Annotated in this window: 51 protein-coding genes, 1 tRNA gene and 3 pseudogenes (1 of these 55 only partly in view); 30 read left to right on the top strand and 25 right to left on the bottom strand. The window is 67.4% G+C overall.

Annotated elements, in window-relative coordinates; translation table 11 throughout:
* Positions 1 to 708, bottom strand: a 708-nt coding sequence (locus DPQ64_RS04860) for an SOS response-associated peptidase (protein ID WP_157971589.1), incomplete at its 3' end; no start/stop codon positions are given.
* A 1-nt stretch (position 709) separates the two neighbouring features.
* Positions 710 to 1897, bottom strand: a complete 1188-nt coding sequence (locus DPQ64_RS04865; RefSeq protein ID WP_115863234.1) for a CBS domain-containing protein — start codon at positions 1895 to 1897, stop codon at positions 710 to 712.
* Positions 1898 to 2032: 135 nt separating this feature from the next.
* Between DPQ64_RS04865 and DPQ64_RS04870 the strand changes: the two genes are divergently transcribed.
* A complete protein-coding gene (locus DPQ64_RS04870) occupies positions 2033 to 3244 on the top strand; it encodes an RNA-guided endonuclease InsQ/TnpB family protein (protein ID WP_115863235.1) in 1212 nt (403 codons plus the stop codon).
* Positions 3245 to 3559: 315 nt separating this feature from the next.
* Positions 3560 to 3934 carry a cupin domain-containing protein gene (locus DPQ64_RS04875; RefSeq protein ID WP_115863236.1) on the top strand — a complete coding sequence of 125 codons (375 nt, stop codon included), beginning with the start codon at positions 3560 to 3562 and terminating at the stop codon, positions 3932 to 3934.
* An 85-nt stretch (positions 3935 to 4019) separates the two neighbouring features.
* Here the strand turns inward: DPQ64_RS04875 and DPQ64_RS18580 are convergent, their stop codons facing one another.
* Complete coding sequence (locus DPQ64_RS18580) at positions 4020 to 4193, bottom strand: hypothetical protein (RefSeq protein ID WP_157971586.1); 174 nt, start codon at positions 4191 to 4193, stop codon at positions 4020 to 4022.
* A gap of 566 nt (positions 4194 to 4759) precedes the next feature.
* Here DPQ64_RS18580 and DPQ64_RS04880 point away from each other — a divergent pair.
* The 5 genes from DPQ64_RS04880 (at position 4760) to DPQ64_RS04900 (ending at position 11695) form a co-directional block, all read left to right on the top strand.
* Positions 4760 to 6814: a DEAD/DEAH box helicase gene (locus DPQ64_RS04880; RefSeq protein WP_115863237.1), complete on the top strand. Its 2055-nt coding sequence runs from the start codon at positions 4760 to 4762 to the stop codon at positions 6812 to 6814.
* An 82-nt stretch (positions 6815 to 6896) separates the two neighbouring features.
* The gene (locus DPQ64_RS04885; protein WP_115863238.1) at positions 6897 to 7193 is read left to right on the top strand and encodes a HalOD1 output domain-containing protein; all 297 of its coding nucleotides are present in this window, start codon (positions 6897 to 6899) and stop codon (positions 7191 to 7193) included.
* Positions 7194 to 7281: 88 nt separating this feature from the next.
* Positions 7282 to 9117, top strand: coding sequence for an SLC13 family permease (locus DPQ64_RS04890; RefSeq protein WP_394338830.1), 1836 nt, complete (start codon positions 7282 to 7284; stop codon positions 9115 to 9117).
* A gap of 66 nt (positions 9118 to 9183) precedes the next feature.
* Positions 9184 to 9256, top strand: a tRNA-Pro gene (locus DPQ64_RS04895).
* Between the two features lie 291 nt (positions 9257 to 9547).
* Entirely contained in the window at positions 9548 to 11695 is a 2148-nt protein-coding gene (locus DPQ64_RS04900) for a hypothetical protein (RefSeq protein WP_115863239.1), read from the top strand.
* 363 nt (positions 11696 to 12058) lie between these two features.
* On the opposite strand, the gene DPQ64_RS04905 is transcribed toward DPQ64_RS04900, so the two are convergent.
* From DPQ64_RS04905 to DPQ64_RS04920, 4 genes are read right to left on the bottom strand one after another with little or no spacing between them, the layout of a single operon-like run.
* Positions 12059 to 12844, bottom strand: coding sequence for a phosphate ABC transporter ATP-binding protein (locus tag DPQ64_RS04905; protein WP_115863240.1), 786 nt, complete (start codon positions 12842 to 12844; stop codon positions 12059 to 12061).
* On the bottom strand, positions 12841 to 13701 hold the full coding sequence (locus tag DPQ64_RS04910) for a PstA family ABC transporter permease (protein WP_115863241.1): 861 nt from the start codon (positions 13699 to 13701) through the stop codon (positions 12841 to 12843). Before DPQ64_RS04910 ends, DPQ64_RS04905 begins: the two co-directional genes overlap by 4 nt.
* Positions 13702 to 14616, bottom strand: coding sequence for a phosphate ABC transporter permease subunit PstC (gene pstC, locus DPQ64_RS04915; RefSeq protein WP_115863242.1), 915 nt, complete (start codon positions 14614 to 14616; stop codon positions 13702 to 13704). It lies immediately after the preceding gene.
* Positions 14617 to 14624: 8 nt separating this feature from the next.
* Entirely contained in the window at positions 14625 to 15602 is a 978-nt protein-coding gene (locus DPQ64_RS04920) for a PstS family phosphate ABC transporter substrate-binding protein (protein WP_198662012.1), read from the bottom strand.
* A 494-nt stretch (positions 15603 to 16096) separates the two neighbouring features.
* Between DPQ64_RS04920 and DPQ64_RS04925 the strand changes: the two genes are divergently transcribed.
* From DPQ64_RS04925 to DPQ64_RS04975, 12 genes are all read left to right on the top strand, one after another.
* Entirely contained in the window at positions 16097 to 16618 is a 522-nt protein-coding gene (locus tag DPQ64_RS04925) for a helix-turn-helix domain-containing protein (protein ID WP_115863243.1), read from the top strand.
* A gap of 31 nt (positions 16619 to 16649) precedes the next feature.
* On the top strand, positions 16650 to 16745 hold the full coding sequence (locus DPQ64_RS19490; RefSeq protein ID WP_232820488.1) for a DUF3179 domain-containing protein: 96 nt from the start codon (positions 16650 to 16652) through the stop codon (positions 16743 to 16745).
* An 82-nt stretch (positions 16746 to 16827) separates the two neighbouring features.
* The gene (locus tag DPQ64_RS04930) at positions 16828 to 17919 is read left to right on the top strand and encodes a DUF3179 domain-containing protein (RefSeq protein WP_115863244.1); all 1092 of its coding nucleotides are present in this window, start codon (positions 16828 to 16830) and stop codon (positions 17917 to 17919) included.
* Entirely contained in the window at positions 17912 to 18529 is a 618-nt protein-coding gene (locus DPQ64_RS04935) for a hypothetical protein (protein WP_198662013.1), read from the top strand. Before DPQ64_RS04930 ends, DPQ64_RS04935 begins: the two co-directional genes overlap by 8 nt.
* 115 nt (positions 18530 to 18644) lie before the next feature.
* On the top strand, positions 18645 to 19931 hold the full coding sequence (locus DPQ64_RS04940; RefSeq protein WP_198662014.1) for a YncE family protein: 1287 nt from the start codon (positions 18645 to 18647) through the stop codon (positions 19929 to 19931).
* A gap of 371 nt (positions 19932 to 20302) precedes the next feature.
* On the top strand, positions 20303 to 24868 hold the full coding sequence (locus DPQ64_RS04945) for an LAGLIDADG family homing endonuclease (protein ID WP_115863245.1): 4566 nt from the start codon (positions 20303 to 20305) through the stop codon (positions 24866 to 24868).
* A 2-nt stretch (positions 24869 to 24870) separates the two neighbouring features.
* The gene (locus DPQ64_RS04950; protein ID WP_115863246.1) at positions 24871 to 25194 is read left to right on the top strand and encodes a DUF7854 family protein; all 324 of its coding nucleotides are present in this window, start codon (positions 24871 to 24873) and stop codon (positions 25192 to 25194) included.
* 111 nt (positions 25195 to 25305) lie between these two features.
* Complete coding sequence (locus DPQ64_RS04955; RefSeq protein ID WP_232820489.1) at positions 25306 to 25941, top strand: DUF7504 family protein; 636 nt, start codon at positions 25306 to 25308, stop codon at positions 25939 to 25941.
* A gap of 36 nt (positions 25942 to 25977) precedes the next feature.
* Positions 25978 to 26340: a DUF7855 family protein gene (locus DPQ64_RS04960; RefSeq protein ID WP_115863247.1), complete on the top strand. Its 363-nt coding sequence runs from the start codon at positions 25978 to 25980 to the stop codon at positions 26338 to 26340.
* Positions 26337 to 27191: a DUF7856 family protein gene (locus DPQ64_RS04965; RefSeq protein WP_115863248.1), complete on the top strand. Its 855-nt coding sequence runs from the start codon at positions 26337 to 26339 to the stop codon at positions 27189 to 27191. The genes DPQ64_RS04960 and DPQ64_RS04965 overlap by 4 nt, the downstream gene beginning before the upstream one ends.
* 483 nt (positions 27192 to 27674) lie before the next feature.
* Positions 27675 to 28289 carry a DUF7857 domain-containing protein gene (locus DPQ64_RS04970; RefSeq protein WP_115863249.1) on the top strand — a complete coding sequence of 205 codons (615 nt, stop codon included), beginning with the start codon at positions 27675 to 27677 and terminating at the stop codon, positions 28287 to 28289.
* Entirely contained in the window at positions 28286 to 28987 is a 702-nt protein-coding gene (locus DPQ64_RS04975; RefSeq protein WP_115863250.1) for a nucleotide-binding protein, read from the top strand. The genes DPQ64_RS04970 and DPQ64_RS04975 overlap by 4 nt, the downstream gene beginning before the upstream one ends.
* Positions 28988 to 29025: 38 nt before the next feature.
* On the opposite strand, the gene DPQ64_RS04980 is transcribed toward DPQ64_RS04975, so the two are convergent.
* Positions 29026 to 29901, bottom strand: a complete 876-nt coding sequence (locus tag DPQ64_RS04980; protein WP_115863251.1) for a transcription initiation factor IIB — start codon at positions 29899 to 29901, stop codon at positions 29026 to 29028.
* A 193-nt stretch (positions 29902 to 30094) separates the two neighbouring features.
* Here DPQ64_RS04980 and DPQ64_RS04985 point away from each other — a divergent pair, with 193 nt between their 5' ends.
* Entirely contained in the window at positions 30095 to 30628 is a 534-nt protein-coding gene (locus tag DPQ64_RS04985) for a DUF7858 family protein (RefSeq protein WP_115863252.1), read from the top strand.
* 39 nt (positions 30629 to 30667) lie between these two features.
* Here the strand turns inward: DPQ64_RS04985 and DPQ64_RS04990 are convergent, their stop codons facing one another.
* The 3 genes and pseudogenes from DPQ64_RS04990 to DPQ64_RS05000 all read right to left on the bottom strand — a co-directional run.
* Positions 30668 to 31483: a ParA family protein gene (locus DPQ64_RS04990; protein WP_115863253.1), complete on the bottom strand. Its 816-nt coding sequence runs from the start codon at positions 31481 to 31483 to the stop codon at positions 30668 to 30670.
* A gap of 71 nt (positions 31484 to 31554) precedes the next feature.
* A complete protein-coding gene (locus tag DPQ64_RS04995; protein WP_115863254.1) occupies positions 31555 to 31986 on the bottom strand; it encodes an HIT family protein in 432 nt (143 codons plus the stop codon).
* 76 nt (positions 31987 to 32062) lie between these two features.
* Positions 32063 to 32212, bottom strand: a pseudogene (locus tag DPQ64_RS05000) (SHOCT domain-containing protein); the annotation flags it as partial.
* A 160-nt stretch (positions 32213 to 32372) separates the two neighbouring features.
* On the opposite strand from DPQ64_RS05000, the gene ileS reads away from it, so the two are divergent.
* A complete protein-coding gene (ileS, locus tag DPQ64_RS05005; RefSeq protein WP_115863255.1) occupies positions 32373 to 35600 on the top strand; it encodes an isoleucine--tRNA ligase in 3228 nt (1075 codons plus the stop codon).
* 51 nt (positions 35601 to 35651) lie between these two features.
* Here ileS and DPQ64_RS05010 read toward each other — a convergent pair whose 3' ends face one another.
* The 3 genes from DPQ64_RS05010 to DPQ64_RS05020 form a co-directional block, all read right to left on the bottom strand.
* The gene (locus DPQ64_RS05010; protein ID WP_115863256.1) at positions 35652 to 36596 is read right to left on the bottom strand and encodes an alpha/beta hydrolase; all 945 of its coding nucleotides are present in this window, start codon (positions 36594 to 36596) and stop codon (positions 35652 to 35654) included.
* 143 nt (positions 36597 to 36739) lie between these two features.
* Complete coding sequence (locus DPQ64_RS05015) at positions 36740 to 37597, bottom strand: ribose-phosphate diphosphokinase (protein ID WP_115863257.1); 858 nt, start codon at positions 37595 to 37597, stop codon at positions 36740 to 36742.
* A gap of 66 nt (positions 37598 to 37663) precedes the next feature.
* Positions 37664 to 38542: an HVO_0234 family beta-propeller protein gene (locus DPQ64_RS05020; RefSeq protein ID WP_115863258.1), complete on the bottom strand. Its 879-nt coding sequence runs from the start codon at positions 38540 to 38542 to the stop codon at positions 37664 to 37666.
* A 472-nt stretch (positions 38543 to 39014) separates the two neighbouring features.
* Between DPQ64_RS05020 and glmM the strand changes: the two genes are divergently transcribed.
* Positions 39015 to 40379 carry a phosphoglucosamine mutase gene (gene glmM / locus DPQ64_RS05025; protein WP_115863259.1) on the top strand — a complete coding sequence of 455 codons (1365 nt, stop codon included), beginning with the start codon at positions 39015 to 39017 and terminating at the stop codon, positions 40377 to 40379.
* A gap of 6 nt (positions 40380 to 40385) precedes the next feature.
* Positions 40386 to 41003: pseudogene (locus tag DPQ64_RS05030) on the top strand (DUF234 domain-containing protein); the annotation flags it as partial.
* A gap of 47 nt (positions 41004 to 41050) precedes the next feature.
* Here DPQ64_RS05030 and DPQ64_RS05035 read toward each other — a convergent pair.
* Positions 41051 to 42211 (bottom strand): DUF7118 family protein, encoded by a 1161-nt coding sequence (locus tag DPQ64_RS05035; RefSeq protein WP_115863261.1) that lies wholly within the window; start codon positions 42209 to 42211, stop codon positions 41051 to 41053.
* Entirely contained in the window at positions 42211 to 42615 is a 405-nt protein-coding gene (gene hisI / locus DPQ64_RS05040; RefSeq protein ID WP_115863262.1) for a phosphoribosyl-AMP cyclohydrolase, read from the bottom strand. Before hisI ends, DPQ64_RS05035 begins: the two co-directional genes overlap by 1 nt.
* A 196-nt stretch (positions 42616 to 42811) precedes the next feature.
* Here hisI and DPQ64_RS05045 point away from each other — a divergent pair, with 196 nt between their 5' ends.
* Entirely contained in the window at positions 42812 to 44089 is a 1278-nt protein-coding gene (locus DPQ64_RS05045) for a sodium:calcium antiporter (protein ID WP_115863263.1), read from the top strand.
* Positions 44090 to 44105: 16 nt separating this feature from the next.
* On the opposite strand, the gene DPQ64_RS05050 is transcribed toward DPQ64_RS05045, so the two are convergent.
* Positions 44106 to 45557 (bottom strand): CoA-acylating methylmalonate-semialdehyde dehydrogenase, encoded by a 1452-nt coding sequence (locus DPQ64_RS05050; protein WP_115863264.1) that lies wholly within the window; start codon positions 45555 to 45557, stop codon positions 44106 to 44108.
* A 457-nt stretch (positions 45558 to 46014) separates the two neighbouring features.
* Here DPQ64_RS05050 and DPQ64_RS05055 point away from each other — a divergent pair.
* Positions 46015 to 47379 (top strand): annotated as a pseudogene (locus tag DPQ64_RS05055) (NAD-dependent succinate-semialdehyde dehydrogenase); the annotation flags it as partial.
* Positions 47380 to 47438: 59 nt separating this feature from the next.
* On the opposite strand, the gene DPQ64_RS05060 reads toward DPQ64_RS05055, so the two are convergent.
* Positions 47439 to 48077, bottom strand: a complete 639-nt coding sequence (locus DPQ64_RS05060; RefSeq protein ID WP_115863266.1) for an IMPACT family protein — start codon at positions 48075 to 48077, stop codon at positions 47439 to 47441.
* 111 nt (positions 48078 to 48188) lie between these two features.
* Positions 48189 to 48692 carry an ACT domain-containing protein gene (locus DPQ64_RS05065; protein ID WP_115863267.1) on the bottom strand — a complete coding sequence of 168 codons (504 nt, stop codon included), beginning with the start codon at positions 48690 to 48692 and terminating at the stop codon, positions 48189 to 48191.
* Positions 48693 to 48849: 157 nt separating this feature from the next.
* Here DPQ64_RS05065 and DPQ64_RS05070 point away from each other — a divergent pair, with 157 nt between their 5' ends.
* The gene (locus tag DPQ64_RS05070; RefSeq protein WP_115863268.1) at positions 48850 to 49065 is read left to right on the top strand and encodes a hypothetical protein; all 216 of its coding nucleotides are present in this window, start codon (positions 48850 to 48852) and stop codon (positions 49063 to 49065) included.
* Positions 49066 to 49198: 133 nt separating this feature from the next.
* On the opposite strand, the gene hisB is transcribed toward DPQ64_RS05070, so the two are convergent.
* Positions 49199 to 49786, bottom strand: coding sequence for an imidazoleglycerol-phosphate dehydratase HisB (hisB, locus tag DPQ64_RS05075; protein ID WP_115863269.1), 588 nt, complete (start codon positions 49784 to 49786; stop codon positions 49199 to 49201).
* Positions 49787 to 50344: 558 nt separating this feature from the next.
* Entirely contained in the window at positions 50345 to 51067 is a 723-nt protein-coding gene (gene hisA, locus DPQ64_RS05080) for a 1-(5-phosphoribosyl)-5-[(5-phosphoribosylamino)methylideneamino]imidazole-4-carboxamide isomerase (protein WP_115863270.1), read from the bottom strand.
* Positions 51068 to 51169: 102 nt separating this feature from the next.
* On the opposite strand from hisA, the gene DPQ64_RS05085 reads away from it, so the two are divergent.
* Both DPQ64_RS05085 and DPQ64_RS05090 read left to right on the top strand, forming a co-directional pair.
* Positions 51170 to 51859, top strand: a complete 690-nt coding sequence (locus DPQ64_RS05085) for an HAD family hydrolase (RefSeq protein WP_115863271.1) — start codon at positions 51170 to 51172, stop codon at positions 51857 to 51859.
* Positions 51860 to 52080: 221 nt separating this feature from the next.
* Positions 52081 to 53175 (top strand): NAD(P)/FAD-dependent oxidoreductase, encoded by a 1095-nt coding sequence (locus DPQ64_RS05090; protein ID WP_115863272.1) that lies wholly within the window; start codon positions 52081 to 52083, stop codon positions 53173 to 53175.
* Positions 53176 to 53187: 12 nt separating this feature from the next.
* Here the strand turns inward: DPQ64_RS05090 and DPQ64_RS05095 are convergent, their stop codons facing one another.
* Together DPQ64_RS05095 and DPQ64_RS05100 are read right to left on the bottom strand one after the other, a co-directional pair.
* Positions 53188 to 53949: a DUF7530 family protein gene (locus DPQ64_RS05095; RefSeq protein WP_232820490.1), complete on the bottom strand. Its 762-nt coding sequence runs from the start codon at positions 53947 to 53949 to the stop codon at positions 53188 to 53190.
* Positions 53946 to 54833 carry an NAD(P)H-binding protein gene (locus tag DPQ64_RS05100; protein ID WP_115863273.1) on the bottom strand — a complete coding sequence of 296 codons (888 nt, stop codon included), beginning with the start codon at positions 54831 to 54833 and terminating at the stop codon, positions 53946 to 53948. The genes DPQ64_RS05095 and DPQ64_RS05100 overlap by 4 nt, the downstream gene beginning before the upstream one ends.
* A 183-nt stretch (positions 54834 to 55016) precedes the next feature.
* On the opposite strand from DPQ64_RS05100, the gene DPQ64_RS05105 reads away from it, so the two are divergent.
* Positions 55017 to 55241, top strand: coding sequence for a hypothetical protein (locus DPQ64_RS05105; protein ID WP_115863274.1), 225 nt, complete (start codon positions 55017 to 55019; stop codon positions 55239 to 55241).
* Between the two features lie 40 nt (positions 55242 to 55281).
* Complete coding sequence (locus DPQ64_RS05110; protein WP_115863275.1) at positions 55282 to 55563, top strand: hypothetical protein; 282 nt, start codon at positions 55282 to 55284, stop codon at positions 55561 to 55563.
* A gap of 31 nt (positions 55564 to 55594) precedes the next feature.
* On the opposite strand, the gene metX is transcribed toward DPQ64_RS05110, so the two are convergent.
* Both metX and DPQ64_RS05120 read right to left on the bottom strand, forming a co-directional pair.
* The gene (gene metX / locus DPQ64_RS05115; protein ID WP_115863276.1) at positions 55595 to 56812 is read right to left on the bottom strand and encodes a homoserine O-acetyltransferase MetX; all 1218 of its coding nucleotides are present in this window, start codon (positions 56810 to 56812) and stop codon (positions 55595 to 55597) included.
* Positions 56809 to 57088, bottom strand: the 3' portion of a protein-coding gene (locus tag DPQ64_RS05120) for an O-acetylhomoserine aminocarboxypropyltransferase/cysteine synthase family protein (RefSeq protein ID WP_115863277.1). 1067 nt of this gene lie beyond the right edge of the window; only the last 280 of its 1347 coding nucleotides appear in the window; its start codon lies beyond the right edge, outside the window — the gene reads right to left on this strand; the stop codon is at positions 56809 to 56811. The genes metX and DPQ64_RS05120 overlap by 4 nt, the downstream gene beginning before the upstream one ends.

Genomic DNA, 57088 nt, shown 5'->3' on the forward strand with positions numbered 1-57088 from the left:
CAGCGCGCGGCCGGTGCGGGCCCCCCCCCGGGGGGCCCCCCTCCGTCCTCGCCCCGCCCCCCCCCCCGACCTGCTCTCGCTTTCGGGTGGACTGTCCGCGCTCTCGCTTCGAATCGTAGCGGGCGTTCCGCGGAGCCACCGCTCCTGCTCGGCTTCCGTGGACAGCAGGACCGGCATTCGGTGGTGGACTGGCTCGACGACCGCGTTCGGTTCCGTGGTCACGACGGTGAAGGTCGCGCCGGCGTTCGAGCGCCCGCTCGCGTCGCCCGTGCTCGGCCGTCGGTCGCTCGCGCCCGGCCGTCGGTCGCTCGCGCCCGGCGCTGGCTCCCACAGGCCGGCGAGCGCGAACGGTTCGCGGTCCTCGCGCTCGAAACGGTAGGGCTGCTTGCCCGTGGGCGTCTGCTTCCAGTCGTAGAACCCGTCCGCGAGCACGAGACACCGCCGCTCGGCGAACGCCTCGCGAAAGCTCGGCTTCTCGGCCAGCGTCTCGGCGCGAGCGTTGACGTGGCCCGACCCGGGATCGTCGGCCCACTGGGGGACCAGTCCCCACGTCGGGTACCGGATGGCGTCGCGGTCGTCGTTCCGTACGACGGGATGGGACTGGCTCGGCGCGACGTTGTACCGCGGTTCGAGCGGCCGGGTTGGCTCGGCGTCGAACCGCTCGGTCACGACGCCGGGATCGGCGAACAGGGAGAGTCTCCCGCACATGCTATCGCGACGCCCGTTCCCGTTCGCGCACCGGTTCCTCGTTCGGAGTGAAGCGTTCGCTCCGGCCGCTCTTCTGGATGATGTCGAACGCGGTCATCAGGTCGGTCCGCGAGAGCAGCCCCGTCAGCGCCCCGTCGGCGTCGACGACCAGCAGGCGACCGATGCCGTGCTCCTGGATCTTCTCGAACGCGGTCATCGCCTCGTCGGAGGCTGGGATGGTCTTCAGGTCGGTGCTCATCACGTCCCGGACCGTGTAGGCGTCGCGTTCGACTTCGGACACCTGCCGGGCGTCGTCGAGGGTGACCATCCCCACGAGTTCGCCGTTCTCCACGACCGGAAAGCCCGTGTGGCGCTCGCGGAACATCGCCTCCATCAGGTCCGCGACCGACTCGTCGGGCGAGACGGTGTCGAGCTCGTCGCTCTCGGTCATCACGTCGCGGACGCGCACGTCGCTGAACGCGGCGTTCATCACGGTCTGCTGGGCTTCGCTGGTCGCGCCGATGTAGATGAAGAAGGCGATGCCGATGAGGACGATGCCGCCGTTGAACAGCCCGAACAGGCCGAGCAGGACCGCGAACACCTTGCCGACCTCCGCGGCGGTGCTGGTGGCGCTGGCGAACGACCGGTTCCGGGCGAGCAGCGCCCGGAGCACCCGCCCGCCGTCCATCGGGAAGCCGGGCAAGAGGTTGAACGCGGCCAGCGCGAGGTTCATCAGCGCGAGGTAGCCGAAGACGAACCGGACCGTCGGGAGCCCGGCCGGAATCGCGACGAACGCGAGCGCCGAGACGACCCCGAGTGCGATACTGACCGCCGGACCGGCGAGCGCGATGAAGAACTCCTGTCGCCAGTCCTCGGGCTGGTCGGTGAGCCGGGCGATGCCGCCGAACAGCCAGAGCGTGATGGAGTCGATGGGGAAGCCGTAGCGCATGGCAACCAGCGAGTGGCCGAGTTCGTGGAGCACGACCCCGACGAACAGCCCGACAGCGGCGACCGCGCCGAGCACCCACTGCATCTGTCCTGCGGTCAGCGCGTCCGCGTCGAGGGCCGGCGTGGCGAACGCGTTGAGGTAGTCCGCCCAGAGCTCGACCTGCGTGCCGATGAGCCACGCGAACACCGGCAGGATGAGCAGGAACGTCAGGTCGAGCTTGATCGGGATGCCGAACGCCCGCCCCACCGTGAAGCTTCGCATACGTACGACTATCGGTGGCAGGGCCTTAACGGTGGTTGGTGAACGGTGGGAAGAGGGGCCCGATTTGTCCATCCCGAAGCGCAGTTAGGCGAACCCAAAGTATTCAAGAGGCCCCCCGAGACAGACACGTACAACGTGGCGGACACCGACTATTCCAGACGAACCGCGGTCACTGGACTCTCCGTCTCGCCGACGGACGCCGAACGGCTTCGGGAGCTGGTCGCCGAGTGGAAGCGGGGCTGCCAGCTTGCGGTCAACGAGGCGTGGGACGTCTGTCACACGAGGAGCGAAGTCCAGCAGTTGACGTACGACCGGCTCCGCGAGGAGACCGACCTCGGCAGCCAGCACGCCGTGCTGGCGACCCACCGCGCCGCCGAGGCCATCAAGCGCGCTCGGGACCGGAGCGGGACCCGGCCGGAGTTCACCAGCCCCACCGTGGCGTTCGACACCCGGACGATGACGGTGTTCGACGACCGGACGGTGAGCCTGACCACGACCGACGAGCGGATTCGCTGCGACCTGAAGCTCGCGGCCGACGGCGGCTACCAGTCGCGCTATCTCGACGACGAGGACTGGGAGCCGGCCAAGAGCGGACTCCACTACCGCGACGGCGAGTTCGTCTTCCACCTCGGATTCCGGACGCCCCGGCCCGCCGTCGACCCGCCGACCGAGGGCGCAACTGTGCTGGGCGTCGACCTCGGCGTCGAGAACCTGGCGGTCACCAGCACGGCCCGCTTCTTCTCGGGCGGCGAACTCGGCCACCGCCGGGAGGAGTTCGAGCGCGTGCGGTCGTCACTGGGCGCGACGGGCACCCGGAGCGCGGACCGGACGCTCCGACAGGCGGGCGACCGCCTCGACAGGTTCGTCCGCCAGCGGCTCCACGAGGTGGCGAACGGAATCGTCGCCGAGGCCGAGGAGTACGACTGCGAACTGATCGCCTTCGGCGAACTCGAAGAGGCCCACGACCTGCTGCCCGGTGCCGGCGCGTTCCACGAATGGCTGTTCGAGCGACTCCTCTCGTTCGTGGAGTACCGCGCGGCCGAGCGCGACATCCCGGTCGTGGAGGTCAATCCCGAGTACACCAGCCAGCGCTGCATGGAGTGTGGGTTCACCCATCCGCAGAACCGCGACGTCGAGGCCCACCAGTTCGAGTGCCTGAAGTGCGACGCGTCGGCCCACGACGACTACAACGCCGCCAAGAACATCGCGTTCCGGTGCGTTCGCCGCGGCCCGCTCTCGTCCCGGGGGCTCGGGGCGTCTGCGTGCGCGCTCCAATCGGGGCTCGTGACGCCGGACGACGGCTTTACTCCCTATGCGGAACTCTCGGAACCGCCGAAGTCGGACTGATTATCTGTTCGGTGTCATTTCTCGGCCTCCCGTACTCTACCATGCCTCGGAATTGCAATCGGGCTTCTCGAAACCTTTCAACCCGGCGCGCGCGAGGATGCTGGGGAGGCGTGAGGCCCGCGGCCGCGGGGCGGCCGCGGTGTAACGCGGTGCTGTGCGGTCACGCCTGTGCCTCGGTTGTAGCTAGCTTGGATCGATACAACCCGTCGAAACCATCTGTTGACTACCGGAACTCGTAACGCAACTTTCTCGCCACGCGAAGCAACGTTTCGCTCGGACGCAACCTTACTTAGTCTCCCGCGCGTACGGTCGCGCATGAGCCAGCAGGCCAAACCGCTGATCCGCCGCAAGGACGACATCGAGTACGAGGACGTGGGCGCTGCCGAGGGAATGCGCAAGGGCGTCCTCGTCTCCGAGGACCACGGCGCGCCGAACTTCGCCATCCGGCGGTTCGAACTCGACCCCGGCGCGTCGGTGCCAGAACACACCAACGAGGTCGAACACGAGCAGTACGTCCTCTCTGGCGAGTACACGGTCGGAATCGACGACGAGGAGTACACCGTGAGTGAGGGCGATTCGCTGCTCATCCCGGCGGGCGTCGTCCACTGGTACCGAAACGAGGGCGACGAACCGGGGTCGTTCCTCTGCGCGGTGCCGAACGGCGACGACGAGATCGAACTGGTGGAGTAGCGAAGCTGTGGGGAATCGCGGAGCGCTGACGAAAAAGCGCAGTTCTCGGACGAAAATAGCTACTCGGTCGACGGTCTCGGACGAACTACTCGCGTTCGGGAAGCGAGACGAGGGCCGAAATGTCGGCGGAGATCCACGCGTCGGCGGCCGAGTCGTCCTGCATCAGGACCGTCGGCCGTCCGTCCGCGTCGTCGTCGATCTCAAGCGTCACTTTGTCGTCGAACCGCTCGGGTAACCGCTCGTTCTGTCTCCCCCTCATGTCTGGTGAATCCACGCGGGCACTGCTTACCACGAGACGGGCTTTGTTATTTGCCGGTTGCCTGGACGGTATTGGCAGAATAACCCTCTCGGTGTTCTGTTACGCTGGCGTTAACCAACGGTATTGGCGTATTTCTCGGGCTTGTTTTCCTGTATCCCTAGCGAATTGCGGTGGTTTCTGGAGTGTCTCGGTCCTCTTACTCTGGTTTTTTCGAATTGCTGATTCTGGACGACCGAGACCGCTAGCTACTGCTTGAGCATAGGCGTGACCGCACCGCAACCGCGACAGCACCGCACGGCACCGCGACTGCAACCGCACGGCGACCGCGGGCCTCACGCCTCCCCAGCCTCCTCGTTCGCTCCTGCCGGTCGCTCTACTCGTCCCTCGCGCGGATGGGCGCGGCACAAGGCCGCGCCCGCACGCGCCGGGTGATTCCACCAGTCTGAGACGACGGAGGTCGTCGACTCTCGACTCCGTGAACGACCACGGCCAGTCGCGCTTGCCCCGCGCCCGCCACCATCGACCGTTCCGAACACCTCAAATACCGCGAGCTACTATCCGGGCACGTGTCGAAGCAGGTCCCGCAGGTGGACGCGCTGTTCCTCCACGAGTCGTCCGGTCACTACGTCGCGGTCGTGAATCGGGACGGCGAGCGCGTCTTCCGAGCCAAACTCGAACTCAAGGAGACGAACGCCGGACCGCGACCCGGCCGGTTCCGCGTCAAGCGCGGGTCGAGCGAGGAGCCCCGCGATCCGGACCAGTTCGTCGAGATCGCCCGCAGAGCCGACCGCATCCGCATCTCCCAGCAGACCTCCGCGGCGGGTCGCGAGGAACTCCAAGAGATGCTCGACGCCTACCAACTCGACGCCAAGGCCGTCCGGACCTGCCGGCTCTGCGCGTCGAGCGGCCGCTACTCGCCCATTACGAGCGAGACGGCCATCGATACCGGCGACGAGCACATCTGCCCCGACTGCGCGAAGGAAGAGTTAGAGCGCGAACTCTCCTTCCGCGGGGATCTCACCGGCGAGGCGCAGGACAGACTCGAAGATCTCCTGCTGGAGGTCCAGAACCTCGAACGGATCACGAACCTCCTGAAGGGGCGGCTCGACCCCGACCTCACGAAGTTCGACGAGATCAGCGCGAACGTCGAGGACGTCGACCCCGTGCCGGTCGACACGCTTTCGCTCCATCCGGGAGTCCAGAACCTCCTCGAAGACAGATTCGACGACCTCCTGCCGGTCCAGAGCCTCGCGGTCGAGAACGGCCTGCTCGACGGCGAGGACCAGCTCGTGGTGAGCGCCACCGCGACCGGGAAGACCCTCGTCGGCGAGATGACCGGGCTCGACCGCGTGCTGAACGGCAACGGCAAGATGCTGTTCCTCGTCCCCCTGGTCGCGCTCGCCAACCAGAAGCACGAGGACTTCGAGGAAGAGTACGGCGACCTCGTGGACGTGACCATCCGGGTCGGCGCGAGCCGGGTCCGGGACGACGGCCACGCGTTCGACCCGAACGCCGACGTGATCGTCGGCACCTACGAGGGAATCGACCACGCGCTCCGGACCGGCCGGAATCTGGGCGACATCGGGACGGTCGTCATCGACGAGGTCCACACCCTCAAGGAGCAAGAGCGAGGCCACCGCCTCGACGGCCTCATCGCGCGACTCAAACACTACGCCGAGCAGCGCCAGCAGCGCCGCGACGGCTACGACGGCGCGCAGTGGGTGTACCTCTCCGCGACCGTGGGCAACCCCGGCTCGCTGGCGAAATCGCTCGAAGCGAACCTCGTGGAGTTCGAAGAGCGCCCCGTCCCGCTGGAGCGCCACGTCACCTTCGCCGACGGCCAGGAGAAACCCGACATCGAGAACAAGCTGGTCAGGCGCGAGTACGACTCGAAGTCCTCGCAGGGCTATCGCGGTCAGACCATCATCTTCACCAACTCCCGGCGGCGGTGTCACGAGATCTCTCGCCAGCTGGAGTACAGCTCCGCGCCGTACCACGCGGGGCTCGACTACGGTCGTCGGAAGAAGGTCGAGCGCATGTTCGCCAATCAGGACCTCGCCGCCGTGGTGACGACCGCGGCGCTCGCGGCCGGGGTGGACTTCCCCGCTTCACAGGTCATCTTCGACACGCTCGCGATGGGCATCGAGTGGCTCTCCGTCCAGGAGTTCCACCAGATGCTCGGGCGTGCGGGGCGGCCGGACTACCACGACCGCGGGAAGGTGTACGTGCTCGTCGAACCCGACGCGGCGTACCACAACAGCATGGAGATGACCGAGGACGAGGTGGCGTTCAAGCTGCTCAAAGGCGAGATGGAGGACGTGCAGACCCTTTACGACGAGAGCGCCGCGGTCGAGGAGACGCTGGCGAACATCACGGTCGCGGGCAGCGAGGCCAAGCGGCTCAACGACCGGATGATCGGCGAGATTCCGACCAAGCACGCGCTCGGCAAACTGCTGGAGTACGGCTTTATCGACGGGCTCGACCCCACCGACCTCGGCCGGGTCGTCACGACCCACTTCCTCGCACCCGACGAAGCGTTCAAGATCCTCGAAGGGATCCGGAAGGACGACCATCCGTACGAGATCGTGGCCGAACTCGAACTCCACGGCGAGGACGAGTGACGGTCGACTCTTATAATACCTCCAATTTGTCTGACTATCGTCTGACGGGTTTTAATATGTGGTAGTATCAAATACCGTATTAATGGCGACAGCTGACGGCGACAGGTCGCGCGACGGAAAGAGATCGGTCCACGAGATGCGTCACGACCGCGACGGTCCGGCCGCGCTCAGCGAGACGGTGATCGATGCGGTCGCAGCCGCCGAGGGCGTCGACCCGACCGACTCCGACCTCGAACTGTATCAGGCGGTGGACCTCGAGGCGCTCGACGCGCTGTTCGACCGCCGGTCGGACGACCGCCGGTGGCGATTCGAGTTCGGCATCGACGACTACCTCGTCGTCGTCGAGGGGTCGGGGACGGTGACGGTGTACGACCGGTAGAGCGCTCCCACTACGTTCCGACATCAGGGCCGCCGTGGCGTTCGGCTTCCCACATCATTTTTGTCTCCGCCACGAATTGTAGCGCGACGTGGTACTCGCGCTCTCGCCCGACATCGTCGTCGTCTTCCTGATCGTGCTCGTGGCGCTCGTGCTGTTCGCCACCGAGCCGGTCCCCATCGACATCACGGCGCTCGGCATCATGGTCGCGCTGATGGTCCTCGAGCCGTGGACCCGCATCTCGCCCGCGGAGGGGGTCTCCGGGTTCGCGAGCACCGCGACGGTCACCGTGCTCGCGATGTTCGTCCTGAGCTACGGCGTCCAGCGTACCGGCGCGGTCCAGATCCTCGGCCGGAAGATCGCGGCGTTCACCCGGGACGACGAGACGCGCCAGCTCGGCGCGACCGTCGGCGTGGTCGGGTCGATTTCGGGTTTTATCAACAATACCGCCGCGGTCGCCATCCTGATGCCGATGGTGACAGACCTCGCCCACGAGGGCAAGACCTCGCCGTCGAAGCTCCTCCTCCCGCTCTCGTACGCCTCGATGTTCGGCGGGACGCTCACGCTCATCGGTACGTCGACCAACATCCTCGCCAGCGACCTGTCGGCCCGATTGGCCGAGCAGAACCCCGCGGCGTTCGGCGAGCTTCACGCGTTCTCGATGTTCGAGTTCACGGCGCTGGGCATCGTGGTGTCGCTCGTGGGCGCGGCGTACCTCATGACGGTCGGGCGGTGGCTGACGCCAGCCCGCATCCCGCCCCGCGAGGACCTCACCGAGGAGTTCGGGCTGGAGGAGTACCTGACCGAGGTCGTCGTCCGGGAGGACTCCCCGCTGGTCGGCCAGACCGTCAGGGAGGTGCTCGACGACACGGAGTTCGACGTCGACGTCGTCCAACTCATCCGCGGGACGAAGTCGTTCGCCGAACCGCTCGGGCCGAAGCAGATCCAGCCCGAGGACGTGTTCGCGCTCCGGACCGACCGGGACACGCTCGTCGACCTCATCGACGCCGAGGGGCTCGAACTCCTGCCGGAGGTCGAAGTGACCGAGGAGGAGTTGGGGAGCGACGACCCCGAACGGAGCCTCGTGGAGGTGGTCGTCGCGCCGCGGTCGTCGCTGGTCGGCGAGTCGCTCGCGAGCGCGAACTTCCGGGACCGCTACGACGCGACGGTGCTGGCGCTCCGACGCGGCCCGGAGTACGTCCGCAAGCGCATGGACCACACGGACCTGCAGGTCGGCGACACCCTGCTCGTGCAGGCCACGCCCGACAGTATCTCGCGGCTGAACGTCAACCGCGACTTCATCGTGGCCCAGGAGATAGACCGCCCCGACTACCGCGAGTCGAAGATCCCCCTCGCGGTCGGCATCGTCGCGGCGGTGGTCGGACTGGCCGCACTCGAACTGCTTCCCATCATGGTCTCGGCGCTGGCCGGCGCACTCGTGATGGTCGTGACTGGCGTGCTCAAACCCGCGGAGGTGTACGACGCCGTGGAGTGGGACGTCATCTTCCTGCTGGCGGGCGTCATCCCGCTCGGAATCGCCCTCGAACAGACCGGCGGGGCCGACCTCGTCGCCGACCTGCTGGTGCTGTCGGGCGATCTCCTGCCCCCGCTCGCGGTACTCGGGCTGTTCTACGTCGTGACCGCGCTTCTGACCAACGTGGTCAGCAACAACGCCAGCGTCGTGCTGATGATTCCGGTCGCCGCCGAGACCGCGGCCCAACTCGGCGCGAACGCCTTCTCGTTCGTCCTCGCGGTGACGTTCGCGGCCTCCACCGCGTTCATGACGCCCGTGGGCTACCAGACGAACCTGTTCGTCTACGGTCCCGGCGGCTACAAGTTCACGGACTACTTCCGGGTCGGCGCACCCCTCCAGCTCGTCTTCGCCATCGTGACCACGCTGGGGATCGCCTTTTTCTGGGGCGTGTGAGGACTCGACTCCGACCCCGGCACAAACGAAACCCTTTACAGGTCTTCCCGCGCTACAGGGACATGCGGGACCGTGGGGTAGCTTGGTATCCTTTCGGCCTTGGGTGCCGATAACCCCGGTTCGAATCCGGGCGGTCCCACTTCCGGCGAGAAAAACCGTGAGCGCCGCGTAGCGTGCGCGAGCATCCGCTGCGTCAGCAGAATGGGTAACTCCGTACTCGAATCCTGCAAGTCGCACGCCCGCGTAGCGACCGAAGGGAGCGAGCAGGAACGTCTTGCTCCTGGTCGAATCCGGACGATTCGTGCCAGAGTTACGTCAGGGAATTAATACGGTGGGTTATTGAGAGAACGGCCTCATTCCGAATTATGTCTAGTACAGGAGTGAGTCTGCACGTATCGGTCGCGGTCCCGCAGATGGAATGTGAGAACGCGTGACCGACGATCCGACCTGCGACGACTCGACCTTCGACGTCGACCGCCGGACCGTCCTCGGCGCGCTCGCCGCGGCCGGTGGAGCGAGTCTGGCTGGCTGTTCGGCACTCGAACGCAGCAGTGACAGTCCGACGACCCCGGTGGACGAGGACACCGCCCGAGCGCTGGCGACGCGGTTCGCCCCGACGCTGTACTTCGACGAAAACGAGCCGTGGTTCCCGACCGACCCCCGGCCCTACACCAGCGAGCGGGACGGCGAGACAATCGTCACCGGATTCGACGCCTTCGACGGCTACCACGAGCGGTTCGAAGACGGGAGTCCACCGAACCCGACCGCGTTCTACCACGCCGTCGAGTACGAGGAGTCGCCTCTCGCCGTGGTCCAGTTCTGGTTCTACTCGGTGTTCGACCAGTTCACGACTAACTTCCACTGGCACGACTGGGAAGTGCTGCACGTCTTCGTCGACACGGAGACCGACGAACCCCAACTGTACGTCGCCAGTTCCCACTCCCGGAAGGTTCCCAACAACGAGTTTCTGGACCCCGGCCCAGAGCGCGTCCCGCGCATCCTCACGGAACTCGGCTCCCATTCGAGCACGCTCTCGGTCAACGACGTCGCCGACCGCTTCCAGCGGATCGGCGTCGAGGACCTGCTGGCGGACATCACGAACACCGCAATCGACGGCATCGAGGACCTCGCCGACGCCGAGATCCCGCTCGCGTACGGCCTGCCGCGCGACGAGGGGTCGCGGCTCCCCTACGTCGTCCCGGAGTTCGAGGGCGAGCCGATATACGACCACGACCGCCTGCCGTCGGTCACCCGCGAGTCGCTGGTCCCCGCAGGTCTGACCGTTCGGTCCTTCGACGCGCTGTCGTCTGCGCCGACCGACCTCCCGACACGCGAGACGGGGCTCGTCTTCCGGCACAGCGAGCGCGACACCGACGCCGACGCCGACGTGGATTACGACCTCCTCCCGAGTAGCGAAATAGAAGGGATCGCCGATTTCACGGGACCACAGTTGAGCTTCGAGTTCGCCGTCCCGGACGCCGTCGAAGACGCCATGTCGGGCCACATCACGACGACGGGAGCGCCGTGGGGCCAGCCTCGCTTCGAGAACCCGGCGGCGGACATCTCCGTCCCGAACCACCGCACGGCGCTGGCCGACCGCTACGACGCCATCGGCGAGGCGGCCCCGATAAACACCGTGGTCTCCCGCGTTACGGAGGCGGTCACGGCCGACGACGCGCCGGAGGACGAGGGGTTGACCACGACCGAGGCGTCCGTCGAGTCGGTCGCGCTGCTGGAGAGCGACCCGGAGGCGGTCCCGACGTTCACGGGTATCGCGGTCGTGCAGGACGTCCCCGCCGGCGACCATCGATTGACGGTCAACGGCGCTGGTCGAGCGCCACACAGCGAACGCGTGTCGGTGTCGGACGACGAGGCGACCACGGCCGCCGGTATCGGCGGCGAGATCCCGCTCGTCGCGCGCGACCGTGCGACGAAGTTGGAGGTAGGCGGTGAGGACGCCGAGACGGACCTCGCGGCGGTGGCTCTCGAAGACGACTTCGCCGGTCGCCTCTACGAATCACCGGTGGACGGGCGCGATACCGTCTACGTCCACGCTGGCGGAGCCTACACCACCGAGGTCCGGGACGGCGACGACGCCGTCGGAGCCTACCGAGTGAACCCCGACCCCGAGAGCGAGTCGGCGGTCCGCATCGAGCGCCCCGAGACCGGCAAAGCGTCGCTCTCGACGTTCGTGGTCGACGTCGCCGAGGAGACGCGAGCGGAGGTCGCGGCGCTCGCCGACGAGGAGGACGGTGATGGGGCGGGCGGTGACGAGGAGGGGAACAACGACGATACCGGCCAGCAAGGCGGCGGCTCGTCGAACGCCCTCAGAGGGCTCGAACGCGCCCTCCAGGCCATCGTCGAGGCCGCACGGCGGGCCGCCGAGCGAGCGCGCGAGAACGACCGAGCCAACGCCGACAAGCAACTCGAAACGGTCGCCGAGCGCCTCCAGCGGATGGAGCGTCGGATCGACGACGCGAGCGACGATTTGCCGGAGTCGTTCTCGAACGCGGCGCGGAACAGAATGAAGCAGGCTGACCGGCGCGCCGACCAAGCCCGAAACGCCGAGAAACTCTGACTCGGCGACCGACGCCGTCTCTCGGTGGGGCGTGACTATCGTGATGTGAATTCGTTCCGGCCATCACGTAGTTCTTGCCCGAGCTGTGGTGTGATTCTTCGCGTAGTGTCTGCGAAAACATCTATCGAATAGCTTATGCCTATCAGGCGACGACTCCGAGATGGCGGCAGGTCCCCCATAGTGTCAGCGACCATGACCGGTACACCTCCCCTGTGCCCTGTCGCCTCGGTTCCCTCTCCCCCTTTCTTCCCACTGCATTGCCGACCGTAGCGTACGGGCTACGGTGACGGCCCGCCGACTGACTACTTCAGTCTGCAGCGACGGGTTTCGGGACGTAGCGCCGGATACGCTCGACGAGGTCGACTACGGAGTGTCGACGATTGTCTCACCGGCGACGAACCGTTCGGTGCGCTCGTCGTCGGGGTCCTCGAAGAACGTCTCCACGCCGGTCTTCTCGACGAGTTCGCCCAGATAGAGGAAGGCCACGGTGTCGGCGATACGCTGAGACTGCTCCATACTGTGGGTCACCATCACGATGCTGTACTCCGATTTGAGCGTTTCGAGGGTGTCTTCGACCTCCTTCGCGGAGACCGGATCGAGCGCCGAGGTGACCTCGTCACAGAGTAACACGTCCGGGTCGACAGCGAGCGAGCGGGCCAAGCAGAGCCGCTGTATCTGCCCGGCCGAGAGGCCCGCACCGGGTGCGTCGAGGCGACCGTTGACCTCGTCCCAGAGGTTCGCCTTCCGAAGGCTCGTCTCCACGACGTCATCTAACTCCGCGTTCGAGTAGTCGTCGTGGAGTTTCGCCCCGTAGGCCACGTTGTCGTATATCGACATCGGCAGCGGCGTGGGCGTCTGGGGGACGTAGCCAACTTTCCGCCGGATTTCGGGGACTGGCCGATCCGTGTCGTAGAGGGGCTCGCCCTCGACGTACACGTCGCCCGCTACCTCGGCGCTCGGCTCGATGTCGTGGAGGCGGTTGAGCGACTTTAGAAGCGTGGTCTTCCCACAGCCCGATGGACCGATGATGGTCGTCAGTTCGTTCTCCGCGAACCCGACGGAGACGCCCTTCAGCGCCTCGACGGATTGGTCGGCGGTGTACGTTACGCGCAGGTCGTCGGTTTCGATAGCGGTGTCTGTCTCGGTCATTCGCTTTGGCCTCCTGGTGTGTACCGGGCGAAGCGCCCGGCGAGCAGTTTCGACGCACCGATGAGCGCCAACACGGTCACGATGAGTACGAACGAGGCCGCGTAGGCGTGCGAGCGGACCTCGGCGTTGAACGAGGTCGCCTGCTGGAAGATGAGGATCGGCAGCGTCGTTGCGGGTTCGAGCAGGCCGCCGGGCATGGCGGTGCTCCCGCCGGCGGTGAACAGGACCGTCGCGGCGTCGCCGATACCACGGGCGAAGCCCATGATGACGCCGGCGACGACGCCGGGAAGCGCCGCGCGGGTCGCGACGCGGATCGTCTCGAAGCGGGTCGCCCCGAGTCCGTAGGTGGTCTCTTTCAACTCGGTCGAGACCGAGCGCAACGCTTCGTCGGTGTAGCGAGTGATGATCGGGTACTGGAAGACGGTAATCGAGAGGATACCGGCGAGCAGACTTGCCCGAGTGCCGGCCCCGATCATGATCGTCAACACGAACACGCCGTAGACGATGGGCGGGGTCCCCCAGAGGACGTTCAAGAAGAGATTGGCGTACTCCGCGAAGCGTTCGCTGGAGTAGTCCGACTGGAGGTATGTCGCGGTCGAAATCGCGAGCACTGTCGAGATGACCGTCGCGGGCCCGACGACGAGCAGGCTCCCCAGTACCGCGTGGAGGAACCCACCTGCCCCGTCGAGCATGTACGTCGAACCGGGCGGCGTGACGACGATTGCGGGGTTCGCCAGCAGCGCGCGACCGCCGCGGACGAGCGTCACGCCGACGACCAGGACCAGCACGGCAAGCACGATAGCCGTCGCGGCACGCACGAGTCCGTCGGCGATTCGTTGTTCGGTGTATCGATCCATCTAGTACTGCCACCTCCGTTCGAGTCGCCGCCGCAACAGCATCGCGGCGAAGTTGAAGAGCCAGACGACGACGAGCAACAGCAGGCCCACGAAGATGAGCGCCGACTGGGTCAGCGGCAGCGACATCAGTTCGCCGAAGTCGTTGACGATGATCGTCGTGAGCGTCTGTCCGGGCGAGAAGACGGTCTCCGGGACGAGGGTCTGGCTCCCGATGAGCATCGCCGGGACGATGGTCGCACCGAAGACACGGCCGAAGCCGAGCAGGAGCGCCGAGAGGATACCCGGTCCCGCCGCCCGCAGGAGGACGTGTTTCGTCACTTCCCACTCCGTCGCCCCCACCGAGAGCGTCGCCTCGCGGAGTTCGAGCGGGAGCGCTTCGAGGGACTCGACGGTCAGCGAGACGATAAAGGGCGTCACGATGATGCTCATCACCAGACTAGCGGTGAGGATACCCTGTCCGGCGCTATCCACGCCGAACACCGGCGCGAGGTAATCCCCGACGAACGGAACCACGACGATGAGTCCGACCAACCCGAAGACGACGCCCGGAATCGCCGCCAGCGCGTCGACGAACGAGGAGATGACCGTCTTCCACGGATCGGTGGCGTACTCTGCGAGGTAGATGGCGGTGAGAATCGCTATCGGCGCACCGATGGCCATGGAGATGCCCGAGACGGCGAGCGTCCCGACGATAGCGGGCATGAATCCGAAGCTGTTCCGTGCCGGGTCCCACGTCGCGGACGTGAGCAACTCGACGAGGGAGTACTCCGTGAGGACGGGGAGGGACTTCCAGACGAGCGTCGCTCCGATGACCCCGAAAACGAGGAGGGCGAAGTAGCCCGCGGCGCGAAACCAGACGCTGCTCGCCCCTTCCACGGCCAACCGACGGCGCAGTCTGGTGCTCTCGTTGCTCATCTGGCCCTTCAGGCCCCGTCTTCGAGTTTTTGGTTGGCTTCCTCGAGGCGGCTCTGGTCCAGCGGCACGTAGCCGTTGTCCCGGACCATCGACTGGCCGTCGGTGAGGACCCACTCGACGAACGGTTTCGCGGTCGAGCCGAAGCCGTTCTTCGAGGCGAGGAACATCTCGCGGGCGGGCGGTGCCGGATACGTGCCGTCCTCGACCGCGGACAGGAACTCGTCGCGGGAGCTGTAGAAGGACTCGTTCTCGTCGAGGGCGTCGTTGTCGTTCAGGTCGAGTGGGACCGGTCGGACGTTCCCCGAGAGTTCGCCAGTCTCGAAGTCCCAGATGTAGTTGACGTTGTTGAACGCGATAGCCGTGGGTTCCTTGCCGATTGCTTGCGCGACCTGTTGGTCGCCGTCGAAGTTTCCGTCGGTCTGGTCGGCGAGTTCGCTTTGGGTGTAGTCCCCGACGAACGTCGCCCATTTCTTGTACGCCGCAGAGGCGTCTGAGCGTCCGTAAACCGTTATCTCCGCGTCGGACTCGGCGTCGACGACCTCGCCCCACGTCGTGACTTCGCGGGTGAAGATGGCTTCCAGGTCGGCCCGGGAGAGGCCCTGCTCCTGAATCGCGTCGAGAACGGGATTCTCCGGGTTGACGGTACCGACGACGGTGTCGCGAAGCATCGGGACCGCGAAGAGGCCTTGGTCACGCTCCTCTGGGGTTGGTGCGCGGCCCATCATCGCGACGTCGACCTGGTCGTTCAACACGTCGGAGACGCCGACGCCGGTGCCGCCGCCGGAGATATCGATAGAGACGTCGTTGTTCTGCCGGTACTCCTCCGCCCACACCTGCACCATGGGCAGTGGGCCGACGCCACCGGAGATGCGGATCGAGTTCTGGCTGTCACCGCTACGGAGGACGCCGGAACAGCCGGCGAGTGACGCAACTGAACCGACACCGAGAAGCTGCAACGCCTCCCGGCGAGTGGGTGTGTCGTTCACTTCCAGATGGAAGGAGGGACGGACCTAAAACCCGAATCATGCCGTCAAAATTTTGCGGTGGTTGCCGGTGGAAACACTTATTGCCACTACATCGACTGTGGGACCGTGAAAAACGCAAGCGGTCGGGGTTCAACCGGCGGAGTGTTCCGGAACTGCCGGCTCGAAACAGAACATATTGCCGGTACGTAAGAGAAGTATACTTTTCATTATGGGAATCTGGTTCCACGTTGAGAACGGACGCCAACGAACTACCTACTGGGAGTTAACGCGGACTGACCGCTCGATTTCCGCGTTGACGAGTAACTCGTCGATGCCGAGAATCGCGGCGGTCTCCGGCGCGATGAGACTGCCTTGCACTTCGGCGGTGGCCTGATCGACGGCCTTGCTCGTAGTTTCCCGCCGGTGTTTGGGGATTCTCCGACCACCGCTCGCGCGAACTACACTTACCTGCAACTCACCTAACGAACTTGGTTCTCCACGGCGAACCCCTGTCCATGGGAACTACTGACGCGGGGCGTGACGTGTACGAGTGTCAGCACTGTGGGAAGGTCACGGTCGACGACTCGGCATCCGATTCTCACGAGGAGAGCCGACCACACCCGGAGGCGCCGCCGGCCAAGAGCCCGGAGTTGGCCGTCGTGCTTCGGGACGTGTTCGGCATCTCCGAGACGGGGATAACCATCTGCGTCCATCTCATGGAGGACGGCGAATCCACCGCTGGAGAGATCGCGGAGCACCTCGACGTGGACCGAAGCACCGTCAGCAGACAACTCAACCACCTGACCGACATTGGCCTGCTGGAGAAACGCCGGCGGCTTCTCACGGACGGCGGGCACGTCCACGTGTACTCGCCGGTCGACGTCGAAGAAGTACGCCAGCAACTGACTGCTGGTCTCTACGCGTGGCTGGACGAGGCGCTCGAACTCGTCGAGAACGTCAACCGCGAAAAGGTGGCGGCACTGGCGCGAGCCGACCGGAGCGATCGCAACTCCGCCGGCATCTACTGGGACGAGTAGTACTGTCAGCTCTGCGTTCGAAATTCCGCCGATGAACGTCCGCGAGGTCCTCCCGAAAGACGCCATCCCGAGCATCGACGACCCCGTCTTCGACGCGGCGTGTTTCGGCGCGCGCCCGGCGAGCTGATCGTGGGAGAACGGACGCGCGACTGTGTCCTCGGCGCGCACGACCGGCGTGAACCTATGACGGTCAGTGACGTGGTACCGGTATGGCTCGCACTTCGAGACGAGCACTCCTACTTGGGGCGGGCGGATCGGTAGCGGCCACGTACGGGATGAACGGGGTCCTCACCGGGGACGCAGCTTCGCAGGACCGACGCCAAGACGACCAGAAAGTACCGCTCGCCGACGACCGACTGCTGGTCGAGTACTCGTTCGAACGACTCCGAGACGAAGTGCTGTCGGGCGGGCCACCGAAAGACGGCATCCCGAGCATCGACGAACCGACGTTCACCGGCGTCGCGGACGCCGACCAGCGGCTCGACCCCGGCGACGTGGTGTTCGGGGTCGCGAAGGGCGAGGACGTCAAGGCGTACCCGCAGTACGTGCTGGTCCACCACGAGATCGTGAACGACGCGCTCGACGGGACGCCGGTGAGCGTCACGTACTGCCCGCTCACGGGGACTGCGATGGGGTTCGAGCGCGGCGAGACGACCTTCGGCGTGTCGGGGAACCTGCTGAACAACAACCTCGTGATGTACGACCGCGCGACCGACAGCCGGTGGCCCCAGATGCTGGCGACGGCCATCGACGGAACGCACGAAGGGCGGTCGCTTCGGGAGTTTCGGCTCGTCTGGACGACGTGGGAGAACTGGAAGACGCGCCATCCCGAGACGGCGGTCCTCTCGGAGGACACCGGCTACCTCCGCGACTACGGTCGTGACCCGTACGGCACCTACAACCCCCGCGGCGGGTACTACACCAGCAGTAATACGCTGTTCGAGCGGCTCCGGAACGACGACCGGTATCCGTCGAAGAAGATGGTGATCGGCGTCCGGACGGGGGACGGTGCGACTGCCTTCGTGAAGGACGCCCTCCGGGAGCGAGGGGTTATCGAGGGCGAACTCGCCGGAACGCCGGTCGTCGCCGTCTACAGCCCGGCACTCGACACCGCGTACGTCTACCACAACCCGGACGGTGTTTCCGTGAGCGAGGCCGACGGGGAAGTGGTCGTGGATGGAGACGCGTATGCGCCCGACGACCTCCCGCTCGACCGCGCGTACGCCTACGACGTGATGTGGTTCGCGTGGGCTGGTTTCTACCCGAACACTCGCGTCTACGGTGGGGAGACCGATGGCTGACGGGACGACGATAGCCGACGAGACGGCGAACTGGCGCACGCGAGCGACTGGGGCGCTCTCCCGAACTCGCGTCGCCGTCGGAATGGTACTGCGGCGACGCGACGCGCAGGTCGTGCTGGTCGTAATCGGAGTGGGCTATCTCTTCGCGTACCTGATCGCTATCGGGCAGCTCTCGTTCCGAGGCGACGCCGTCTCCCTGCTCGTCGTGGACGACCCGCTTTCGCGGGCGTTCGAGCCGATGAGCTACGGGGAGTTCGAACCGGTGGCTCGCGTCGAACTCCCCGGGCTGACGTACCTGCTCTCGCCGGTGAACGCGGCCATCGGCGTGGGTCTCGGCGGATTGGTCGGACTAAATCTCGCGCTGACCTACCTCGCGTGGACGCAACCGAAGGCGTGCGGAATCGCCTCGTCGTCGGCCGGCGCGGTCGCCGGACTCCCGGCGCTGCTTTCAGGGGCCGCGTGCTGTGGCCCGGTGATCTTCCTCGTCCTCGGGATACAGGCGTCTGGAGTCCTGCTGACCGCGTTCGACGCGCTGCTCCCGCTCGCCGCGATACTGCTCCTCGGGAGCGTCGTCTGGGTCGGACAGAAGGTGGATCCGGCCGCGTACTGAGTCCGATTAGCATTCCGGTCCGTTCCGCGTCGAGGGTAGCTCGCCGACCGTTGGGACGACGACTCTCGGAGGCAGTACGCTGATAGGAGTGTCCCCCGTTCGAACACGGACAGTCATGACCGACGACTCCGAGAGCGGCCCGCTGTATCCGAACCGGGGAGCGCAATCGGGAACGCGGAACGTCTCGCGCCGCCGACTGCTGTCGGGGTCGGTGGCTGCCGGCGCGACCGCGACCGCCGGCTGTACCGGCACCTCCTCCGAGTCGGTGCAGACAGGGGCGGAGACGGATAGCGAGACCGTCTTCGTGTTCAACACCGGCGACAAGACGGTCAGCGTCGTCGACGCCGAAGTCGACGAGGTCGTCGCGACGCCGCACCTCGGCGTGACGGCGTCGTTCCCGTCGAACCAGTTCGCACCGGGGCTGACCGACGCCCCGGACGACCCGCTCTGGCTCAACGTCGACCGCGGAGTGCGGGCGGTAGCGGTCGGATCGCTCTCGGAGGCGGCGGCGATAGAGACCGGCTCGGGCGCGAACTGGCTGGAGGTGACGCCGGACGGCGACCACCTCGTGGTGAGCGCACGCGAACCGGCCCACGCCCAGTACCGCCTCGACGCCGACCCGGAGTCCGACTCGTTCGGGGAGGTTACCGCGGAGATCGACCGGACTGACGAAGGCGGGCGGGGCGACAGGGACGGCCCCGGTCCCTGCGACGTCACCATTCATCCCGGCGGCGAGTACGCCTACGTGCCGGACATCTTCGGCGACACGCTGTCGGTCGTCGACGTCGAGGCGTTCGAACTCGAAACGCAGATTCAGGTTCCGACAGTCGGGGATGCGGACGCCGCCCGGCCGTGGATGGCGACGGCAGGCTGGGACGGGGACGTGATGCTCGTCGAGAACGACGAGGGCGCGACCGGCACCGAGAGCATCTGGGACGTCAGCGACCCGGCAGCGCCCACGGAGACGGTCCGGTTGACGAGCGAGGACGGACTCGGCGAGCGGCCGCTCACGAGCGAGATCGGCCCCGACTCGGAGACGGGGTACGTGTTCACGCCCGGAACGAACGACGTCACGGTGATCGACCTCGCCGACGGTTCGGTGGCCGAGCGCATCGACCTCGGCGGCAAAGCCTTCGTCGGGACGTGGGGACCGAACCGCGAGCGACTCTACGTCCCCGTGCAGACGAACGACGAGGTGAAAGTCATCGACCACGCGAGCCGCGAACTCGCCGCGACGATTCCGGTCGGTGCGAACCCCTACGGCGCGACGGCGGCGACCGTCCGCCCCGAGGAGGACGCCGCCGCGAACGCGTTGGGAACGTTGGCGACGCTCGGCGTCGAACTCTCCGAAGCGGGAACGACCTACTGTATCGGAAACTGTGCGTGCGGTCACCAGTTGTAGCGACGCCTGTCGTAGATGGGGGCTTCGCTTTGCATCCTCTCCGTTATCAATCGCCAGTTCCGGGACGTAGCCGCTCCCACAATCCGTATTTCGAAAGAGTCGCGGGACTCGATTAGAACCAAAATGGTACAATTATTCTTGTCTACATGGCTGCGGCGGCGGTGAGTGATGCCGGTCGGACCACCCACCGTCCTGCTTCGGAACGCGATGTAACAGAGTCGGTCACTTGTCGCTCGTCGTCGCCATTCGCAAGCGTCGCCGTCCTCCAGTCGTCACGTCTGCGCCGACGCTCCAACTCCCCCGCACCGACAGCTCCACTTCCGGTCCGCATCACGAAACTTCTTATCGGATGAGGAACTAAGAGTGGGTGAATGGCTCGCGCGGAAAATACGGAACTCATCGACACCTTCGAGCAGTTCTACCGGCGGTACTACAGCGACGAGATCGGCGAACTCGCGCAGAACTACCCCGGCGAGCAGCGCTCGCTGTTCGTCGACTGGACCGACCTCTACAGGTTCGACGCCGACCTCGCCGACGACTTCATCTCCCAGCCCGAGCAGCACCGCGAGTACGCCGAGGAGGCACTGCGGCTCTACGACCTCCCGGTGGACGTGAGCCTCGGGCAGGCCCACGTGCGCGTCGAGACCCTCGACCAGCACACGGACATCCGGGCCATCCGCGCGCGACACGTCAACAATCTCGTGAGCGTGCAGGGCATCGTCCGGAAGGCGACCAACGTCCGGCCGAAGATACAGGAGGCCGCCTTCGAGTGCCAGCGCTGTGGCACCCTGACCTACATCCCCCAGAGCAGCGGCGACTTCCAGGAGCCCCACGAGTGTCAGGGCTGCGAGCGACAGGGCCCGTTCCAGATCAACTTCGACCAGTCGGAGTTCGTCGACTCCCAGAAGCTCCGCATCCAGGAGAGCCCCGAAGGCCTCCGCGGCGGGGAGACGCCCCAGAGCATCGACGTGCACATCGAGGACGACATCACGGGCAACGTGACGCCCGGCGACCACGTCACGGTCACGGGCATCCTCCACCTCGAACAGCAGGGCAACGATCAGGAGAAGTCCGCGGTGTTCGACGTGTACATGGACGGCATGTCGGTCACCATCGAGGACGAGGAGTTCGAGGAGATGGACATCACCGACGAGGACAAGAAGGAGATCGTCGAACTCTCGAACGAGGACGACATCTACGACAAGATGGTCGCCTCGATGGCTCCGGCCATCTACGGCTACGACGAGGAGAAGCTCGCGATGATCCTCCAGTTGTTCTCCGGTGTGACGAAGCATCTCCCCGACGAGTCCCGGATTCGGGGCGACCTGCACATGCTGCTGATCGGTGACCCCGGTACGGGTAAGTGTCTCGAAGGCGATACGAAGGTCACGCTCGCGGACGGGACCGAGAAGCCCATCCGCGAAATCGTCGAAACCAACCTCGACGACCCGAAGCCGGTCGACGACGGCGTGTACCAGGAGGTCGATATTCCGCTTCCGTCGATGGACGACGACGGAACACTCGTTCAAAAGCGCGCGACGAAGGTCTGGAAGCGGGAGGCTCCGGACGAGATGTATCGGATTCAGACGGCGAGTGGGACGGAACTCGAAGTTACGCCGTCGCATCCGCTCTTCGTTCAGGCGGATGGCGCGTTCGAGGCAGTTCGGGCTGAAGGGCTTCGAGAGGGGGACTCCGTGGCTGTTCACGATGCGAATTCCGTAGCTATGACCGATGGCGGCGTCGAGGCTACGGCTGGCGTTCAGCAACCTCCAACTCAGACTCTCGGTTCGAGGGTAAGCCAATCCGAAATCACGTCCATCGAAACCGTCACTCCGGACTACGACTGGGTGTACGACCTCGAAGTCGAGGGGACGCACAACTACCTCTCGAACAACGTCGTCTCGCACAACTCCCAGATGATCTCGTACGTCCAGAACATCGCGCCGCGCTCGGTGTACACCTCCGGGAAGGGGTCGTCGAGCGCTGGCCTCACCGCAGCTGCTGTGAGAGACGACTTCGGCGACGGCCAGCAGTGGTCGCTCGAAGCCGGCGCGCTGGTGCTCGCGGACAAGGGCATCGCGGCAGTGGACGAACTGGACAAGATGCGATGCGTGACCGGCGACACGCTGGTCCACCTCGGCGACGGACGAGTCTCGCGCATCCGGGACGTCGCGCGCGAAGCGGCCGACGCCGGCACCATCGAAGAACTCCCGAACGGCCGGACGATACGCGACGTGGGCATCAAGGCGTGGACGATGACCGACGACGATCGACTCGTCAAGCGCCCGGTCACGGCAGTCCACGAGTACGACGCGCCGGACGAACTCACCACGGTCACGGTCGAATCCGGCGAGGAGTTGACGGCGACTCGCGACCATCCGTTCTTCGCGCTCGAGGACGGCGAGCGGGTCGAGAAGCCCGCCGCCGACCTCGCCCCCGGCGACTGGGTGTACGTCCCTCGTCGTCTCTCGCAGCCGGCGGCAGACGGGGGAACGGTCGCCTCTCGGGCTGTTCCGAGTGAGAGTACCGCGAGGATGGAGCCCGCGATGGGTGCCGTACTCGGCTATCTATCGGGCGACGGGAACGTCTACTACGACCGCGACGAGGGCGTCTACGGAATTCGGTTCATCAACAAAGAAGAACAGCTACTGACCGACTTCGAGCGAGCGTGTCGCGACGCTTTCGACGCCACGACCGTACGCCCTCCGAGCGAACAGCGCGACGACGGCGTCGAGACCGTTCGACTGTCGGGCCGGGAGTACGCCGACGCGGTCCTCGACGCCGGAATGAACCTCGAAACGTACGACGACAAGGCGTTCCCCGAGGGCGTCACAGATGCGTCGGCCGCCACGAAGGCGGCATTCGTCCGAGCGCTGGCCGACAGCGAAGGCAGCGTCGACGTCGCCACCGGCAACGTCAAGATACATTCGTCGAGCTACGAACTGCTGCTGGGCGTCAAGAGCCTACTGCTGGAGTTCGACGTGTCGACCCAGATCCAGACGAAAGAACGCGATAGCAGACGCGACGTTCACGTGCTCGCCATCACGGCGGCGGATTCGCTCGACGCGTTCGACCGTCACGTCGGGTTCACGCTCGACAGGAAACAGTCGGCGCTCGAAGCGGTCTGCGAGGCGTCGTCCGGCGACAGGACGATACTCGACGTAATTCCCGAATGCGGTGGCCTGCTCGCGGATATCCGGGAGTCGCTTCGGCTTCATCAGTCCGAATGCGGCATCGGCGACGTGACGTACTGCAACTTCGAGAACGGCGACGCCAACGTGTCGCTCCGTCTCGCTCGGAACATCCTCGCAGCGTTCGAGGATCGCAAGGCGGACGCCGAGACCACGATGGAAACGCTGGCCGGCGAATGCAACTGGACGACGCTCGACGCGGTGAAAGACCGGTATCACGTCTCGCAGGCAGAACTCGCCGACGGTACCACGTACACCCAACCAGCGATTTCGCGCGAGTGGGGCGAAAGCGACGAACTCCGCGAGCTGGTCATCGAGCGTCTCCACGAAGTCGTCGAGTCGGTGGCAGGGACGGATCTCGCCCAGTTCCGGTCGCTGGTCCGCGGAGACGTGAAGTGGCGGCGCATCGACGCTGTCGAGACGACGGCGGCCGAAGCGTCCGGCGACAGGACCCGGCTGCTCCGGGGGAAACTCGCGGACGTACTCGGTTGTTCGCCCGAGGACGCCGTCGAGATGGGACGACACCTACTGGCAGTCGACCCGTCCACGGGTTCGTGGGACGCGCTCGGTGCGGAAATCGACCGCCACGGCGTCTCGTTCACCGACCTCGCTCGCGATCTCGACGTCGCACAGTCGACAGTTTCGCGGTGGTTCAACGGCGAGGTCGAGACGGATCGGTTCCCCGAGGTCGAGTCGGTCGCGCTCGACCGCATCCGGGTAGTCCGGGACGAGGTGGAGCGATTGGTCGACGCTATCGAGGCGAGCAGGAAACCCAAGGTCTACGACTTGACGGTCGAGGGAACGCACAACTTCGTCGCGAGCGGGATGGTGGTCCACAACTCCGAGGACCGGTCGGCGATGCACGAGGCGCTCGAACAGCAGAAGATCTCCATCTCGAAGGCCGGGATCAACGCCACGCTCAAGTCCCGGTGTTCGCTCCTCGGGGCGGCCAACCCCAAGTACGGTCGGTTCGACCAGTACGAGCCCATCGGTGAGCAGATCGACCTCGAACCCGCGCTCGTCTCGCGGTTCGACCTCATCTTCACGGTCACCGACAAGCCCAACGAGGAGGAGGACCGCCGGCTGGCCGAACACATCCTGCAGACGAACTACGCGGGTCAGCTGAACACCCAGCGCACGGAGATGAGCGCGCCCAACATCACGCAGGAGGAGGTCGACAGCCAGACCGATCAGGTCGCGCCCGCCATCGACCCCGACCTGTTGCGCAAGTACATCGCGTACTCGAAGCGCAACTGCTTCCCGACGATGACCGAGGACGCCAAGGAAGTCATCGAGGACTTCTACGTCGACCTCCGGACGAAGGGGGCCGACGAGGACGCGCCCGTCCCCGTAACCGCTCGGAAGCTGGAGGCCCTCGTTCGTCTCGCGGAGGCCAGCGCCCGCGTGCGTCTCTCGGACAGCGTGGAGGTCGAGGACGCCGAGCGCTCCGTGCGAATCACCCGGTCGTGTCTGCAAGACATCGGCGTCGACCCCGAGACGGGCCAGTTCGACGCCGACGTGGTCGAGACGGGCACCTCGAAGACCCAGCGCGACCGCATCAAGAACCTCAAGCAGCTCATCTCCGAGATCGAGGAGGACTACGACGAAGGTGCGCCCGTCGACGAGGTGATGTCCCGCGCCGACGAGATCGGCATGGAGCAGTCGAAGGCCGAACACGAGATAGACAAGCTCAAACAGAAGGGCGAGGTGTACGAGCCCTCGACCGACCACCTGCGGACGACCTGACGATGGACCGAATCTCCGCCCTCCGGAACATCGAAGAAGCGCTCGCCGAGTTCGAGACCGGCGAGGCCGACCTCGACGCGACCGAGCGCCGCGTCGTGACCGTCCTCCGGACGTACGCCACCGAGTTCGAAGACGAGACGCTGTCGGCCTACCGCGCGTCGGGCGACGACCGCGCGGACGGCCTCGTCGTCGTGGCCGAGTCGCGGTCGGAGGCTCGCGCTCGCGTAGCCGACCTGCTCGACGCCGAGTCGTCGGACGCCGAATCACGGGACGCCGACCCACCGGACGCCGAATCGCTGGAGTTCGAGCTCGAACAGGTGGGCTGACACGTCACTCGTGTGGGGCTTCAGATGGGAAAATAAATAAGCCCGCTTCCCATAGAACCATTCATTCAACCCGGACGCTCGCTGGAGTCTTGACGGGAACCCACGCTACCGATGAAATCCGAGGGTCACGGCGGAAACGAACCGGTCCTTGACGCGGTCGAGAGAGGGTCGTCCGTCCTGCTGCTCGCGCCCTCGATCCACGCCGCGACCGACGACGCGTGTCTCGGCCTGCTCTCGGTCGACGACCCCCGCGAGCAGGACGTGCTGTGGGTCACCTACACGCGCTCGCCGGACGACTGTATCCAAGACTGGCTCGCTCACGCCGGGGAGCGACCCCGGAACCTGCAGTTCGTCAGCGTCGGCGAGACTACCCGGTCGGCCTCGGCGGCGTCGGGTGGCGGTTCGTCGACCCGCCCGGGCGACGAACTCGTGGAGACGCTGACCAGTCCGGGCGACCTGACCGGACTGGGAATCACGCTCAGCGAGATCCTCAAGGAGTGGGACGGCGACGGTAACGAGGCCGTCGCGTGCTTCGACTCGCTGACGGCGCTACTCCAGTACGCCGACCTCCAGACCGTGTACAAGTTCCTCCACGTTCTGACCGGTCGGTTCGACGCGGCTGACGTGACCGCCCACTTCCACCTCGACCCCGACGCGTGCGACCAGCAGACGGTCAGCACGCTCACCTCGCTGTTCGACACGGTGGTCGAACTGGAGGAGGACGGGTGGACCGTCCGCAGTCGATAGTGAATTTTTAAACCCGGTGGCGCAGAAATAAACCCTGTGCTGCTCGTCGTGACCTACTCGCGAGCCGCCCGGCAGACGCTCCGGAACGTCTGCAACGGGCACGAGGAGACTGTCGTCCAACGCTTGGGCCGCGCGGCCCTGCTGGAAGCGACCGAACTCGGCGCGTTCCTCGCGCTCCGGCTCCGAGCGAAACACGCTGGTGACGTGCAGGTCGAGCGCACCGCACCGTTCAACGAGTTCGCGGCGGTGCCCGAGACGGTCCAGGACGCCGCTGCGGCCTACGAGGACCGCGAGCACCCGAGCACTCCGTACGCCGCGTTCGCTGCCGGGACCGACCACCCCGCGGTCGAGTCGATGCGCGACGCGGAACTGCGGGAGTCCGCCGAGTCACGAGAATGAGGGTTCGCGTGCGCGACGCCGACCGGGGTGAGGTGGTCCGTGAGGGTCGGGCCGTCGACCTCCGCGCGCTCGACGGCGATTTCGACTTGAGTCCGAGAGCTGTGGCACGAGTCGTGCGTGGCGAGTCCCCGGACCCGGGGCCGGTCCACGACCACGTCGGCGTGATTACCGCGACCGTCAGCGTCTCGCCGCGGGCCGCCCTCGCTGCCGGCGCGCGCTCGCGGGGTCACGCCGCCCCACAGGCCGAGGAACTCGCCGCGGTCCGCGAGCGCCTCGCCGAACTCGACCCGCCGGCGGTCGACCTCCGGCGAGCCCGCGAGCGCGTGGCGGACGCCAGCGACGCCGAGGCCGAGTGGCGCGAGCGCGTCGCCACGCTTCAGGGCCGCGTGCAGGCGCTCCGCGAGGTCGAGGACGATTCCGAAGACGTGGAGGCCGACTATGGAGAGACGAAGGTCGACCTGGAGAGCGCGGAGGCCGACCTCGCCGAGGCCACGCGCCGTCTCTCAGAAGTCGAGACCGAGCGCATCGCCGCCAAGCAGGCGCTGGCCCGCGCCCGCGAGCGAGCGCGCGAGCATCGCGAGACGCGACGCGAGCGACTGCGGTTGGAGGACCGCGCGGGCAACCTCCGCCGCGCCGCTCGTGATCACCTCGCCGAGCGCGTGAGCGAGGACTTCGAGGCGGCACGGGACGCGGTTCCCGAGGGCGATTTCTCGGAGGACGTGAGAACTGCGCTCGCGGTTGCCCGCGTCGCGGAGCTGGACGCGCCCGTGGTGGTGGCCCGCGGTGCGGACCCCTTCGAGATGCCCGCGGCGGCAGTCCGATGGCTCGACGCTCCGGTACTTCGGGTTTGAGCGACGAACGTTTGAGTCGCGAACTGGTGTGGGGTTGCGGTATGGTGTGGTGTAGTGCGGCGTGGGTGCGGTGGGATGCGGTGCGGTTGTGGCGTGGTTGCGGTGTGGTGCGGTTGCTGTGCGGTGACTCCTAGGCTCAAGCAGTAGTTTGCTTCGACGTCGCGTCTAATTCTGTTGTGAAGAGATTGGCAGCTAGCTACTGCCGAGGCATATGAGAACCGCAACCGCACAGCACCGCGACCGCGGGCCTCAGACCTCCCCAGCCTCCTGCGCTTCTCACTTCGTTGCGATGCTCGTCCCTCGCGCGATTTGGCGCGCCACGGAGGGCGCGCCAGCGCGCGCCGAGGTGGATGATGAGGCCGGCGCGCGCCGGGGTCGAATGTGGAGTTCGCGTATACCGAGAAAGCTGAGCTCCCGAAATCGTCCCGTGTTACTCTCGATTCACACGTATTTTTATCACCGATGGGGCGACGAAACCGGGCCATGGTGAACCTCGACTGGCGCGTCGAATCGCGCGCCGGAGTCTCGCTGGTGACGCTCGTCGTCGAGAACCCGACACCGACCCCGCGCCGCGTTCGAGTCGCCAACCGACTCGACGGCCCGATTCGGCCGCCGCGGCGTGAGGGCGTCCCAGAGGCCGGGTGGGACGACGGCGGCTTCGAGGGCGTCGTCGCGGCCGGGGCGACCCGAGCGCTCGGCTACGCCTGCCCCGCACCGCCCGCCGAGCCCCCGGCCGAACTCGTCTGGACCGAGCGCGCCGGGGAAACCGAACGTGCAGGAAAAACTGAGGATCGAGACGGTGGCCCCGTCGCTTCGGAGGCCACGCCCGAGGGCGTCGTGCGCGCGCTCGGAACTGCGCGCCCGCCCGCGGACGCCGTGCCCGCCTCGCTCCCCGAGCCACGCTCCGCGTCCGCGATCCCCGACGCCGTGGCGTCGTGGCTGACGGCGGTCGAAGAGCGCGCGGCCGACGATGATGGGGATGGCGACGAACTCACGGCCGACGATAGCGCGGCCCTCGACGCCGTCGCCCATAGAATCGAGGCGCTTCGCTCGCGAGAAAGCGAGCCTTCGCCCGCCGACTCGGGGAGGTCGCCGTGATCCTCGCGGTCGCGGGCGGGAAGGGCGGCGTCGGCAAGTCGACGGTCGCGCTCAACCTCGGCGCGGAACTCGACGCCGTGGTCGTGGACGCCGACCTCGCGATGGCCGACCTCGCGGCCGGGCGTGGTCCCGACCTCCACGACGTGCTTGCCGGGCGGGCCGCGCCCCTCGAAGCCGTGCGCGAGGACGGTCCCGTCGCGCTGCTCCCGTGCGGGCGCACACTTGCGGGTGCGCGGGCGGCCGACGCGCGGCGACTCGTCGAGACTGTCGAAGCGGTCGCCGAGGCGTACGGCCGCGTGGTCGTCGACTCGCCCGCCGGGATGGCCGCAGACGCGGGGATGCCCCTGCTGGCGGCCGACGCTGCGGTGCTGGTCGCCGCACCCCGGGAGTACGCGCTGGCCGACGCCATCCGGACGCGCGAACTCGCCCGGGAACTCGACGCCGGACTGGCCGCGGTGGCACTGAATCGGACCGCGGGTGCCTGCCGAATCACGAGCGCCTCTCGGACCGAATCGACCGATTCGGTCCGAGAGGCGCTCGGCGCACCGGTCGTGGCGATTCCCGACGACGACAGGGTCCGGCGCGCGCAGCGACAGGGTTGGCCAGTGTCGGTGCTCGCGCCCGACAGCACCCCCGCTGATCGGTTCCGTGAACTCGCGCGAGAAGTCGACGACGTCCGTCAGTTCCGCGAGTCCTGAGACGCGACCGTCACTCTTCGGGTCCTGTGTCGCGCCCGTCACTCCGTCAGATCCTGATACGCCGACCGGAGCGTCACGGTCGTCACGTCCGCTACCGCGGCGATCTCCTTCTGGGTCATCTGATGGCGGGTGTCGAGCGCCGCGAGGTAGAGACACGCCGCCGCGAACCCGCCGGGGTCCCGTCCGGAGAGCAGGTTCTCCTCGTACCCGCGTTCGACCAGCCGGGCCGCCTCCTGCTCGACCTCGGTCGGGAGGCCGAGCTTGCTGGCGAACCGCGGCAGGTACTCTCGGGGGTCGACCGGCCCGGTCGGCAGCCCGAGTTCGCGGTTCATCACGTCGTAGGCGGTCTTGAGCTCGCTTCGGGTCGCGCGGGCGGCGTCCAGCACCTCGTCGAGCGTGCGCGAGACGGCTGCGGTCCGGCAGGTCGCGTACACCGCCGCCGCGGCGAACCCCTCCAATGACCGACCGCGGAGCAGGTCCTCGGACTGGGCAGACTCGAACAGGACGCACGACCGGTCGCGCACGTTCTCCGAGAGAGTCAGCGAACCCACGAGCCGCCGGATCTCCGTGAAGGCGTACACCTGATTTCGGTTGGTCTTCGAGCCGATGCGGGCGCGCTCGTGGTGCTTGCGCATCCGGGCGACCCGCCGACGCTTGCGTCCCGTGAGCCGGAGGTCGCTGGAGTGACCGATCTCGGTCGAGAGCCCCCGGTCGTGGCGCGAACGGGTGAGCGGCGCGCCGGTGCGCTTCTTGTGGCTGTCGTCGTCGCCGAACGACCGCCACTCGGGGCCGCGGTCGATGCGGTCCTCCGACACCACGAGGCCGCAGTCGGCGCAGACCGTCTCGTCGCGGTCGGAGTTCAGTCGTCCGTCGCACTCGGGGCACGTCCGTGCTGTCGCGCGTGCTTTGCTCATCACGGTCGAAACTTCGGCCGATATCGTATTTAAAGAACGGACGATAGCGGGGAAAACGCAGGAGAGCACGGCCACGAACCTACCGGTAACCGGTAGGCTCCTCGCGGACCGCGTAGCGATTCCTCCGCAGGCAGATTATCAATCACGATAAGTTAGGGCGAAATTTAAGTCGGAGAGCGACCAACCCTCGACCGTGACGCTCTCGGACATCGCGGACGGGCTGGAGGTGACCACCGAGCAGTGCGACCGCGGCGTCGCGTCGGTCGACGCCACCGCGGACGGCGAGGCGGGGCTCCGGGAGCGACTCGCGGAGTTCGCCGACGACCTCCCATGCGACGCCGCCTCGGCCGCGACCGTCGTCGAGGGCCACGTCGCAGGAAGTGCCGTCGGCGAGAGCGCACGCGCCGCGGGCGTCCCACCCGTCACGGCGGCCAAGACGCTGCACCTGCTCGGCTGCGAGGGCGTCTCGCCGCTGACGCCCGACGCCCACCGCATCGTCCGGGACTGGCTGTCGGCCGACCTCTCGCGAGCCGAGGCGACGGAACTCGCCGGCGCGACCGAGACGGAGTTCGCGCTGGCGGCGTTCGTCGAGACCCACGAGCCGATTCCGGGTGCAAGCGACGTCGTGACGGGCGCGCTCGCACCGGACGGCGACGCTGCGGTCGAGAAGCGCGACGCGCTCGCGGGCGCGACGGGCGACGCGAGCGAACTGCTGTCGCGGCAGTAGCGTGAACGACCGCGAAATCACGCTCGGACACGCCGACAATCAGGACAGCGCGTCCGGCAGGAACTCCTCGCCGTCGAGATCGAGCAGTCCCGACTCCTCGAACTCCAACTCCAGTTCCGCGTCGAAGACGACCTCGGCCGTCCGAGCGACCGCCGGCGCGAATCCATCCTCGGGGTCTGCACTGGCGTCCGAACCGCCGACGCTGGCCGGCACGTCCTCGACGCTCGTCGCGTCGCTCTCCGGAATCGCGGCGTCGGCGCTCCGGAGCGGGTGGTCCTCGGAGCCCGAATCCCAGTCACCCTCGACGCGATTCGCGATCACGGCGTCCACGCTCGCGCCTACGTCAGCCACCCGTCCGCGGGTGCGAGCGAGTGCGTCCACGCCGCGCTCGCTCGCGGGTGCGACGACCGCCACGCGATCTGCCGCCGTGACCGCGGCGACGGCCTGATTCGCGGCGACCGGCGGCGCGTCCACGAGCACGTGGTCGAAGTTCTCGCCGGCGTCGTCGAGCAGGGCCTCGAATCGCTGGGCCGCGTCGGCGGTCTTGGCGCGAGCGAGGCGCTCGAACGGTGCGTGCGCCGGGCAGAGTTCGAGCCGCCCCGGCAGGTCGGCGGTGACGGAGTGCTCGCGCAGGCCGTCGGCGAGCGAGCGGTCCGCCTCCGCGACGAGAAGGTCGGTCAGGTCCGGGTCGATCCTGTCGGGGACGTGGCGGGACAGTCCCTCGGTGGCGAAGGCGGCGTCGAGGATCGCGACCTCGCGGCCGTCGCGCGCGAGCGTCGCGCCGAGCTCCACGGCGAGTCTGGTCGTGCCCGCGCCGCCGGTCGCACCGACGAGCGCGGCAGTCGTTGCGTCCATTAATTCGATCTTACCTCTCTATAATATAAAAGGGTGCGCTTCGGCGGATTCGTTCCCGGCGCAGTCGTCGCTCAGTCTCGCTGATTGTGTATCTTCTCGGCGATCTCGTCCAGCTTCGCGTCGCTCAGGTCCGGGCGCTCGCCGACGATGGCGTGGATGGGCCGCCCGCCGTCGTCCTCGAATCGCGGGATGATGTGGCCGTGGACGTGGGGAACCTCCTGTCCGGCTGCCTCGCCGTCGTTGAACGCCACGTTCGCGCCGTCGGCGTCGACCGCGTGCTGAACCGCGGTGTTGAGTCGGTGGAGCGCGCCGAACACGTGGGCCGCCACGTCCTCGGGCGTGTCTTCGAGCGTCTCGTGGTGCTCCTTGGGGATGACGAGCGTGTGGCCCGGCGAGAGGGGATTTGCGTCGAGGAAGGCCTTAGCGGTGTCGTCTTCGAAGACGGTCCGGCTCGGGATGTCGCCGTCGACTATCTGGCAGAAGATGCAGTCGTCGTTGCTCATGGCTCTGTCGGGGTGTTTGGCGGCCCGGCGTATCAAGGTTGAGGCTACCACAGGGTCGAGGCTACGGCGGACTCGACTATCGCTCGCGCTCCGTGCGGTCCTCGGCATTCTCCAGCGTCTCGGTGTCGAGCAGTCGCTCCACCTTTCGCTCGAACTGCTCGTCGGTGAGGTCCCCACGCGCATATCGACTCCTGAGCGTCTCCAGCGCATCGCGATGGTCCGATTCGACCGGTTCGTCGGTCGCTGCGGATCGCACGGCCGTCCTGTTTCGTCTCGCATCCCGTCTCGATTCGTCCCGTTCCATCTCGTCTCGCGCTCCCGCTACCGATTACAGCCCCGACTGCACAACCGAACCCAATTTAACTCCGTAGAGGTACAGAAGAGATATGAGCAGGTTCGGTGAGGTCGACGAGCAGTACGACCCCGATACCGTCGAGGACCGGGTGTTCTCGTACTGGGACGAGGTCGACGCCTACGAGAAGACGGTGGAGCACCGCGAGGGCGAGGAGAGGTTCTTCTTCGTGGACGGGCCGCCGTACACCTCCGGCGCGGCCCACATGGGCACGACGTGGAACAAGACGCTGAAGGACGCCTACATCCGGTACCACCGAATGCTGGGCTACGACGTGACCGACCGGCCGGGCTACGACATGCACGGTCTGCCCATCGAGACGCGGGTCGAGGAGAAGTTGGGCTTCGAGAACAAGAAGGACATCGAGGAGTTCGGCGAGGAGAACTTCATCGCCGAGTGCAAGTCGTACGCCGAGGAGCAACTGGAGGGCCTGCAGTCGGACTTCCAGTCGTTCGGCGTCTGGATGGACTGGGAGAACCCGTACAAGACGGTCGACCCCGAGTACATGGAGGGCGCGTGGTGGGGGTTCAAGCAGGCCCACGAGCGCGGCCTCGTCGAGCAAGGCCAGCGCTCCATCTCGCAGTGCCCGCGCTGCGAGACCGCCATCGCGAACAACGAGGTCGAGTACGAGGACGTCGAGGACCCCTCGATCTACGTGAAGTTCCCGCTGCGCGACCGCGAGGGCTCGCTGGTCATCTGGACCACGACCCCGTGGACCATCCCCGCCAACACCTTCGTCGCGGTCGACGGCGAGGTGACCTACCAGCAGGTCCGCGCCGAAAAAGACGGCGAAGAGGAAGTCCTGTATCTTGCGAAGGCCTGCGTCGAGGACGTTCTGAGCGAAGGCCGCTACGACGACTACGAGGTCGACGCCGAGTTCACCGGCGAGGAGATGGTCGGCTGGACGTACGACCATCCCCTGCGCGAGGAGGTGCCCGACCACCCCGACGGCGAGGACGCCCTGCAGGTGTACACCACCGACTACGTGGAGGTCGACCGCACGGGGCTCGTCCACTCCGCGCCCGGTCACGGTGAGGAGGACTTCGAGCGCGGCCGCGAACTCGGCCTCGACATCTTCTGCCCGGTCGACGGCGACGGCGTGTACGACGACAGCGCCGGCGAGTACGCCGGCCAGTTCGTCAAGGACGCCGACGACGAGATCATCGCCGACCTCGAGGAGAAGGGGCTGATGCTCCACGCCGGGACCACCACGCACAGCTACGGCCACTGCTGGCGGTGTGACACCGGCATCATCCAGATCGTCACCGACCAGTGGTTCATCACCATCACGGACATCAAAGACGAACTGCTCGACAACATCGAGGACAGCGAGTGGCACCCCCAGTGGGCGCGGGACAACCGCTTCCGGGACTTCGTGGAGGACGCGCCCGACTGGAACGTCTCCCGGCAGCGCTACTGGGGCATCCCCATCCCCATCTGGCTGCCCGAAGACTGGGACGGCAGTATGGAGACTGCCATCGTCGTCGGCGACCGCGAGGAACTCGCCGAGCGCGTCGATCAGGACGTCGACCCGGACGAGGTCGACCTCCACAAGGGGACGGTCGACGATCTCACCATCACGGTGGACTCCACCGAGGCGGAGGACGCCGCCGAGGACGGCACGACCTACACCCGCGTCGGCGACGTGTTCGACGTGTGGCTCGACTCCTCGGTCGCGTCGTGGGGCACCCTCGACTACCCGAGCGAGCAGGAGAACTTCGACGAGCTCTGGCCCGCCGACCTCATCATGGAGGCCCACGACCAGACCCGGGGCTGGTTCTGGTCCCAGCTCGGCATGGGGACCGCCGCGCTCGGCGAGATCCCCTACGACGAGGTGCTGATGCACGGCTACGCCAACATGCCCGACGGCCGCGGCATGTCCAAGTCCAAGGGCATCCTCGTCGACCCCCACGAGGTCATCGAGGAGTACGGCACCGACCCGATGCGGCTGTTCCTGCTGTCGGCGAACCCGCAGGGCGAGGACATGCGCTTCTCGTGGGACGGGACCGAGGCGATGCAGCGCGACCTCAACATCCTCTGGAACGTCGTCCGATTCCCGCTGCCGTACATGCGACTCGACGAGTTCGACCCCGAGGAAACCACGCTGGAGGACGTGGACGACGACCTCGAACTCGTCGACGAGTGGGTGCTCTCGCGGCTCCAGACCGTCGAGGACGAGATGACCGCCCACTGGGACGACTTCCGGCAAGACAAAGCGCTGGACGTGCTGCTCGACTTCGTGGTCGAGGACGTCTCGCGGTTCTACATTCAGGTGGTTCGCGAGCGCATGTGGGACGAGGCCGACAGCGCGAGCAAGCGGGCGGCGTACGCGACCTTCCACGAACTCCTCTCGGAGCTCGTCGCGCTGTTCGCGCCGTACGCGCCGTTCGTCGCCGAGGAACTCTACGGCAAGCTCACGGGCGAGACGGGCTACGACTCCGTCCACATGCTCGAGTGGCCCGAGCCAGACGAGTACTGGCGCGACGCCCGGCTCGAGACCGACGTGACGCTCCTGCGGGCCGTCGAGGAGGCCGGGTCGAACGCCCGCCAGCAGGCCGAGCGCAAGCTCCGCTGGCCCGTCCAGCGCGTGGTCGTCACGGCCGCCGACGAGCGAGTCGTCGAGGCGGTCGAGCGCCACGGCGACCTGCTGGCCGACCGGTTGAACGCCCGCGAGATCCAGCTCGTCGACCCCGGCGAGGACTGGGGCGAACTCCACTACAGCGCGACCGCGGACATGAGCGTGCTCGGGCCGGCGTTCGGCGACGACGCCGGGCGCGTCATGCAGGCGCTCAACGACGCCGAGGTCGCCGAGCCCACCCTCGCCGCGCTGGAGAGCGCGGTCGAGGACGCGACTGGCCTCGACGCGGGCCTCACCGACGAGATGGTCGAGGTCGTCCGAGAGACGCCCGAGGGCGTCACCGGCGTCGGGTTCGACACCGATGGCGACCGGCGCGGCGTCGTCTACGTCGACACCCAGCTCAGCGAGGACATCGAGAGCGAGGGGTACGCCCGCGAGGTCGTCCGCCGCGTCCAGGAGATGCGCAAGGAGATGGGTCTGGACATCGAGGAGCGCGTGCGCCTCGACCTCGACATCGCCGACGACCGCGTCGCGGACCTCGTGGCCGAGCGCATGGACCTCGTCCGCGAGGAGGTCCGCGCCGACGAGGTGGGTGCGGTCGAGGACGGTCACCGGAAGACGTGGGAGGTCGAGGGCGTCGAGATGGAGATCGCGGTCGCCCCGCTGGCAGAAGCCGAGGCCTGAGACGGCTGCCATCCACGTTTTCGCAGTCCCGTGTAGTCACAATCAATTCTCTCACTGCGTCCCGCGAACCCCGAGCGCGTCGGCGAGATCGCCAGCCACGTCCCTGATGGCCTCGCGAGCCCGGTCGACATCGCGGAACGTCATGAAGCCGTGGACCATGTCCTCGTAGTTCTCGTAGCGCGTGGGAACCTCGTCGCGGACGAGCTGTTCGGCGTAGGCCCTGCCGCCGTCGCGCAGCGGGTCGAACCCGGCGGTGACGACGGTTGCGGGGGCAACGCCAGACACGTCACCGGCGTTCGTCGGGTCGGCGTAGGGGTTGCGCTCGTGGACCTCGCTCTCGTAGTAGCAGTCCCGGAACCACTCCAGATCGGCCTCGTCGAGGACGATGCCAGCGTTCTCTTCGACGGACTGTTGGCCCTCCTCGACCCCGATACCCGGGTAGAGGAGCGCCTGATACTCGATCTCGGGACCGTCGCGCTCGGTGGCCATGAGCGCGGCGACCGCGGCGAGCGCCCCGCCGGCGGAGTCGCCCGCGACCGCGATCTTGCCGTCGCCGTTCACCGCGTCGGGGTTCGCGGCCACCCACTCGACGGCGGCGTAGGCGTCCTCGACCGCCGCGGGAAACGGATGCTCGGGTGCGAGCCGGTAGTCCACCGAGAGGACGGCACAGTCGCTTGCGCGCGTGAGATGCCGGCAGAGCCACTCGTGGGTGGCGATGCTCCCGAGGACGTACCCGCCGCCGTGGAAGAAGACGACCGTGGGGAACGGCCCGTCCGCGTCCGGGAGGTAGAGCCGGGCGTCGAGGTCACCGGCGGGGCCGGGAATCGTCCGGTCGACGGTCGCCCCGACGGCCGGAACGTTGCGGTTCTGAATCCACACCGTCGCGCGGCTGAGGAGACGGAGTAGCTTGAGGCCGCGGCGGCTGTGGGGCATCGGTATCCGTTGTTGACGTTCGACCGCTTGCTCGGCCTGCGGGTCGATCTCGTCGGCACGCATACCTGACGGTTGTTCGAGCCGAGACTAAGACTCTCCGGTCCGAGTACCTCTCTGTTGGCGGCTACGACAGCAGAACTACACTCCTCGAACGAGTACCGGTCGGGGTAGCAAGGGACGAACGGGGGAGTCCGAAAGAGTCGAACCTACAACCTCTCGGCGAGCACCGGCGCGACCGACACCTCGCTCACCGGCCGCTCGATGGTGTCGGTCCCGTAGATCGCCCCGACGCCAGCTCGCGAGAGCTTCGAGAACGCGTCGGCGGCGAGCATCGGGTGGACGCAGGTCACGAACACCCTGCTCGCGCCTCGCTCCTGCAGGATCTCGACCGCGCCGGACATCGTCGACCCCGTGGCGATGATGTCGTCGGTGACCACCACGTCCCGGCCCGCCACGTCGGCGTCGCTGGGAGAGAGTTCGACCTCCGAGCCCGACAGCCGCTCCTTCTCGAAGTAGTCGACCTCGCCCGTGCCGTACGAGTCTCGGACCGCCTGCGCGATGTCGAGCGCGCCGTCGTCCGGCGAGAGAAAGAGGGGGTCGGCGAGGGCCGCTGGGAGGGGTTCGGCGAGTCGGCCCGCGGCCCCGACGGGTTCGGCGGGCACCTCGAAGAAGTCACACACCGCGTTCTCGTGGGGGTCGACGGTCAGCACGCGGTCGGTCCCCGGGGAGATCGCCCGGGCCATCGCTCGCGCCGAGACGGGATGGCCCGCCTCGAACGCCTCGTCCTGTCGGGCGTAGCCCATGTACGGAAGGACGGTGACGACCTCGCGAGCACCCCACTCGCGGGCGGCGTCCTGCAACTGGAGCAGTTCCACGAGGGCGTCGCTGGAGGCAGTCGAGGCGACGACCACGGCCCGGCCGCCGTTGAGGTCCGCCACCTCGGGCGCGCTCGCGAGCAGTTCGCCGTCGGGGAAGCGCTCGTACTCGACGCCCGCGAGCGGTACACCGAGTTCTGCGGCCAGTTCCGCCGCGAGCACCTGCGAGGCGGAGCCGCTGAGGATCATATCCGAGGGGTGGACGCCGGGGGGTAAATCGGTTTTCACTTCAGCCGCCGCAGTCGCGGTCCCCGGTCAGGGCGCGGCGACCCCCCGGACCCCGCGCAATCCGAGGATCTGGTAGTTCCAGCCGTCGCCGACCGATAGCAGGAACGTGCCGTCCTCGGTGACCGCGTATGCGCCCGTCGGATCGGTTTCGCCGTGATCGAGCGCGATGACCTCGCCGTCCACCGGCAACTCTACCTCGTGCCATTCGACCCCGTCTGCACCTCGGTCCTCGCGTGCGAGCAAGCGGCCGTCCGCGCGTGCGGCGTGCGCCCACTCGGGAATCCCAGCCACTCCTTCCGTCGACTCCTCCACGGATCCCCCCGCCGACCGCTCTCCGGCGCTGACCGCCCGGAACTCACCCTCGAGTTCGTCCAGCCAGCCGTTGCCGAGCCGGTACAGCCCGTCCGCGGTCGCGGCCCGCGGCGCGCCGCGGGCCGCGACCGCGCGGGCGTCGTCGAGGCCGACGTGTCGGAGGCTCGTACCGGTGACTCGATAGACGCCCGATTCCGCGGCGAGGAAGTCGCCGTCGATGGCTCGCACGTCGTCCAGTTCGCCGAGAGTGGTCCAGTCGTGACTGTCGCCGCACTCGATTCGGCCGTCCTCGTGGGCCACGAGCAGGTCCCCGTCCGAGAAGCCGACCGCGACCGCCGGGCCGACTCCGAGCGCTTCGAACTCGGTGTCGTCCTCCCCGGCGGTGCCGACCAGCACGTCCTCGTCGGTCGCGACCGCGACGCGGCCGTCGCTCCCGGCTGCGTCGCGGGCCGAGCACTCGCGAGCGAGGCCGAATTCGCCCACGAGGTCGTCGGAGGTGTCCACGCGGGCCACGCCGAACTCGCCGACCACGTAGACGGGCCTCGGCCCCTCGCTGGCGTCGTACACCCGCTTCTCGTCGATGCTGATGCCCATACTCGGAGTGGCGGCGGCGAGGCGTGAAAGCTTTCGGATTTGCGGCGTAATTTCGGAGAGGGAGCTACCGTCTCTGTGATTCGCGAGAAGCTAGCTATTGCTTGAGCCTCTGAGAACCGCACCGCACGGCACCGCGACCGCACCGCACGACACCACCTGGTACCGCGACCGCCCCGCACGACACCGCAACCGCACCGCGCCCCGTACCTCCCCGCCGCGCTCGCGCAGTATTGCGCGAGCGCGGCGCATCCTGTGGTCTGATGAGTTCGACGCGTTCCCGGGGGAATGGTTCACGGGCGCGGGACGGAATGTCGGCGAAACCTCGGTACGACAGCCCTCCGGCCTGGTCGCGGCGACCAGTAACTTTTACACTATTTCCGCATCTGAAAATAAGTCAGAAATCCGACCGGAGGAACGCTGCTCGTGGTCGCGCTCCGGAATAACTTTTGCCCGTGGGTCCTGACCCTCGCACATGAAAGTGTTCGGGTCCAGCGGCACTCGGGGGGTCGCCAACGAGGCGCTGACTCCCGAGTTCGTACTGAAGGTAGCCAAGGCGGCGGGGACGGTATGGCGGACCGAGCGCGTGGCGGTCGCTCGCGACACCCGCGCGACCGGGCGGATGCTCGCCGACGCGGCGGCCAGCGGGCTCGCCAGCGTCGGCGCGGACGTCGACCGCCTCGGCGTCGTCCCCACGCCCGGCCTGCAGGCGTACGCCGAGCGTGAGGGCGTCCCCGCGGTGATGATCACCGCCTCGCACAACCCGCCGCAGTACAACGGCGTCAAACTGGTCGGCGCGGACGGCGTGGAACTCGCCGTCGAGGAGTTAGAGCGCATCGAGCAGAAGTTCCTCGCCGAGACGTTCGAGACGGCGGCGTGGAGCGCGACCGGCGAGAGCAGAGCCGTCGAGGGCGTCCGCCGGGCGTACGTCGACGCGCTGCTTGAGGCGGTCGACCGCGAGACCATCGCCGACGCCGACCTCACCGTGGCGCTGGACCCGGGCCACGGCGCGGGCTCGCTCACCAGCCCGGAGTTCTTCCGGAAGCTCGGCTGTCGCGTCGTCACCGCCAACAGCCAGCCTGACGGCCACTTCCCCGGCCGCGACCCCGAACCCGTCCCCGAGAACCTCGGCGACCTCGGCCGACTCGTCGAGGCCACCGACGCGGACGTGGGCGTCGCTCACGACGGCGACGCCGACCGCGCCATCTTCTACGACGAGAACGGCGAGTACGTCGAGGGCGACGCCACCCTCGCGGCGCTCGCGGCCGCGGAACTCGACCCCGGCGACTCGGTCGTCTCGGCGGTCAACGTCTCCCAGCGCCTCGTCGACGTGGCCGACGATCAGGAGGCGTACCTCGAACTCACGCCCATCGGCTCGACCAACCTCATCACTCGCATTCGGGAGCTCCGCGACGCGGGCACCTCTGTCCCGGTCGCCGGCGAGGGCAACGGCGGCATCTTCTTCCCGAACTACCGGCTGGCTCGCGACGGGGCGTTCACCGCCGCACGATTCCTCGAACTGCTCGCCGACCGCCCGGCCAGCGAGGTCGTCGCGCCGTACGACGGCTACCACAACGTCCGGGTCAACATCGCCTACGACACCGACGCCGAGCGCGACGCCATCCTCGGCGCGGCCGAGCGCGAGGCCGAGCGGAGCGAGGCCGACACCACGACGCTGGACGGCTACCGCATCGACTACGGCGACGCGTGGGTGCTGGCCCGCCCGAGTGGGACGGAGCCGATGGTCCGCATCTACGCCGAGGCCCGAGATACGGCTCGGGCCGAGGAGCTAGCGACCGAACTGGAGGGGAAGCTCCGGGCCGCGAAGGACGAGGTCTGATTATACGCCGCTGACACGGGTATCGACTACAACCAGCTCTCGAAGTATCTCGACCGGCTCTCCCGGCTTCGGTTGGTCGAACAGCGCGTGCCGATAACCGAACGGAAAGAGCGGAGCAAACGGAGCCAGTATCGCATCCGTGACCCGTTCTTCCGATTCTGGTTCCACTTCGTCTACGGTACCGGCGATCGGTACGACGAACTCGGCGACGACGCCTTCGAGACGCTGATCGAACCGGAGCTGGCGGACTTCGTGAGCAGGCCGTTCGAGGAGCTGTGTCAGTCCGCCCTCCGAACGCTCTACCCGGAGTACACCGTCACGGACACCGGCCAGTGGTGGTACGAGGATCACGATATCGACGTGGTCGGACTGACGACGGGAGATACGCTGATCGCCGGCGAGTGCAAGTTCCAGCAGTCACCGCTCGGATACGACGCGCTCTCGAAGCTCCAGCGTCACGTCGACGAACTGCGATGGACGCCCGACGACGGCTCGGACAGGGTCGAGCAGTACGCGCTGTTCTCCCGTCGCGGGTTCAAACGGTCGGTCGAGGAGGCCGCCGAGGAGCGCGACGACCTCCGACTGTTCACGGTCGAAGACGTCGTCGAGGCGCTGAACGCCTGATCCCCGTCGTTTCTACCGGAGTCAACGTATCTACCGGACTCAACGAATCACCGCTCCGGGTACTCGTCCAGCGCGGCCTCCAACCGCTCCTTCCCCTCGCGCAACTCCGTCAGTTCGTCCTCGACCGCGCCGCTCGCCACCTTCTCGCGCTCGGCCTCGGAGAGTTCGGTCTTCGCCTCCGCGGCGGTCCGCAGCCGCTCGAACCGGGCTTCGTCGCGGACGACCGACTGGACCTCCCGCAGGGTCGCGACCACGTCCTCGTCGGCGAACCGCGAGACGACCGACACGAGTTCGTCGACGCGCCAGCGCAGGTCGGCGGCCGACTTCGGCGGCCAGTCGAGTTGGAGCGGACTGGCGTCGAGGCGTTCGAGGTACGTCTGGTTGGTCGCCACCGCGCGCTTGAGCGCGGTCGCGTCGTCGACGTAGTGGTCGAGCTTCGAGTTCGAGTAGCCGGCGTACTTCAGCAGGTCCGGGATGGTCTCGGTCCCGGCTTCGCTCGACTCGACGTACTCCTTGAGGTTGTCGGGCGGTTCGCGGTACTCGACAAGCGAGTAGTCACGGGTCGCGGCCACGAAGTCGAGCACCTCGCGAGCGCTGGCCTCGGACCTGAACTCGGCGAACGCATCGCTCACGGCCTCGTCGTAGCGCTGGAGGGGTTCGCGTATCTCCTCGACCGGGGCGTCGAGGTCGGCGTCGCCGAGTTCCAGCAGGCGCTCGCGGTCGGCGACCTCATCGGTCAGGTCGCCGATGGCCGACCGGATCTCGCGGCGGACCTGCCGGTAGTTTTCCCGGGCTTCGCGGCGCTCGTCGAGCAGCCCCGCCACCTCGCTCGCGGGCGCGAGGCCGTCGCGAGCGCGCTCGAAGTCGCCCTCGTTCAGTCGGTTCTTGTCGACGTGCTCCTTGGCGGCCTCGAAGGCCTCCCGCTCGGCCAGGTCGTCGGCCAAATTCTCGACCAGCGAGGTGAAGTTCGACTTGAACTCCATGAAGTTCTTGAAGTTCTCGCGGCCGGTGCCGGTGGCCTTGCCCTCGTAGCGGTCGAGCAGGTTGGTCGCGCGGTCGTGGGCGTCGGCGACCTGCTCGACGGTCTCCTCGCCGTAGTCGGCGATGCGCTCGTCGACTGCGTGGTACTCGTCGTCGGCCGCTTCGAGCGCGTCCAGCAGGTCGTCGGTCCGAGAGGTGGTCGTCGGGGGGTGGTTCGTAGAACTCATCACTCGTACACGTCGTCGGGGTCGAACAGTTTCTCGCCTGCCGTCTCGCCGTCGAGCGTCCGGTGGAAGCAACTCTCGTGGCCGGTGTGACACGCGCCGCCCTCCTGGTCGACCAGATAGAGGAGGGCGTCGCCGTCGCAGTCGACCCGCACGTCGCTGACGCGCTGGACGTGCCCGCTACTCGCGCCCTTCTGCCAGAGCTCGTCGCGGCTCCGCGAGTAGTAGTGGGCGAGCCCGGTCTCTCGGGTCTTTGCGACCGCCTCCGGACTGGCGTACGCGAGCATCAGCACCGCCCCGTCGTCGGCGCTCTGGGCGACCGCTGGAATCAGTCCCGTCTCGCCGAAGTCGAGGTCGACATCGAACTCGGCGCTCTCGCCCCCTTCGGGGCGTGCGGCGTCGCTCATGCCGTGGGGTTCGGCCTTCCCGGCGATATGCTTTGTGTGTCGGGAGTGGGGTATCGCGGAGGGAAATCGTCCCGCTTCGAGCATAGCAGTCCCAACTCGGCCGGCGGTTGCGGGCGGTCGCGCGTGTAGAACTATTCAATGGACTCGTCTACGCGGATTCGAGGGTACATGTAGTTCGGCGTCGTCCCGGTGAGCCATGACACGGTGGCGGCTCGTCGTCGGGGTGGTGGTGCTCGCACTGTTCGTCGTCGCGGTACCGGTCGCGCCGGTGCTCGCGCAGGACGGCGGAGATTCGGGCGGGGCGGACGACGCCGGTGGGGAGGCGGGCGAGGAGAGCGAAGGCGGCATCGAAGGAGCGATTCAGTCGGTCGTCGAAGGGCAGGGGCTCCTCGGCGCGGTACTCGTGTTGTTGGCCGGCGCGCTCCTGCTGACCGCCTGCGTCGAGAAGCTCATCAGCTACCTGACTCGCGCAGCGCTCGGGCTGAAGACGTCGCTGTTCGCGCTCGCCATCCTCTTCACCGGGTTCGAGTTCGACGACACGATTCTGGCGCTCGTCCTCTCGGCGGGCGACCTCGAAGGGGCCGCGCTCGGGACGGCGCTCGGCACCGGCCTCGCCATCGTCGGCGTCACGCTCGCGCTCGCGGCCGTGGTCCGCCCGTTCCCGGTGGACCTGCCGGCCGACTACGTCGCGCTGTTCGCGCTCGCCCCGCTGGTGCTCGTCCCGTTCGTCCTCCTCGGGACGCTGACGTTCGTCCACGGCCTCGCGCTGCTGGGCTTTTTCGTCCTGACGTTCGGCTACATTCTGGTCCGGGAACAACGCCGGGACGTGCCCGTGTTCCGGAACACCGACCTCGGCGAACAACTCCGCTCGGACGGCGGGTCGGCGACGGTCGAGAGCGCCGCCGGGCCGGCAACGGTCGAGGGCGACGGCGGCTTCACCGGAGACGCTGCGTCCGCCTCGGTGGCAGACATCCCGGAGGACCGCCTCGTTCGCGGTCGCCCCGCAGCGGGGTGGCTCTGGCTCGGGCTGGCCGTCCTCGCGCTGGTGGGCATCGTCGCCGCGTCGATGCTGCTGGAGGCCGGTTCGGAGGTCGTTATCGAGGGGTTCGGCATCGAGGGGACCGTCTTCGGCGCGACCGTCCTGACGCTGATCCTCACGTTCGAGGACGTGATGCTCACGCTCGAACCGGTCCGCCGGGGCGTGCCCGAGATCGGCGTCGGCAACGTCATCGGGAGCGTGCTGTTCTCGGTGACGGGCAACGTCGGCGTCATCATGCTGCTGAGCGACCTCGCCATCTCCGCGTCGGTGCTGACGTTCCACCTCCCGGCGGTGATCGTCGTGACCGCGCTCGCGGCGTCCTTCTTCTACGAGGGCCGCGTGAAGCGGTGGCACGGCGTCCTGCTGGGCGGCCTCTACGTCGCCTACTGGGCCATCGCGCTGGTCGTCTTCGGCGGGGTCCCGCTCGGCGGTTGAGTGCCGGTGAGAGCGCTTACTGGTCAGGCCAGCGCTCGATGTACACCGTCTCGTCGGTGTAGAATCGGACCACGTCGTCGGCCTGCGCGTGGAGGTCGCCGAAGAACGACGCCTTCCGGCCGCCGAAGTGGAAGAAGGCCATCGGTGCGGCGGTGCCCGCGTTGACCGCCAAATTCCCGGCCTCGGCGTCGTGTCGGAACGTGCGCGCCTCCGCGCCGCTCCCTGTGAAGAGGCTCGCGGCGTTGCCGAACTCGCTTCGGTTGAGGCGGGCGATCGCGTCGTCGAACGAGTCGTAGGAGTCGAGCGCGACGATCGGCCCGAACACCTCCTCGCGCGAGATGGCCATCTCCTCGCCGACGTCACCGAAGATGGTCGGCCCCAGGAAGTTCCCGTCCGGATAGCCCTCGACGGTCACGTCGCGGCCGTCTCGGAGCAGGTCGGCTCCGCCCTCCATCGCGTCCTCGACGAACGCTCGAACGCGCTGTTCGTGCTCGGGAGTGATGAGCGCGCCCATGTCGACGTCGTCGAGGCCGTATCCGACGGTCATCTCGTCGGCGAGTTCGACCAGACGCTGGCTGAACTCGTCGTACACCGACTCGTGGACGAGCACCACGTCGTTGGCGAGACAGCGCTCACCGGCGCAGGCGCACGCCGAGGAGAGCGTCTTCTCGGCCGCGAAGTCCACGTCGGCGCTGTCCGAGACGAGGACGTGGTTCTTCGCGCCGCCCTGGGCCTGCACGCGCTTGCCGGCCGCCGCGGCGGTCTCGTAGACGTGTTTCGCCACGGGCGTCGACCCCACGAAGGAGACGCCGGCGACGCCCTCGTGGGTGATGAGTTCGTTCACCGCGTCCGCGCCTCCGTGGACGAGGTTGACGACCCCGTCGGGGAAGCCGGCCTCGTCGAGCAGTTCGAACATCCGCTCGGCGACGAGGGGGTCCCGTTCGGAGGGTTTCAGTACGAACGAGTTGCCCGTCGCGACCGCGTACGGGAGGAACCACAGGGGGATCATCCCCGGGAAGTTGAACGGGGTGACCGCGACGAAGGTCCCCAACGGCGTCCGGACCCCCGTCTCGTCGATGTTCGGGGCGGCGTTCGACACGTGGCCGCCCTGCATCATCGTCGGAATTCCGCACGCCACCTCGACGTTCTCGATCCCTCGCCGGAGTTCGCCCATGGCCTCCCCTTTCGTCTTCCCGTGTTCGCTCACGAGGGTCTCGGCGAGCTCTTCCTGGTGGTCTTCGAGCAACTGCTTGAACCGAAACAGGGGCTGGATGCGCTCTTCGACCGGCGTCTCCCGCCACTCCTCGAACGCTTCGTTTCCGACTTCGACCGCACGGTCGAGGTCGTCCGGGCTGCTGTAGGTCAGTTCCGCGAGCGGTTCCTTGGTGGCCGGGTTCACGACCGATTCACTGTCGGTACCCGTCGGTTCGGTCCACGCGCCGTCGACGTAGTTGCGGACGGTGTCCATCGTTCGGACATCGATTCGCCCCCTCTCGCCTTCAATATTTGGAATATGTGCGGAACTAGGCTCAAAGCCATAATAATATTCTATAGAAATGAGTATAGATGGGACAAAATTCTATCTCATATCGATAGGGCGGATAGAATCCGGGAAGTAGTGTGTCTCTTCCTCCGTCTTGGAACGCTGTCCGAACCGGTCGGGAAACCGAATCCGGTTTCGTCGCCTCTCGCACGCCTGTCCGGAACTCCCGCACTGAGCCGCGAGAGATGCGCTCTCGGTACTGGAACCGAGCGTCTTCGAACTATTTCTCGGATTCTCCGCGTTCTGGAACGTAATCTAGATGGGTTACCAATCAGGGGGACTTATGTGGCTGGCGGTCGGATTGGATCGTACTGTCTCCCAGAACTAGTGCAGTAGTCGGACCCTATCCGACAAACAATCTTTCACTCGAACGACGGCCAAACCCATGGACTCGACAAACCCTGCCACTGGACGACGCATCGAGACGTACGAAAGCGCGACCGCGGACGACGTGCAGGACGCGCTCGACCGCTCGGAATCCGCGTACGAGTCGTGGCGCGAGCGGGGACTGCGCGAGCGCGAGGCGCTGCTCGCCGACGCCGCGTCCGTCCTGCGGGAGAACGAAGAGCGGTACGCCAGCCTGATGACCGAAGAGATGGGCAAACCGATCTCGCAGGCGCGCGGCGAGGTCCAGAAGTGCGCGTGGCTCTGCGACCACTACGCCGAGTACGCCTCGGCGTATCTCGCGGACGACCACCATCCGAGTCCGCCCGGAACGACGGTCAAGACGAGTCACGAACCCCTCGGAACGGTGTTGGCGGTGATGCCGTGGAACTACCCGTTCTGGCAGGTGTTCCGGTTCGCCGCGCCGTACCTCACCGCGGGCAACGTCGGCATCCTCAAGCACGCCTCGAACGTGCCGGGCTGTGCCGAGGCCATCGAAGCGGTCTTCCGCGAGGCGGGGTTTCCCGACGGGGTCTTCCAGACGGTGCTCGCGCCGTCGGACCTCGTCGAGGACGTACTCCGGGACGACCGCGTGAAAGCCGCGACGCTGACCGGGAGCGGCCCCGCGGGTCGCGCCGTCGCGTCGACCGCGGGCGAGGAACTCAAGAAGACGGTGCTCGAACTCGGCGGCTCGGACCCGTTCGTCGTACTCGACGACGCCGACCTCGACGCCGCCGCGTCGGTCGGCGCGCAGGCGCGAAACCAGAACGGCGGTCAGTCCTGCATCGCGGCCAAGCGGTTCGTGGTCCACGCCGACGTGTACGACGAGTTCCTCGACCGGTTCGTCGACGAGGTGGAGTCGCTCGTGGTCGGCGACCCGACCGACGAGGAGACCGACGTGGGACCGCAGGCCCAACAGCATCTGGCAGACGAACTCCACGAGCAGGTGACCGAGAGCGTGGCGGCGGGCGCGACCGTCCTCACGGGCGGCGAACCGCTCGACCGCGAGGGCGCGTTCTATCCGCCGACGATACTCACGGACGTGCCGGAGGGCTGTCCGGCCGACAGCGAGGAACTGTTCGGGCCGGTCGCCGCCGTGTTCGAGGTCGAAAGCGAGGAGGAGGCGGTCGAGAAGGCCAACGACACCCGATTCGGTCTCGGTGCGAGCGTCTGGTCGGAGGACCGAGCGCGCGGCGAGCAGGTCGCTCACCGCATCGACGCGGGCTGCACCTACGTCAACCAGCTCGTGAAATCCGACCCGAGAGTCCCCTTCGGCGGCGTCGGGGAGTCCGGATACGGTCGGGAACTCTCGGAACCCGGCATCACCGAGTTCGTCAACCGGAAGACCGTCTGGGTCGAGTGAATCCGCGGCACGTTCGTCAGTGATCGGACGCGAACGCTCCCGCGTCGGCCCGAAACGCGCTATCGTTCTGCACCGAACTCGACTCGGTCGCTGGTCGCGCTTCGGAGCCGATCCCGGAGCTGGTCGCCCTCGGATTTCGGCACGCGAATCTCGAAGGCGACCCGCTCTTCGTACTCGGCGTCGAACTCCACGCCGTCGTCCCCGCTCGCGCTTTCGAGAATCCCGCGCACGGTACCCGAGTCGTCGTAGTCGACCGTCACCGAGAACTGCTCGCGCGGGCGCTCCTCGACGACTCCGGCGTCCGCGATGGCCTCCTTGACCGCTCGGGAGTACGCCCGGGCGAGGCCGCCGACGCCGAGGTTGGTGCCGCCGTAGTATCGGGTCACGACGACCACCGCGTTCTCGACGCCCTCCTGCTGGAGTACGTTGAGCGCGGGCTTGCCCGCCGACCCCGAGGGCTCGCCGTCGTCGTCGCCGTACTCCCGGAGGAGGTGGCCCGAATCGCCGCTCGACTCCCGGACCCGGTAGGCCGGCACGTTGTGGGTCGCGTCGGCGTACTCCTCGCGGATCTCGGCGACGAACGCCTCCGCGGTTTCGCGGCCGGCGGCCGGCCGGGCGTGGCCGACGAACTCCGACCCGCGAATCTCGAAGGCGGCCCGTCCGCGTTCGGCGAGCGTGCGGTAGGTCTCCTCGTCCATCGTTCGACTCGTAGGGGGTCCGGCTACTCAGGGGTTCCGTCCCGCGACGCTCGGTCTGGCTGTTTCTGGCGGAGTGGCTCTTCCGACAGCCCCGTCTCCCACGAACCTCACTCACTTCAGCTCGATCTTCCGCACGAAGTCGAGGTCCGTCAGGGCGTTGAGCACGTCGCCGGGCACGTCCTCGTCGGTGACCAGATACAGCCGCGGGTCGTCGGTGAACTCCGGGTCCTCGCTGATGGTCTGGCGGATGGAGATGCCGTTCTCGGCGAGCAGGGTCGTCACCTCCGCGACGATGCCGGGCTTCTCGGCGCTGGTCACGTCGATGGTCAGCACCGTCAGGTCGAGCACCGGCGCGAGGTCCATCAGGCTCGGGATCGAGGAGATGTTCTGGAAGATGCGCCGGAGCTGGTCGTCGGCGAGGATGGCGTCGGTGGTCGAGTCCACGACGCGCCGGTCCACGTCGATCTCGCGAGCGATCTGGGTGTTGGGGATCTCGATGCTCCCCGAGACGACCCGGCCCTCGTCGCTGACCGAGAAGCCCCGCTCTAGAAGGAGTCGGATGACCGCCTGCTGCGAGGGGCTTCCCTCGAACTTCCGCATGATCTCGTCGAACATCTATCGACCGGTAGTGTGTGGGCCGGGTGCTTAGTGGTGTTGCTCGGAAATGGAGGTTCGCGGCCGAGTCGGACGTTCAACTCCAGTTGTCGCCCTGTCGAACGGTTGAAACGGACGCAACGATTATATCACCAATCTTTGAATAGCCCCGGTAGACGTGTTCGAGTGCTCCAACATCGAATTCGGTTTTCCTGCGGTCGGGATTCTGGCCGTGCTGTGCAGTGTGCTCGGCCTGCAACTCGGCGGGGCGACCACGGAACTGCTCGACGCTCACGTCTCGGTCGCCGTCGCGCTCGCGCTGGGCGCGCTCGTCGCTACTGCCAGCGCTGCGCTCGGATTCTGGTTCGGGTCGACGCGGGACGGCGGCGAGTGACTACTCCAGTACTGCGAACCGGTCGGAAGCCGCGCCCGACTCCTGCGCCGGATCCGCGCACGAATATTGCGCTGCGCTCGCATCGTCCGCTACCTTGGAGAAGACGGCTGAGCGCGCCCGCAGGACCGTCGCTCTACAACTGCCCCTTCGTGCTCGCCACGTCGCTCCGGCGCTCGTCGATCCGCGTCGCGTCGTCGAGCGCCCGCGCGACCGACTTGAACGCAGCCTCGATCTCGTGGTGGGCGTTCTCCCCGCGAACCGAGACGTGCAGGGTCAGTCCGGCGTTCATCGCCAGCGACCGGAAGAAGTGCTCGGCCATCACGCTGGTCAACTCGCCCACGCGGTCCTGCGAGAACTCGCCGTCGAACTCGAACAGCGGTCGCCCGCTCACGTCCACGACGACCTCCGCGACAGCCTCGTCCAAGGGCACCGACCGGTCGGCGAAGCGCTCGATGGCGCGCTTCTCGCCCAGCGCCTCGTCGAACGCCTCGCCGAGCGCGATGGCCACGTCCTCGACGGTGTGGTGGTCGTCGATCTCCAGGTCGCCGTCGCAGCGCACCGTCAGGTCGAACAGGCCGTGCTTGGCGAGGCTCTCGAGCATGTGGTCGAAAAAGCCCACACCCGTCTCGACGGTGGCGTCGCCCTCGCCGTCCACGTCGAGGGTCACCTCGATGTCGGTCTCGGCGGTCTCACGGGTCACTGCGGCGGTTCGGTCGCTCATACGCGGGGATTGGCGCGGAGATACAAGGTCGTTGTCCTCTGCGCGAAAACTGATTCGTCGAATCCTCCGCTCTGTCGTCTCGTCTTTCTCTACACTGTTTCGTTTTTTAAACCACGGTGCGCGCGAGGAACGCGCGAGGGACGAACGACCGAGTGAAACGAGGGAGTGAGGAGGCTGGGGAGGTACGAGGTGCGGTGGCGAGTGCGGTGCTGTGTGGTTACTCATGTGCCTCGGCAATAGCTAGCTTCGTGACAGCATCCATTACTGTTGCACGGGTTCTGAGCTAGCTACTGCCTCGACCTAGGAGAGACCGCACAGCACCGCACCGCGACCGCACCTCGTCCTCCCCAACCGCTTGCGCTTCTCGGCCTTCGGCCTGCGATGCTCAGCCCTCGCGCGATTTGGCGCGGCATGAAGCCGCGCCAGCACGCGCCGGAATGGATGTTCAGACTAGCGCGTCCGAGTTGAAGATCGAGGCAGCGAGCAAACGACAGTCGACTCACCGAGCGCGGTGGGTAGTCGAAAAACGTACGACCGGCTACTCACACCCTCCTGAGCCTACACCGACTTTGCCGCTTCGAGCGTGAACTCGCCCTCGTACAGCGCGGTCCCGACGACCACTGCGGCGGCCCCGGCGTCGCGGAGCGCTCGCACGTCGTCGAGCGTGGCGACGCCGCCGGACGCCACCACCGGGATCTCGACGGCCTCGACGACCTCGCGCACGCGGTCGGTCTGGACGCCGGTGAGCTGGCCCTCCACGTCCACGTCGGTAAAGAGGATCGCGCCGGCACCCAGCTCCTCGTAGCGCGCCGCGGCCGCCGCGGGGTCCAGTCCCGTCCCCTCGGTCCAGCCCGAGACGACGACCTCGCCGTCCTTCGCGTCGAGGCTCACCGTCACCGCGCCGGGGTAGTCCTCCGAAATTTCGGTCACGATCTCGGGGTTCTCGACCGCCGCAGTCCCCAGAATCACGCGGTCGACGCCGCGGTTGAGCAGGTCGGTCGCGTCCGCGACGGTCCGGATGCCCCCGCCGAGCTGGACGTCCACGTCCACGGCGTCCAGAATCCGTTCGACCGCGTCGGCGTTGGCGCGCTCGCCGTCGAACGCGCCGTCGAGGTCCACGAGGTGGAGGGTCCCCGCGGCGCGGTCGACCCACCGCTCTGCGGCCGCGACCGGGTCGCCGTACGTCTTCTCGGTGCCGCGCTCGCCTTGAACCAGTTGGACGACCTCGCCGTCCTGCATATCTACTGCAGGGACGACCTCGAACTCGGGGAAGTGGCTCATGCGAGGTGGTAGGCGAAGCGGCGGTTAAAGGCTCTCCCTTCCGGCGAAACGCAAGCTGCGCCTTCCGGTCGTTTCAAGCCCCCGGCCACCAAATCCCCGGGCATGACTCTGGTCGCGTTCGACTTCGACGGCACGCTCTCGGACTCGGAGATGACGGTCCTGCTCGGCGAGCAGATGGGGGTCGCCGACGAGATGGCGAGTATCACCGAGCGGGCGATGAACGACGAGATCAGCTACGCCAAGAGCCTTCGGGACCGGGCCGCCCTGCTGGAGGGCCTGTCCGAGTCCGACGCCGAGGACGCCTTCGCCGAGGTCGAACTCCGACCGGATGCCGGGACGGTCATCCGCGAACTGAACGACGCGGGCGTGACCACCGCCATCCTGACCGGCGGGTTCGAGCGCGGCGTGGAGTCCGCGCTGGAGCGCGAGGGCGTCTCGGTCGACGTGATCGTCTCCAACCGCCTCCCGGTCGAGAACGGGCAGAGCGAGGCGGGAACCGCCTCGGAAAACGCGAGCGTGCATGGCCCGCGAGCACTCACCGGCGAGGTCGAGGGGCCGCTCATAGAGGGGACGAAGGACGACGCGCTCGAACGGCTCGCGGGCGAGCGCGAGATCCCCATCAGCTGGACCATCGCGGTCGGCGACGGCGCGAACGACCTCCCGATGCTGGAGGTCGCGGGCCTCGCGGTCGGCTTCGCGCCCAAGCCCGCGGTCCGGCCCGCCTGTGACGTGGTGGTCGCCTCGATGGAGCGGCTCCGCGACGTGTTCGACGACGAGGGGCTGTTCGACTGACCGTCCCGAGACGACCCGGCCTTTCCGCTGACAGAACCCGGCCTTTCCGCTGACAGAACACTTACACGGACGTAGTAAAAAGCCGCCAACGGGGTACAGGTGGACGCGTCCACCTTTTCGGACCGGTCGCAGTCGAATAGCAGCCGATGCATCGAACGCGTCGATACCACGCCGCGTCGAATGTACCCACGCTTTTCCGCTCGGCCGTCTACCGTCCGACAATGAGCCGAATCGCCATCGTCGGCGGCGGCGTCGCCGGACTCGCCACGGCGTACGCCCTCCGCGGAACCGACGCCGAGGTCACGGTGTTCGAGCGCCGCGAGTCGGTCGGCGGCCGCGCGGCCACCCGCAGTCGCGCAGAGTGCGTCTACGACACCGGCGCGAACTACGCGAAGGGGGCGAAAGACAGCGACGGGCAGGACGGGGACGAGAGCGACGGGAGGGTCACCGACGACCGCGTCAGCGAACTGCTCTCGGGCGAACTCGCGGACGGACTCGTCGATATCGAGGAGCCGGTCTGGACGTTCGACGCCGACGGGAATCTCAGCGAGGGCCGGGACGACGACTCGCCGAAGTGGACCTATCAGGAGGGGCTGGTCGCGCTGGCCGCCCAGCTCCGGGAGGCAAGCGACGCGACGGTCCGCACCCGGACGGAAGTCGTCGGTATCGATCGCCGAGAAGCCCGGAACGGCGACCGCGAAGACGACGAGTGGCGCGTCGACGTGCGCGGCGGCGAGACGGTCGCGGACGCGCTCGTGTTCACGCCGCCCGCGCCCGTGACCGCCTACCTGCTCGACCGCTCGGCGTGGGACGCTCCACTCTGTGACGACCTCCGGGAGGCCGCCGCGGCGGTCCCGTACCGGACGCTGCTCTCGGTCGCGCTCCACTACCCCTACCGAGAAGCCCTGCCGTACTACGCGCTCGTGAACTCGGACAAGGACCACGACATCGGCTGGATCGGCCGCGAGGAGTGCAAGCCCGGCCACGTCCCGGACGGCGAGAGCCTGCTGGTCGTCCAGCCCTCGCCAGACTGGTCCCGCGAGCACTACGACGACCCGGACGACCAGATCGCGGTGAACGCGGCCGACCGGACCGCGGAACTGTTAGGCGATCCCGACCGCTACCAGTTCGACTGGGCCGAGGTCGTTCGTTGGCGCGACGCGCTCCCGGACGCGGGCGCGGATCGTGAGGTGCTGGCCCGCGGGGCCGACGCCGACCTGTTCTTCGCCGGCGACTGGGTGGTCGGCGAGGGTCGAGTCCACGCCGCGCTCCGGAGCGGACTGGAGACCGGTGAGCGAGTCGCCGAGTGGCTTTGAGGGGACAGGCTGTCACGCTCGCCGAAGCAGGAGTATCGACGCTCCCGACACCACGGTCACCGCGACAACGTGGCCGACGATGGCGGCGACCAGCAGTGTCCGGCCCCAGACGAACGGGACCAGTCCCAACTGGACGAGTGCGAACCCGATGGTCAGCAGGTCGGTCCGGAGCAGACGCGACCGGGTCGGCGGGTCGAACTCGCTCCGATGGCGGACGGTACGGAGCAACCCGACGAGGCTCGCCCACCACCCCGTCCCGATTCGGTAACAGAGGTCCCACAGCACGAGCAGTGCGAGGTAGACCGCGGGTGCGGGCAGGTCGGGACCGAGGAGCGCGACCAACAGCGACGGCTCGCCCGACCTCGCGGTCCGCGTGAGCAGAGCGGTCAGGAGCGCGACGAATGACAGCACGCCCAGCACCACCTCGATGCTCGACCCGAACAGGAGTCGGCGGTAGGCCGACGGAATCGACAGCCCCCGAAGCTCGGAGCCGAGCGCGTGCATCAGGTAGCTTCCGGCCGCGGCGACCCCGACCGCGGCGCTCCCGGCCGGAACCGCCGACCAGAGGTCGTACACTGTTGCGAGGACGAGCATCGCGCCCTCGAACAGCAGGAACTGGACGGTCACCGCCGAGACCGGCGAGAGGTGCAGGCCGGGTATCGCGCCGACGATGCTCTCGTACACCCACGTCTCGCCGTACTCCGGCGTCGGTGGGTCGCCGTCGGTCGAATTACGGGTGCTCGAACCCCGGCCGTCCGAATCGTGGTCGGTCATTCCTCGCCCGCCAGTGCGCGCTCGACCGCGGCGTCGAACGCGGTCAACTCGACGGGGACGAGGTCGCGGATGCGCTGGTCGTCCGCAACGACCGGGTTCTTCAACCCGCCGATGAGCGGGTGGGACACGCTCGCGGGCACGTCGGTCACCAGACTCACCCAGTAGGCCGACAGCTTGGGCGACAGGACCGGCACGGGAAGCAGAAAGAGCCGACGCCCCGTGATCTCGGCCGTCCGGCGCAGTATCTCGGCGTAGGTCAGCACCTCCGGGCCCCCGATTTCGTAGGTCTCGCCCGCAGTCTTGGGCACGTCGAGCACGCCCACGAGATACGCCACCACGTCGGAGATCGCGGTGGGCTGACAGTCGTTGTGGACCCATTGTGGAGTGACCATCACGGGGAGTTTCGACACCAGTTCGCGTATCATCTGAAAGCTCGCGCTCCCGTCGCCGATGATGACCGCGGCCCGGAGCACGGTCAACTCGAACTCGCTCTCGGCGAGAATCGTCTCGACTTCGCGCCGCGACTGGAGGTGTTCCGAGAGGTGGTCGCCGGTCGCACCCAGGCCGCCGAGGTAGACGACCCGCTGGAGGTTCGACCCCTCGGCGGCGTCCACGAAGTTCCGGGCCGCGAGTCGGTCCCGCGCCGCGAAGTCACCGCTCGCCTGCATCGAGTGGACGAGGTAGTAGGCGGCGTCGATGCCCTCGAAACAGTCGTCTAAACTCTCCCGGTCGAGCAGGTCGCCCTCCACGACCGAGACGCCCTCGGGCGGGTCGTACCGCTCGGAATCCCTGACGAACGCGACCACTTCGTGGCCCGCATCGAGGAGTGCCGGAACGAGACGACCGCCGACGAATCCCGTCGCACCAGTTACCAACACGCGCATTTGTTACGCCTTGGGTTCGGACCCTCATAACTATCGGCGGTCGGAAACGTCCCCCGTGTCCCGGTGGACCGACCGTAACGTGCCAGTTGCCGGTGGCACTGATCGCGCGTAGCTTGCCACGGCGGCCACTGAAAAGCGACAGCGACCGGAAGATTCGTGGGCGAGCGCGCTCACTGTCGGCGCATGCGCTGGATGCTGGCCCGGATTGGCCTCGCGCTCTACGTCGTCTGGCTCGCGGCGGTGGTCGTCCACGCGGCGTCGTGGCTCGGCGTCGTCCCGCGGTTCGATGCGGTGTACTGGACGGTGGTCCTCGGCGCGGCGGTGGCGACTGGCGTCGGTGCCGCCCGGCTGGCTGGCCGGTTCTACTCGTTCGTTATGGAGCAACTCGGTGGGCGCGACGGCGTCTGATTCGCCGGACCTTTTTGTATCGGCACGCCAACCGACGCCTATGTCCGAACCGAGCGTACTGGAGTCGCTGCCCGACCGCGCACTGACCGCGTCCGACGTCGAGCGGATCGGCGACGGCGACGCGGTCGACTGGACAGAGCCGCTTCCCCTTGGCTCGAACCCCAAGACCGGGACGGTCGGCTCGTGGGTCCTCGAAGTCGGCGGGACTGCGCACGTCCTCTTCTACGGGATGGACGGCTGGGTCGCACGCGGGTCGTTCGACGCCGAGGGGCTGGACCCGGAGGCAAAGCGCGAGCGCGCTACGGAGATACTGGACGACTGACGGCGTTCTCGGACCCGAGTGGGAGGAGTCCTCAGTCCCCGAACAGACTCGTGTGGACCGGCGCGAACTCCCTGCTCTCGTCGGCGTCACTGACCGCCCGGCCGTCGACGCCCGCCGCGAGGAAGTCCCGGATGGGCGGGCCGACCTGCTCGGGTTCGACGAGGAAGGCGTCGTGGCCGTGGTCGCTCTCGACGACGTGGTTCGCCACGTCCGCGCCTGCAGTGTCGAACGCGGCCGCGAGACGCTCGGACTGCTCGACCGTGAAGTGCCAGTCGCCGGTGAAGCTGATCACCAGCGCTTCGCCCGAGAAGCCCGCGAGCGCGTCGGCGTCCGAGTCGTAGCCCGAGGCGAGGTCGTACTCGTCCATCGCCCGCGTGAGGTAGAGGTAGCTGTTTGCGTCGAACCGGTCGGCGAACGTCTCGGCCTGATAGTCGAGGTACGACTCGACCTCCCGGTAGGGGAAGAAGTCGCTCGCGGGGTCGTCGGGGGCGAACTCCTCGGCGGTAGCCTGTCGGCCCGCAGACCGCCGGCCGAACTTCCGGCCCATCGACTCCTTCGAGAGGTACGAGACGTGCCCGAGCTGGCGAGCGACCGCGAGGCCTTCGTCCGGGTTGGGGTGGTCCTCTCCGTAGTAGTCGCCGCCGTTCCAGTGCCGGTCGGTCGTGATGGCTCGCCGGGAGATGGCCTCGATACCGAGCATCTGCGGATCGAGCCGGGCCGCGGTGGCGACCGGAACGATCCGGTCGACGCGCTCCGGATAGAGCTTTGCCCATTCAAGCACGTTCATCCCGCCGACGCTCCCGCCGACGACGCCGGCGAGCGGGCCGACGCCGAGGTGGTCGAGCAGTCGGGCCTGCGCGCGGGTCCAGTCGGTCACCGTCACCGGCGGGAAATCGGTGCCGTACGGCTCGCCCGTCTCGGGGTCAACGCTCGCGGGCCCGCTCGTGCCGTAGCACGACCCCGGAACGTTCGCGCAGATCACGAAATACTCGCGGGTGTCGATGGCCTTGCCCGGCCCGACCACGTCGCTCCACCACGCCGCGGCCTGCCCGCCCGTGTCGGTCTCCTCGGAGCTGTCACTCTGTGCGGGACCGGTCACGTGCTGGCTGCCGGTCAGCGCGTGACAGACCAGCACCGCGTTGTCGCCCTCGAACTCGCCGTAGCTCTCGTAGGCGACGTCGAGGGGAATCGTCTGGCCGCACTCGAACTCGAACTCGCCGACGTGGGCGGTGTCTCGCGTCCGGTTCATGGCTGTGTGACTGCGTCCTCGATGGCGCGTTCGACGTCCGCCAGCAGGTCCGCCGGGTCCTCGATGCCGACCGACAAGCGCACGAGGTCCGGCGAGACGCCGGCCGCGCGCTGCTCGTCGGGCGACAGCTGGGCGTGGGTCGTGCTCGCGGGGTGGATGACCAGCGTCTTCGCGTCGCCCACGTTCGCGAGGAAGCTCGCGAGGTCGACGCGCTCGCAGAAGCGCTTGCCCGCATCGAACCCCGCTTCGAGGCCGAAGGCGACCATTCCGCCGTAG

The sequence above is a fragment of the Halorussus litoreus genome (assembly GCF_003382685.1).
GTDB classification, from domain to species: Archaea; Halobacteriota; Halobacteria; order Halobacteriales; family Haladaptataceae; genus Halorussus; species Halorussus litoreus.

Bases quoted from the DNA above. Each gene is read 5' to 3' on its own strand.
- DPQ64_RS05100 (WP_115863273.1), bottom strand. From the start codon at position 54,833: ATGCGCGTGTTGGTAACTGGTGCGACGGGATTCGTCGGCGGTCGTCTC.
- DPQ64_RS05095 (WP_232820490.1), bottom strand. From the start codon at position 53,949: ATGACCGACCACGATTCGGACGGCCGGGGTTCGAGCACCCGTAATTCG.
- DPQ64_RS05020 (WP_115863258.1), bottom strand. From the start codon at position 38,542: ATGGGCATCAGCATCGACGAGAAGCGGGTGTACGACGCCAGCGAGGGG.
- DPQ64_RS05045 (WP_115863263.1), top strand. From the start codon at position 42,812: ATGACACGGTGGCGGCTCGTCGTCGGGGTGGTGGTGCTCGCACTGTTC.
- DPQ64_RS19490 (WP_232820488.1), top strand. From the start codon at position 16,650: ATGAACGTCCGCGAGGTCCTCCCGAAAGACGCCATCCCGAGCATCGAC.
- DPQ64_RS04865 (WP_115863234.1), bottom strand. From the start codon at position 1,897: ATGCGAAGCTTCACGGTGGGGCGGGCGTTCGGCATCCCGATCAAGCTC.
- DPQ64_RS04955 (WP_232820489.1), top strand. From the start codon at position 25,306: ATGAAATCCGAGGGTCACGGCGGAAACGAACCGGTCCTTGACGCGGTC.
- DPQ64_RS04965 (WP_115863248.1), top strand. From the start codon at position 26,337: ATGAGGGTTCGCGTGCGCGACGCCGACCGGGGTGAGGTGGTCCGTGAG.
- DPQ64_RS04940 (WP_198662014.1), top strand. From the start codon at position 18,645: ATGACCGACGACTCCGAGAGCGGCCCGCTGTATCCGAACCGGGGAGCG.
- DPQ64_RS05065 (WP_115863267.1), bottom strand. From the start codon at position 48,692: ATGTTCGACGAGATCATGCGGAAGTTCGAGGGAAGCCCCTCGCAGCAG.
- DPQ64_RS04875 (WP_115863236.1), top strand. From the start codon at position 3,560: ATGAGCCAGCAGGCCAAACCGCTGATCCGCCGCAAGGACGACATCGAG.
- DPQ64_RS05110 (WP_115863275.1), top strand. From the start codon at position 55,282: ATGTCCGAACCGAGCGTACTGGAGTCGCTGCCCGACCGCGCACTGACC.
- DPQ64_RS04970 (WP_115863249.1), top strand. From the start codon at position 27,675: ATGGTGAACCTCGACTGGCGCGTCGAATCGCGCGCCGGAGTCTCGCTG.
- DPQ64_RS05085 (WP_115863271.1), top strand. From the start codon at position 51,170: ATGACTCTGGTCGCGTTCGACTTCGACGGCACGCTCTCGGACTCGGAG.
- glmM (WP_115863259.1), top strand. From the start codon at position 39,015: ATGAAAGTGTTCGGGTCCAGCGGCACTCGGGGGGTCGCCAACGAGGCG.
- DPQ64_RS05015 (WP_115863257.1), bottom strand. From the start codon at position 37,597: ATGATCCTCAGCGGCTCCGCCTCGCAGGTGCTCGCGGCGGAACTGGCC.
- DPQ64_RS05105 (WP_115863274.1), top strand. From the start codon at position 55,017: ATGCGCTGGATGCTGGCCCGGATTGGCCTCGCGCTCTACGTCGTCTGG.
- hisB (WP_115863269.1), bottom strand. From the start codon at position 49,786: ATGAGCGACCGAACCGCCGCAGTGACCCGTGAGACCGCCGAGACCGAC.
- DPQ64_RS04935 (WP_198662013.1), top strand. From the start codon at position 17,912: ATGGCTGACGGGACGACGATAGCCGACGAGACGGCGAACTGGCGCACG.
- metX (WP_115863276.1), bottom strand. From the start codon at position 56,812: ATGAACCGGACGCGAGACACCGCCCACGTCGGCGAGTTCGAGTTCGAG.
- DPQ64_RS04905 (WP_115863240.1), bottom strand. From the start codon at position 12,844: ATGACCGAGACAGACACCGCTATCGAAACCGACGACCTGCGCGTAACG.
- DPQ64_RS04980 (WP_115863251.1), bottom strand. From the start codon at position 29,901: ATGAGCAAAGCACGCGCGACAGCACGGACGTGCCCCGAGTGCGACGGA.
- DPQ64_RS04930 (WP_115863244.1), top strand. From the start codon at position 16,828: ATGGCTCGCACTTCGAGACGAGCACTCCTACTTGGGGCGGGCGGATCG.
- DPQ64_RS04995 (WP_115863254.1), bottom strand. From the start codon at position 31,986: ATGAGCAACGACGACTGCATCTTCTGCCAGATAGTCGACGGCGACATC.
- hisA (WP_115863270.1), bottom strand. From the start codon at position 51,067: ATGAGCCACTTCCCCGAGTTCGAGGTCGTCCCTGCAGTAGATATGCAG.
- DPQ64_RS05010 (WP_115863256.1), bottom strand. From the start codon at position 36,596: ATGCGTGCCGACGAGATCGACCCGCAGGCCGAGCAAGCGGTCGAACGT.
- pstC (WP_115863242.1), bottom strand. From the start codon at position 14,616: ATGAGCAACGAGAGCACCAGACTGCGCCGTCGGTTGGCCGTGGAAGGG.
- DPQ64_RS04885 (WP_115863238.1), top strand. From the start codon at position 6,897: ATGGCGACAGCTGACGGCGACAGGTCGCGCGACGGAAAGAGATCGGTC.
- DPQ64_RS04945 (WP_115863245.1), top strand. From the start codon at position 20,303: ATGGCTCGCGCGGAAAATACGGAACTCATCGACACCTTCGAGCAGTTC.
- DPQ64_RS04925 (WP_115863243.1), top strand. From the start codon at position 16,097: ATGGGAACTACTGACGCGGGGCGTGACGTGTACGAGTGTCAGCACTGT.
- DPQ64_RS05035 (WP_115863261.1), bottom strand. From the start codon at position 42,211: ATGAGTTCTACGAACCACCCCCCGACGACCACCTCTCGGACCGACGAC.
- DPQ64_RS18580 (WP_157971586.1), bottom strand. From the start codon at position 4,193: ATGAGGGGGAGACAGAACGAGCGGTTACCCGAGCGGTTCGACGACAAA.
- DPQ64_RS04950 (WP_115863246.1), top strand. From the start codon at position 24,871: ATGGACCGAATCTCCGCCCTCCGGAACATCGAAGAAGCGCTCGCCGAG.
- DPQ64_RS05060 (WP_115863266.1), bottom strand. From the start codon at position 48,077: ATGGACGAGGAGACCTACCGCACGCTCGCCGAACGCGGACGGGCCGCC.
- hisI (WP_115863262.1), bottom strand. From the start codon at position 42,615: ATGAGCGACGCCGCACGCCCCGAAGGGGGCGAGAGCGCCGAGTTCGAT.
- DPQ64_RS04990 (WP_115863253.1), bottom strand. From the start codon at position 31,483: ATGGACGCAACGACTGCCGCGCTCGTCGGTGCGACCGGCGGCGCGGGC.
- DPQ64_RS05050 (WP_115863264.1), bottom strand. From the start codon at position 45,557: ATGGACACCGTCCGCAACTACGTCGACGGCGCGTGGACCGAACCGACG.
- DPQ64_RS05090 (WP_115863272.1), top strand. From the start codon at position 52,081: ATGAGCCGAATCGCCATCGTCGGCGGCGGCGTCGCCGGACTCGCCACG.
- ileS (WP_115863255.1), top strand. From the start codon at position 32,373: ATGAGCAGGTTCGGTGAGGTCGACGAGCAGTACGACCCCGATACCGTC.
- DPQ64_RS04910 (WP_115863241.1), bottom strand. From the start codon at position 13,701: ATGGATCGATACACCGAACAACGAATCGCCGACGGACTCGTGCGTGCC.